A 57671-nucleotide genomic window follows, 5' to 3' on the forward strand; every position below is an offset into this window, starting at 1 on the left:
TGCGGGTGGTCGCGCCGTCCCCGGTGCTGCCCCGGCGTGCCGCCGCTCCCGGCGTCGTCGACGGCCGACCGGTCCCCGCCGGGGCCCGGCTGCTGCTGGTGGTGCGGCACGGCGCGCTCGCCCACCGGCGCGACCTCGTCCCCGCCGACCCCGCCCCGGCCGCCCCCTCCCGCGGACCCGACAACGGCGGCGCGCCGGGGACCGCGAGCACCACGACCGCGGCGAAGGGGGCGTCCGGCGGGGCGCCGCCCGCCGTGCTGGACCGCTTCTTCCGGATCTCCGAGCGCGGCTCGACCCTCGGACGGGAGGTCCGCGGCGGCTTCGCCACCTTCTTCACGATGGCCTACATCCTCGTGCTGAACCCGATCATCCTGGGCGGCGCGCAGGACATCAACGGGAACCAGCTGGACTTCGGCCAGCTGGTGACCGCCACGGCGCTGGTGGCGGCGGTGATGACGATCCTCATGGGCGTCACCGCCAACCTCCCGCTGGCGCTGGCCGCCGGTCTGGGGCTCAACGCGATGGTCGCCTACGGCCTGGCGCCGCTGATGACCTGGCCGGAGGCGATGGGCCTGGTGGTGCTGGAGGGCATCCTCATCTGTGTGCTGGCCGCCACCGGCCTGCGCGAGGCGATCATGCACGCCATCCCGTTGCCGCTCAAGCAGGCGATCGGCGTGGGCATCGGCATGTTCATCGCCTTCATCGGCCTGGTCAACGCCGGCTTCGTCGGTCGGGGCGAGGGCACCCCGGTGGAGCTGGGCTCCGGCGGCTCGCTGAGCGGGTGGCCGATCCTGGTCTTCTGCGTCGGCCTGCTGCTGACCTTCGTGCTGCTGGCCCGGGGCGCCAAGGGCGCCATTCTCATCAGCATCGTCGCGATGACCGTGCTGGCGCTCGTCATCGAACTGGTCGCCGACGGCATCGAGTGGGGGCTGACCACGCCCGAGGTGCCCGAAAGCCTGGTGGCCGCGCCGGACTTCGGCCTGGTGGGGGCGTTCTCGCTGTTCGGCGCCTTCGGCACGGTGGGCCTGATCACCGTGGTGCTGCTGGTCTTCACGCTCTTCCTGACCGACTTCTTCGACACCATGGGAACCGCCGTGGCGGTCACCTCCGAGGCCGGCCTGCTGGACGAGTGCGGCCGGGTGCCGCGCCTGGGACGTCTGCTGTTCGTGGACGGCATCGCCACCGTCGCCGGTGGCGCGGCGTCGGTGTCCTCCAACACCTCCTACATCGAGTCGGCGGCCGGTGTGGGGGAGGGGGCCCGGACCGGTCTGGCGAACCTGGTGACCGGTGGCCTCTTCGCACTGGCGCTGTTCTTCGCCCCACTGGCGGCGATGGTGCCCTCGCAGGCCGCGGCCCCCGCGCTGGTGGCGGTCGGCTTCCTGATGATGGCGCAGGTGGGTCGGATCGACTGGGCGCGGTACGACATCGCGATCCCGGCGTTCGTGACGATCATCGTGATGCCCTTCACCTTCTCGATCACCAACGGTCTGGGCGCCGGGTTCGTGACCTTCGTGCTGCTGCGCGCGGTCTCCGGTCGGGCCCGCTCGGTGCACTGGTTGCTGTGGCTGGTGGCCGCGGCGTTCCTGGTGTACTTCGCCATCGACCCGGTGGAGCAGTTGCTGGGCCTGCGCTGATCCCTCCTCGTGGGATCCGTGTGACGGCGCCCCGGTTTCCGACCGCTTCCGGTCGGGCCGGGGCGCCGTCACGTGGTCCGGGAGGGTGGTGGGGGAGGGGACCCGGTCGGCCGGGGCGGGTGGGAGGCGGCGGGCACCGGCCCCGGTGCGGAAATCCGGAGCTCGCGTCACACAACCGGTTGCAGGAAAGATCCACCTTCGTGTCATCCAAGGCCGATGACGCCGGGGTATGGACAGAAAGCGTTTGCAGGATACGCTGTGGACAGCGGATCCGATGGCGACTGCGCCGCGTCATCGGGGTCCGTTCCGCACGGCGGGCCCGCGCCGGTTCCCGGCCCATCGGGGACGGCACCCTCCGGGCCCGCGGTGGTGCGCGGAAGGAACGCGCCGGGTCGCCGTGGTGCGGAACGGACGACCCGGCGCGGCCCTTGTTCGCCCGGAGACGACCCGGGTAGGGTCCCAGACATTCGTATCCACGGTCGGCGTTCGCGATGTCGAACAACATCCCGCGGGCGGCGTCCGAACTCTCGCAGGAGGAAGAAACCGTGGCAGCTGAAGTGTGGAGCGTGGACCCGCGCACGGGCGAGCGACGCGAGTCGGTCGGTCACGAGGCCACCGCTGCCGACGTGGACGCCGCCGTGCGTGCCGCCGAGGCGGCCCGGCCCGCCCTCGCCGACCGGGAGACCCGGATCGCCCTGCTGCGCGCGGCGGCCGAGGAGCTGGAGGCCGCCGGCGAGGAGATCATCGCCACGGCCGACGCCGAGACCGCGCTGGGCACCGCCCGGCTGACCGGCGAGCTGGGCCGTACCACCGGTCAGCTGCGCGCCTTCGCCGACGAGATCGCCGAGGGCGGTTACCTCGACCTCACCATCGACCACGCCGACCCCTCGGCGACCCCGCCCCGTCCCGACCTGCGACGCACCCGCGTCCCGCTGGGCGTCGTCGCCGTCTACGCGGCCTCCAACTTCCCGCTGGCCTTCTCCGTGCCCGGCGGCGACACCGCCAGCGCCCTGGCGGCCGGCTGCCCGGTCGTCGTCAAGGCCCACCCGGACCACCCGGCGGTCTCCGAGCTGTGCGCCGCCGCCGTGCGGCGCGCCGCCGAGCGGGTCGGCCTCGCCGAACTCGCCGACGGCGTGCTGTCGGTGGTGCACGGCTTCGACGCCGGCGTGGAGCTGATCCGCCACCCGCTGGTGGCCGCCGCCGGTTTCACCGGCTCCATCCGGGGCGGGCGCGCCCTCTTCGACGCCGCCGGCTCCCGCCCCGTGCCGATCCCCTTCCACGGCGAACTGGGCAGTCTGAACCCCGTCGTGGTGACCGCCGCCGCCGCGGAGGAGCGCGCCGACGCCATCGGCGCCGGCCTGGCCGGCTCGATGACCATGGGGGTCGGCCAGTTCTGCACCAAGCCCGGTCTGGTCTTCGTCCCCGAGGGGCCGGCGGGCGACGCCCTGCTGAAGACCCTCGCCGAGCGGGTGGGCGAGGCCCCCGCGGGTGTGCTGCTGGACGGCCGGATGCGCGAGGCGTTCCTGGAGGGTGTGCGCGAGCGCGCCGCCCTGGAGGACGTCACCGCCCCCGTCACCCCGGCCGAGGGGGACGGCCGCACGGTGGCCGCCGGCTTCCTGACCGTCCCCGCCGCCCGTCTCGCCGACCCCGCCCACGGGGCGTTGCTGGAGGAGTGCTTCGGCCCCGTCACCGTCATCGCCCGGTACGAGGCCGGGAACGGCGACGGCGAGCCGACGGAGGTCACCGGCGCCCTCGAGCGGCTGGGTGGCAACCTCACCGCCTCCCTGCACATCGGTGCCGCCGAGGCCGAGGACCCCACCGGTCCCGCGGCGCGCCTGCTCGCCGCGCTCACCCCGCTCGCCGGCCGGGTGCTGGTCAACGGCTGGCCGACCGGCGTCGCGGTGGTGCCCGCCCAGCACCACGGCGGCCCCTACCCGGCGGCGACCTCCCACTCCACCTCGGTGGGCGTCGCGGCCGTCGACCGGTGGCTGCGGCCGGTCGCCTACCAGGACACCCCGCCCGCGCTGCTCCCGCCGGAGCTGCGCGACGAGAACCCGCTGGGCCTGCCCCGCCGGGTGAACGGTCGCCGCGAACTCGGCTGACCGAGGACCGGGGTCGGGCGCGTCCTCGTCCCTCCCGCCCCTCCCCGCCCCACCGACCGCGTCCCGTCGGGCTGTTCTCGGGAGACGACCCGACGGGGCGCCCGCGGCCGTCCGCGCGGCGTCCGCCGGGGTGTGGCACGTGGCTCGTCCGCCGTGCCGTTCCCGGCCACCCGCCCGGTGATTGCCCCACCGTGCCCCCGAAACGCCCGCGTTTCGGGGGCACGGTGGTGTCCACCCGTCATCGCCCGCGACGGCGGGCCGCCCCCCGACGACTCCGGGGGCGGGGACCGGTGCCGGGGAACCGGGCCGTGACGGACCGCCGCTCCCCGCCCCACGCGTCCGGCGTGCCCACCCCGCCCCGGTCCGCCGTCCGCCGACGCCTCGGTTCCCCTCTCGCTCCACCGCCCCCGAGCGGGCCCGTCCGCTCGGGGAGCACCGTCCGGCACCCCGGTATCCCGGCACCCGGCCGTTCCGTCGGCACCCCCGGGGCGGGCCCGCTCCTTCGGGGAGGGGCCGCGCCCGACATCCCGGCTGTCGCCGCCACCCCCGGGCGGGCCCCCGTTCCGGGAGCGTCCCGCACCCCGGTACCCCGGCACCCGGTCGCCAGGGGACGGCACCCCCGGTCGTCGGGGATCCGCTCCCGGCGCCCGTCGTCGTCCGGTGCCCTCCGGCATCCCGTCGCTCCCGATCGACCGCCCCGACGATCAGCGGGTCGGCGTTCGCACGGTGCCCGCCCGGGCACCGTGCGGGGCGATCGGGCGAATCCGATCGCCCGTATGTGCGGAGGTGGCCGACCGTTCACCTCCCCCATCCCTCATCGCCACGACCGGCTCCTAGCCTCGCCGCAACATCACATGACCACCATCCCCGCCGTCGGCGGGGTAGAGCAGTGAGGCACAAGATGTCAGCGCAGTCGGCGCCCGGACCGGTTTTCCCCGAGATCGACCCCGACGAGGTGAGTTCGAACCCCTCCGGCAACCGTCCCTTCCGGGACGTCGCGGGCACCTTCCTGTCCCGCCGAGCGGCCCTGCGCGGCGGGACCGCCGCCGCGGCGGGCTTCATGGTGGCCGGATCGCTCTCCGGTTCCGCGGTCGCCGCCCCGCCGGCCTCTCCCGTCGCGGCCGGGAAGCCGGAGACCGCGGGCAAGCCGGCCGCCCCCGGCAAGCCGGGTGGGCGCGGCCTGATCGGTTTCGCCCCCGTCCCGACCTCCTCCGACGACGCCTTCAGCGTGCCGCCCGGCTACGAGACCCAGGTGCTCATCCCCTGGGGCACCCCGCTCAGTCCGCGCGGCCCGAAGTGGAAGAGGGATGGTTCCAACACCGCGGCCGAGCAGGAACAGCAGATCGGCATGAACCACGACGGGATGCACTTCTTCCCGTTGGGGAAGGGCAAGGAGGGCAACCGCCGCGGCCTGCTGGTGCTCAACCACGAGTACGTGGACCAGCAGTTGCTCTTCCCCGACGGTCCGGCCGAGATGACCCGCGAGAAGGTCGCCAAGGCGCTCGCCGCCCACGGCGTCAGCGTGGTGGAGATCGAGGAGCGCAAGGGGGTGTGGCAGGTTGTCGACTCCCGCTACGCCCGCAAGGTCACCGGCACCACCCCGGTCGAGTTCTCCGGCCCGGTCAAGGTCACCCACCCCGAGCTGCGCTCGAACAACGCCCCCATGGGCACCCTGAACAACTGTGCCCACGGGGTGACCCCCTGGGGTACCTACCTGACGTGTGAGGAGAACTGGAACGGCTACTTCGGCACCGAGGACACCTCCTGGTCCCCGACCCCGGAGCAGGCCCGTTACGGCGTCAACGCCGGTGGCTTCGGCTACCGCTGGCACCTGGCCGACGAGCGCTTCGACGTGGCCCGCAACGGCAACGAGCTCAACCGCTTCGGCTGGGTGGTCGAGATCGACCCGACCAACCCGAAGGCCAAGCCGGTCAAGCGCACCGCGCTGGGCCGTTTCAAGCACGAGGGCTGCACGGTCGTGGAGTCCCGGGGGCGGGTGGTCGCCTACTCCGGTGACGACCAGGACGGCGACTACATCTACAAGTTCGTCGGCGACGGCAACTGGCGCACCCACCGGGCCCTGGGCCGCAGCCCGCTGGACCACGGCACCCTGTACGTCGCGAAGTTCGAGGACGACGGCCGGGGCACCTGGCTGCCGCTGGCCTTCGGCAGGGGCCCGCTGACCAAGAAGAACGGTTGGAAGGACCAGGCGGACGTGCTCATCCGCACCCGCCAGGCCGCCGACGCGGTCGGTGCCACGAAGATGGACCGCCCCGAGTGGGTCGCGGTCAACCCGAAGAACAAGGACGTGTACTGCGCCCTCACCAACGGCACCGGATGGCCGGGTGAGGCGAACCCGCGCACCCCCAACCCCTACGGCCACATCATCCGGTGGGCGGAGAAGGGGAAGGACCACACCGCGACCACCTTCACCTGGGACATCTTCGTCCTGGCCGGCGACCCGTCCCGGGATTCCTCGGTCGAGCTGGATGAGGACAGCATGTTCGGCTCGCCCGACGGCCTGTGGTTCGACGACGAGGGCCGGCTGTGGATCCAGACCGACATCTCCAACTCCTCGCAGAACCTCGCGAGTCGGGGGTACGACAACATCGCCAACAACGCGATGCTGGCCGCCGACCCGAAGACCGGTGAGATCCGACGCTTCCTGGTCGGCCCGCGCGGCTGCGAGATCACCGGTGTGATCACCACTCCGGACCGTCGCACGATGTTCGTCAACGTCCAGCACCCCGGCGAGGCCACCTCCGCCTGGGGCGCGCCGAGCCCGGCGAACCCCCGCGCCGTGAGCAACTGGCCCGACTTCGACCCCGAGGGCCGTCCCCGTTCCGCGACCGTGGTGATCCGCCGCACCGACGGCGGGATCATCGGCGCCTGACACCCACCGAAACCGACGCGGGGCCCGTACCGATCCGTCTCCCCGGATCCGGTACGGGCCCCGCCCGCGTTCCCATCCCGTCTTCCCCGGTCCGTCCACCGGACGGACCGGGGAACGCTCGTCGCCGGCGTGACGGCACGGGGCCGCCCGCCGGTCGGTCCGCGCCCGTGGAGGGCGTGGCCACGGCGTCCCGGTGACAGGGGCCGGACCTCGCCACCGGCCCGACCACGACGATCACCGATCCGGCGGGCCCGCGCGGTGCGCCGCCCTAGTGTTGTGACCGCATAGGTTCGCCGGTTCGTATGCCTTACAGGTTGTTCGCATAGAAGCTGACGAGTCGTTCGACGGCAGCGTCGACGTATTCGGGTTCGTCGTACATCTCGTAGTGGCCAGCGCCGTCGATCACCATGAGGTCGACGGGGTTGGGGGCCAGCTTCCACAGCTGCATGCCGGTGTCGTAGGAGCCGGTGTTGCCGATGCGTCCGGCGAGGATGACCTGCAGGGGCTGAGTCATGAGCTGATCGGCCAGGTGGAAGGCGTCGTAGCCCAGCAGGTGGGAGTCGCCGCGCAGGAGGCGCCGGTTCGTGGAGTATTCGTTGCCGCCGCGCTCGGTGCGGTAGTAGGTGATGGCCTGAGTGGTGTCGATGTCGGTTAGGCCCACTGCCTCGGCGTCCTCGAGGGTGTCGGGCAGCCAGTTCACGCGGGTCATCTCGCTGGAGCGGGCCTCTTCGGTCCGTGCGTCCGCGAGGGCGTCGAGTGCTGCGGCCGGACCGTCGGGGGAGAAGCTGCGGAACGCGTTGCCGATGTTGACGGGGACGACCGTACCGACCGCCTTGATGCGGTGGTCCGTGCGGGCGGTGTGAACCGCGTAGCCGCCACCGGCGCAGATGCCGAGGACGCCGATGCGCTGCGGGTCGATGCTGGGGGTCGTGGTGAGCACGTCGATGGCGTAGGAGATGTCCTCGCCTCGGCGGTAGGGGTCTTCGAGGTCGCGGGGCTCGCCCTCGCTCTGGCCCTGATGGGCGGGGTCGAGGACAAGGGCGGCGATGCCGTGAGCGGCGAGACGGGAGGCGTAGTTGGCGCCGATCTGCTCCTTCACGCTGCTGCCTGGAGTGGAGAGCACCACGGCGCGCAGCGGTGCGCTGCTGTCGGCGTTGTCGGGCAGGTGGAGGTCCGCGGCGAGGTTGATGGGACCGCGCGGGATCGTGAGGTGCTGAAGCATGCCTGGCTTCCTTCGTGAGATTGTTGTTCCATAGGAGTCCAGCACAAAACAATATCTTGTACGAGCTGAAACTAATACGAAACTGTATCACCTGGATGGAGGGTCGATGTCAGTCGACGGGGCGCAGCTGTGGACGCTGAACCAGCGGCTGTTGGGTGTTGTGATGGATGCCTGCACGGGGGAGCTGGCCGAGCTCGGGTTGGAGACGAAGGAGTTTTTCGTCCTGGCCGAGGTGGAGGCGTCGCCGTACCCGGCTGAGATCGCGACTGCGCTGCTGCTGCCCAAGGCGAGCGTGACGGTCTACGTTCGCAACCTCGTCGCCAAGGGCCTTGTTCGCCGCGAGATCGACGAGGCGGACTTGCGGCGTCATCGGCTCGTACTGACCGCTGAGGGCACGCAAGCACGCGATCGAGCACTTGCAGCTCTCGCGGCGGAGTACGACCGCAGGTTGGCGAGGGTCACCCCCCAGGACCGCGTTGAGCTGCAACGCATCCTCAAAGCGATGCTCGCCTCGCCCGCGTCAGGCCGTATGCGCGAGTGATTCGTCTGTCCGGTGCTCTGCTGCACGTTCGGGCCGCGACCGCATGGGTTCGTCAGATCGTTCAGGTTGCGACGGCAAGGGACGTCCACCCCAGCGGATGCCCTTCTCGCTTCGGACGCGGGCACGTTCGCGACGCTGCGCCGCGATGATGTCGGGGTGGCGGGTGTTGGTGTTTCGCCAGCGCAGGTAGGCGTGCAGGGCCCGGGTTTGCACGCTGTGGTTGCGGTGGTTGGAGTTGGCGATCGTGAACTGCCGCAGTGGCCCGAAATGGGCTTCGATCGGGTTGGCCCACGAGGCGTAGGTCGGGGTGAAGCACAGCTCGACGCGGTTCTTCTTCGCCCAGCGGCGGATCTTGTCGCCTTTGTGGGCGGACAGGTTGTCCAGGATGACGTAGATCGGGGCGCCGTCCGGGCGCGCGGCCCGGATCGACCTCAGTGCGGCCAGGGTGTTCACCGCACCCTTCTTGCGGCGGTTGACGCCCCACAGCCGGTCGTCGCCGACGGAATAGCAGCCGTGGAAGTACCGCACCCCGTGGGTGCGGTGGTAGGTCGCGGGATGGCGCTCGGGGTGACCGGCGGGAGCCCAGCCGGCCCCGGCGGTGGGGCGGATGCCGAGCGGCCCGAACTCGTCGAACGCGAACACGCGGTCCGCGAAGCGTTCCAGCACCTCCTCGATGCGGTCCAGCTTGGCGTCACGCTCGGGGTCGGGCGACTCCTTCCAGGTTTTGGTGCGCTGGAAGCTGATGCCGCGGCGGGCGAGCAGGCACCGTAATGCCTCGCGGCCGATCCGGATCACATGGCCGTGTACCTTCCGCAGGTAGGCGGCAAGTTTACGGATCGACCAGCGGGTGAAGGGCTGGCCGAGCTTGGTCGGGCGGGTGGTGGCCGTCTGGACGACGAAGTCCTCGTCGTCAGGACTGAGCAGGCGGGGACGGCCTCCCGCCCAGCGAGGGTCCAGGCAGGCCAGGCCGATCTCGTTGAACCGGTGGATCACGTCGCGGACGGTGTCCTCGTCAGCCTGAACCAGCTTCGCGATCACCGGGACCCGGTTTCCGCCGGCCGAGGCCAACAGCATCATCGCGCGCCGGTATCGCACCGTGCTGGTGCTGCCCCGGCGCACGATCTGCTGCAGCTTCTGCCCCTCCTGGTCGGTCAATCTGCGCACACGGGCAGGCTCAGCCACCACACCCCCCAACGGTTGGGTCGGACGTCTCCGGACATCCAACCGCTGAAACCGCCGACCCGGCGAACCTTCCCGGTCAGAGCACTAGACGGTGAGGCCGAAGACCAGGACTCCCAGGCTGTAGAGGGCGAGCATCAGCAGCACGATGCCGATGACGTTGAGCCAGACCCCGCCCCGGATCATCTGCCCGATGGTCACCTGGCCGGAGCCGAAGACCACCGCGTTCGGCGGCGTGGCCACCGGCAGCATGAAGGCGCAGGTGGCGGCCACGGCGACCGGGATGAGCAGCAGCATCGGATCCAGCCCCAGGCCGCCCGCCACCCCCGCCATGATCGGCAGGAAGGTCGCCACCGTGGCGGTGTTGCTGGTCAACTCCGTCAGCAGCAGCACCAGGACGGCCACCGCCACCACGAACAGCACGGTCGGCAGCACGTCCAGGCCGGTGACCCGGTCACCGATCCACGGCCCCAGCCCGGTCTGCTCGCCGTCCTCCCCGGTGCGGTTGAAGGCACCGGAGAGCGCCAACCCACCGCCGAACAGCAGCAGGATGCCCCAGGGCAGGGCCTTGGTGTCCTCCCAGCCCAGCGCCCGATGGCGGCGATCGCGGGAGACCGGCAGCAGCAGGAGCAGCACGGCGGCCGTCATCGCGATCGCGGCGTCGTCGATCCGCTCGGTCCACGGCCACACGCCGTGCAGTTGCGGCATCAACACCCAGGAGACGGCGGCGAACACGAAGACCGCCAGCACTGTCCACTCCGGGCGGCTGATCGGGCCCAACTCGCGCAGCTTCTCCCGGATCAGCTCCCGGCCGCCGGGTATCTCGCCGACGCTCGGCCGGAAGACCACCCGGGTGAGCACCAGCCAGGCGATGACCAGGAAGACGGCCGCGATCGGCACCCCGAACTGCATCCACTGGAAGAAACTGATCGAGATGCCGTAGTTCTCGTCGACGAAGCCGCGCAGCAGGGTGTTGGGCGGGGTGCCGATCACGGTGCCGAGCGAGCCGATCGAGGCCGCGTAGGCGATGCCCAGCATCAGGGCGGTGGCGAAGTTCGGGTCCCGCCGGCCGTCGCCGAGCTGCGCCATCAGCCCGAGCACGGCGATGCCGATGGGGAGCATCATCACCGCCGTCGCGGTGTTGGAGATCCACATGCTCAGGAACGCCGAGGCGATCATGAAACCCAGGATCATCCGGCGCGGACCGGTGCCGACCACCAGCACGGTGGCCAACGCGAAGCGGGTGTGCAGATTCCAGCGTTGCATCGCGATGGCGATGATGAAGCCGCCCATGAACAGGAAGATGACGGGGTTGGCGTACGGGGGAGCGACCTCCTCGATGGGCGCCACGTCCAACGCCGGAAAGGCGATCAGCGGCACCAGGGCGGTGGCCGGCAGCGGCAGTGCCTCGGTCATCCACCACACGGCCATCAGCACGGCGACGGCCGCCACGTTCCTGTCCTGCGGCGCGAGCGAGTCGGGCAGCAGCAGTCGGACGGCGAAGGCCAGCACCAGGCCGGCGAACAGCCCGACCCACTGCCGGGTCCGCACCCCGGTGCCCGGTCGGTCGGCCGTCTCCACGCGGGGCGCGGAGTCCGGTCCGTCCGGTGCCCCGCCCCCCTCGGGGCCGCCGGTCCGTTCGCCTTCCGGCGCGGTGCCGTCCCGGCGTTCCGGCCGTTCCTCCTCGGACCTCGTCGTCCCCGTGTCCGCCACGCTGTCCCCCATTGTCCGCCGTGTGCAGGTGTGTTCGGCCCGCGAAGGGCCGGCTTCCGCCGGCCCCCTGCCCGTTCCGTCGGCGTCCACGCACCGGGGCGCGGAGTGTTATCGGGGTGTTGCCCGGGGCTCCGGTGACCGGGGGACGGGCCGGGACGGGCCGTGACGTGTCGGGCACCCCGCCCCGGAGCGGTCGATCCGCCGGCCCGACCGGGCCGGGCCGGCGGAAAGCGGCGGGTGATCGGGCGGTCACCCGCTCCCGGGGGCGTCGGCGGGGTGACGGGCCGCCTCGGTGCCGATGGAGTCGCGGGGTTCGGTCCCCTCGACGATTTCCGTCCGTCCGGGTGCGCGGGGATCCGCGTGAACGGCCGGGCACGATCCTCGAACGCCGTTCCCGAGCGGCTCCGGGAGCCGATGGATCCCGGCCGGCGGTGCTCTCCGAGCAGGGACATCTCGGCCCGGTCACGGTGACGACAACCCGTTGTCGGACTTCTGGACGCGGCCCACCTGTCCGAGTACCGTGCCGGGGCATGCGACAGGGGCACAGGCTTCCCGTTTCCCCTGTTCCCGCCGCCGGTTCCCCTCGGCAGGGGAGGCCAACGTCCCGCCGCCCCCGCCGACTGTCCGGCGGGTGTACGACGGGTGCGGGGCAGCGGCTCCGTCTCCCCGACCCCGGAAGGCATCCCGCGTGAACGCACTCCCCCTGCTGTTGATCGGCCTGGCGACATTCGCGGGCGGCTACCTCCTGTACTCGAAGTTCCTGGGCGACCGGGTCTACAAGCTCGACCCGGCCTTCAGGACACCCGCGCACGAACAGCGGGACGGCGTGGACTACGTCCCGACCAACAAGTTCGTGCTGTGGGGACACCACTTCACCTCGGTCGCGGGCGCGGCGCCGATCGTCGGCCCCGCGGTCGCCGTGATCTGGGGCTGGCTGCCCGCCTTCCTGTGGGTCACCCTCGGGACGGTCTTCTTCGCGGGCATGCACGACCTGGGGGCCCTGTGGGCCTCGGCGCGCAACAAGGGCCGCTCGATGGGCACACTCTCCGGCCGATACATCGGCGACCGGGGCGCGAAGCTCTTCCTGGTCGTGATCTTCCTGCTGCTGCTGATGGTGGTCGCGGCCTTCGCGGTGGTCATCAAGAACCTGCTGATCTCCACCCCCTCGGCGGTGATCCCCGCCTGGGGCGCGGTCGCGGTGGCGCTGCTGGTCGGGCAGGCGGTCTACCGCTACAGGGTGAGCCTCGGCGTGGTCACCGTGGTCGGCGTCGCCGCGCTCTACGGGCTGATCCTCCTCGGTGACGCCTTCCCGGTGGAGCTGCCCGACCCGATCCTGGGCATGTCCCCGGCGACCTTCTGGATCCTCGCCCTCTTCGTCTACGCCGGCATCGCCTCCCTGCTGCCGGTCTGGGTGCTGCTCCAGCCGCGCGACTACATCAACGGCGTCCAGCTCTTCGTCGGCCTCGGCATCCTCTTCGTCTCCGTGCTGGTGAGCGCCCCGACGATCGTCGCCCCGGCCATCAACGACGCCGTGCCCGCGGGCACCCCGGACCTGTTGCCGCTGCTCTTCGTCACCATCGCCTGCGGCGCGATATCCGGCTTCCACGGCATGGTCTCCTCGGGCACCACCTCCAAACAGCTGGACAAGGAGACCGACGCCCGCTTCGTCGGCTACTTCGGCGCGGTCGGCGAGGGCATGCTCGCCCTCGGCGCGATCATCGCCGCCGTGGCGGGTTTCCGCACCGTGGCCGAATGGGAGAGCGTCTACAGCGGCTTCGGTGAGGGCGGCGTCGCGGCGTTCGTCGCGGGTGGCGGGGAGCTCGTCCACGGCGGGCTGGGCCTGCCGGTCTCGCTGAGTTCGACGGTCCTGGCCACCATGGCGATCCTGTTCGCCGCCACCACCATGGACACCGGCGTGCGCCTGCTGCGCTTCGTCGTCCAGGAGGCCGGCGAGGCCGCGAAGGTGAGGATCAACACCGGCATCGGCACCCTCATCGCGGTGGGCGCCGGGATGGCCCTCACCTTCAGCCAGGGCGCCGACGGCGCGGGCGGTCTGCGGATCTGGCCGCTGTTCGGCACCAGCAACCAACTGCTGGCCTCCCTGACCCTCTCCATCATCGCGGTCATCCTGATCCGCAAGCGGCGCAACCCGACACCCGCGCTGGTGCCCCTCGTGTTCGTGTTCGTGATGGCGTTCTGGGCGGCGCTCGCCCAGCTCGGGGACCTCTACGAGACCCGGGACTGGCTGCTGCTGGGCATCGACGTCGTCATCATCGTCGCCGCCCTGTGGGTCGCCATCGAGGCGGTCGGCGCGATGCGGCGGGCCTACCGGGAGCCGCCGGAGGACCCCGACGCCGATGTGACGGAGAAAGCCGAGCTGAAGGGGTGAGTCCTTCCCGTTGGGCCTCGTTCCGGGCCGGGTTGGGGGAGTTCTGGGCCGGTCCCTACCGGCGCACCCTCGCCCGCGCCCGGCGCGAGGAGGACGACCTCTTCCGGATGGTCGTCCTCGCGGAGGCACTGGGCGTGCCCGACCCGGCGGCGTACTACACCGTCGAGCTGATCCCCGCCGTCTACGAGGACTTCCACGCCTGGCACCGCCGGATGGGCATGGAGCGCTCGCCCCTGGAGCACGTCGGATGCTGCTAGACCTCCTCACCCCGCACCGGGTCGTGTTCGTCGGGGGCAAGGGCGGAGTCGGCAAGACCTCCGTCGCCGCCGCGCTCGCCCTCGGCCGCGCCCGGGCGGGCGCCCGCGTGCTGCTGGTGTCCACCGACCCCGCCCACAACCTCGGCCACCTCTGGGACCGTCCCGTGGGCGACCGGCCCGTCCGCCTCACCGGCCCCGGGGACCTCACCCCCGGAGCCGGGAGGGCGGGCCACGTCGACGGGCTGGAGATCGACCCGGAGCGCACGGTCGAGCAGCACCTGTCCGCGGTCGCCGCGACGATGCGGCGCCTCCTCCCCGAGCGGATGCACGCGCCGGCCGCCCGGCACCTGGAGCTGGCCCGGCAGGCGCCCGGCACGCACGAGTCGGCGGTGCTGGAGCGGATCGCCGAAGCGGTGGAGCTCGGGGCGGAGGCGTACGACCTCGTCGTCTTCGACACCGCGCCCTCCGGGCACACGCTGCGGCTGCTCGCGCTGCCCGAACAGCTCGCCTCCTGGACCGAGGCCCTGCTCGTCAACCGCGACCGCTCCGAGCGGTTCGGCGACGCGGTGCGCGGTCTCGGCGGCGGCCGGGAGACCGACCGCGACGCCGAACTGCGCCGGGTCCTCCTGCGTCGGCGCGACCGCTTCGCCCGGCTGCGCGAGGTGGTGACCGACCCGGCGCGGACCGGGTTCGTGATCGTGCTGACCGCCGAACCGCTTCCGATCGCCGAGACCACGGAGATGTACGAGAAGCTCACCGGCCTCGGAGTCGAGGTGACCGCTCTCGTCGCCAACCGCCGTTCCCCGGCGGACGCCGGTGACCTGCTCGCCCGGCGCCGGGACCGGGAGGACGAGCACCTCGTCCGGTTGCGGCGGCGGATCCCGGACCCACCGCTGCTCGACGTGCCGCTGCTGCCGGGGGACCTGGTGGGCGCGGAGGCGCTCGCCGTCCTGGCCGACCGACTCGGACCCTCCCCGGCCTGAGGTCCGGCCCACCACCACCGGGCGGTGGTGGGCCGGGGTGTCTTCGGAGGAGCCTTCCCGTCCGCCGGCCTTCCCGGTCGGTTCCGACGTCGGGAGGCCGTTCGCAAGCGGGGTCACCCACGCGACCCCATCCGGGCCCGCCTCGTGGATGCCGTGGCGGATCACGGGGCCGGTGGCGACGGCTCGATCCGCATCCCCGCGCATCCGTCAACGACGAGGCACGGAAGGGGGTGCCCCACACGGACACATCCGACGCCGGTCACCGTGGCCGACCCGGGTGTGTGGATCACCGCCCGCGCGTCGCGCCACGCGGGCGATCGGTCACCGGGGCTTTCTCAGGTGGAGTCACGGATCACCAACTCCGTGGGCAGGATGACCGCGGACGGCTCCTCGCCCGTCATCCGGCCCATCAGCACCCGCACCATCTCGGCACTGATGCGCGCCCACGGCTGACGGATGGTGGTCAACTCCGGTCGGGATCCGACGGCGGCGGGGGAGTCGTCGAACCCGCCCACCGCCACGTCCTCCGGTACCCGGCGGCCCGACCGTTCCAGGGCGGCCAGGGCGCCGCGCGCCATCAGGTCGGAGGCGACGAAGACGGCGTCCAGGTCCGGCCTGCGGGCCAGGAGTTCGGCGACGGCCCGGTCGCCACTGTCCCGGCTGTAGTCGCCGATCGCGATCAGGTCCTCGTCCACCGGGACACCGGAGGCGCCGAGCACCTCCCGATACCCCAGCAGGCGGTCCACACCCCCCGGGGTGTCCTGCGGTCCCGCCACGGTGGCGATCCGCCGTCGTCCGCCGGCCAGGAGATGGCGCACCATCACCCGGGCGCCCTCCCGGTCGTCGGCCGCCACATGGGCCGTCGGCGCGGTGCCGTTCGCCCCGACCGTCGGCTTGCCGCAGGCCACCACGGGTATCCCGGCCTCGGCCAGTTGCCCGGCCACCGGGTCGCCGGTGTGGCTGGAGACCAGCAGTACGCCGTCCACGTGGCCGGCGCCGATGTACCGGCCGATCCGGGACTGTTCCTCGGGGGTGCCGGCGATCATCAACAGCAACGGGATGTCGTGCTCGGCCAGAGCCCGGGTGCAACCGCGCAGCAGGACGTTGAAGTTGGGGTCCTCGAAGAACCGTTCCTGCGGCTCGGTCAGCAGGAAGGCCACCGAACCCGAGCGTCCGGTGATCAGCGACCGGGCGTGCCGGTTGACCACGTACCCGGTGCTGTGGATGGCGGACCGCACGGCCTCCGCGGCCTCGGCGGAGACGTGGTGCCCGCCGTTGAGGAAGCGGGAGACCGTGCCCCGGGAGACCCCCGCCACCCGGGCCACGTCGTGGATGGTCGGGACACGGCGTCGTTCCCCGACCCGTGTCGTCGGACGTGCCGCGTCGGTACTCCGTGTCCCGCCCATCACTGCCTCCCCGTTCGGCGTGCTCATGACTTTACGGCGCCCGAGAGCAGGTCCAGACTCCAGAACCGCTGGATCACCAGGAACAGCGCGATCAGCGGCAGGATCGCCAGCAATGACCCCGTGATGACCAGGGTGTACAGCGCCGGGGCACTGGCCCCCTGGTTGAGGAGTGTGAACAACCCCAACGTGATGGGGAACTTCTCGTCGTCGCTGAGCATGATGTACGGCAACAGGAAGTTGTTCCAGATCGCCACGAACTGGAACAGGAAGACCGTCACCAGACCGGGCAGCATCATCGGCAACCCGATCGAACGGAAGATCCGCCACTCCCCGGAGCCGTCGATCCGACCGGACTCCACCACGTCGCGGGGCACGGCCGCCGCCGCGTAGATGCGCGCCAGGTAGATGCCGTAGGGCGAGAGGATCACCGGCAGCAGCACCGACCACCGGGTGCCCGCCATGTCGACCTGTGCCAGCAGCAGGTACTGCGGCACCGCCAGGATCACCGGCGGCATCAGTACCCCGGCCAGCAGGATGTTGAAGATCGACTCCCGGCCCCGGAAGCGGTACATCGCCAGCGCGTACCCCGCTAGCGCCGAGACCGCGGTGGACAGCAGGGCGCCCACACCGGCGTACAGCACGGAGTTGCCCATCCAGGCCCAGTAGACGCCGTCCCGGTAGGCCGACAGGTCGGAGATGTTCCCCCACAGGCCGGTGCCGGGCAGGAAGGTGAAGGTGGAGAACAGTTCCCGGCCCGCCTTGGTGGAGGCGACCAGCACCCAGGCCACCGGGATCAGGCAGTACAGGGCGCCCAGCAGCAGCACGGCCGTGGGCAGCAGCGCGATCCGGCGCGGTCGGCGGCCGGCCGGCGGTCCGTTCCGGGCGGAACGGTCGCCGGGCGGCGGGGTGCCGGCGGCGACGGTGGGGGCGGGGGCACCGACGCTCATCGCGACTCCTCCTGTCGGGTGCGGGAATTGGCCAGACGCAGGAACCCGAAGGACAGCACCAGGGTGACCAGCGCGATGATCACCGCCGTGGCGGCGGCGGAGTGGATGTTCCCCCGCACGAAGGCGTCCTGGTAGACCTTCATCAGCGGACTCCAGGTGGTGGACAGGTTGTTGGTGAGCGGTCGCAGCGTGGTCGGCTCGTTGAACACCTGCAGGGTGGCGATGACCGAGAAGAAGAAGGTCAGCACCAGGGACGGTGCCACCATGGGGATCTTGATGCGCCAGGCGATCTGCCGCTGCGAGCAGCCGTCCAGCCGGGCGGCCTCGTAGATCTCCGGCGGGATGGCCCGCAACGCGGTGTAGATGACGATCATGTTGAAGCCGGTGCCGCCCCACACCGCGATGTTGGACAGCGCGATGAACAGCGCCCCGCCGCCGAGCAGGTCGGGCTGGGGCAGCCCCAGGCGGTCCAGCACGAAGTGCAGCGGGCTGACCGAGGGCAGGTACAGGAAGCCCCACAGCAGTGCCGCGATCACGCCCGGCACCGCGTAGGGCAGGAAGATCGTCAGGCGCGCGAAGTGCCGTCCGGCGACCCGGTCGGCGTCCAGCATCAGGGCGAAGAGCAGGGCCAGGCCGAGCATGGTGGGGACCACGATCATGCCGTAGCCCAGCACCCGCAGCGCGCCGGCCAGCAGTTCGGAGTCGCCCAGGGCGGCGGTGTAGTTCGACAGTCCGGCCCATACCTCGCGTCGTGCGCCGGAACCCAGCCCCAGGCCCTGGACCTCGACCCTGCGGAAGCTCAGCCACACCGCGTAGCCGATGGGCAGGGCGAAGAAGGCCAGGAAGAGCAGGACCGCCGGCAGCATGAAGACGTAGGGCGCGCGGCGGGGGTCGCCCGCCCGGGCCCCCCGGACGCGGCGCGTCCGGGGGGCGGAGGCCGCCGCCGAATCGGTGGCGGGGGAGTGGGGGGTTTTCACCGGGGTGCTCACCGCGAGACCTGGAAGCCCTGGCGCTCGAGGTCGGCGACGGTGGCGTTCTGCGTCTCGGCCAGCGCCGCGCCGAAGTCGGAGCGGGCGGAGGCCGCCGAGCCGAAGGCGTCGTTGAAGGTGCTGTACGCCACGTTGACGTTCGGACCCCAGGCGGCCGGAGCGGTGCCCTCGGCCACGCCGGCGGCGATCTCGTAGAAGTCGGGCTGGTTGGCGAAGAAGGCCGGCGGCTCGGAGAGGGCCTCACCGGTCTGCGCGGCGGTCGCGGCCGGGTAGATGCCGCCCTCGCGGACCATGGTGGCCAGTGCCTCGGGGTCGGTGTTGATCCAGGCGGCGAACTCGGCGGCGGCCTCCGCGTGGTCGGAGTCGTTGGTCACGGCGGTGGTGGAGCCGCCCCAGCTGCCGGTCGCGTTCTCCCCGGCCTCCCACTGCGGGAGGGGCGCCATCGCCCACTGTTCGGCGGTGTCCTCGGCGGAGGAGGCCAGCACGCCCGGCGCCCAGACCGCGCTCACCCAGGCGATCTGCTCGCCGGTGTTCAGCGCCTGGTTCCAGGCAGGGGTGTACATGGGCTCGTTGTGGATCACGTCCTCGGCGACCAGTTCGCCCCAGAACTCGGCGACGCGACTGGTGGCCTCGTCGTCGATGGCGACCTTCCAGCTCTCGCCCTCGGTGGTCCACCACTGCGCCCCCGCCTGCTGGGCGAGGCCGGCGAACAGGCCCGCGTCCTGGGCGGAGAAGGTGGTCAGGTAGCGGTCGGAGTCGGCGTCGCGCAGCGCGCGGGCGGTGTCGGCGAACTCGTCCCAGGTGGTCGGCACCTCGAGGTCGTACTCCTCGAAGAGGTCGTGGCGGTAGTAGAACATCAGCGGGCCGGAGTCCTGCGGGATCGCGTAGAGCGCGTCGGTGCCCAGGGTGACCTGCTGCCACAGCCCCTCGGCGAAGGCGTCCTCGGTGCCGGTGCCCTCCAGGTGGTCGGAGATGTCGGCCAGCACGTCGTTGCTGATCAGGGTCGGCAGCGCCTGGTACTCGGCCTGCACCAGGTCGGGGGCCTCGCCGGCCTGCGCCGCGGTGACCACGCGGGTCACCAGGTCGTCGCCGCCGGCCTGGTTCTTCACCACGACCCGCACGTCGGGGTTGGCCTCGTTCCACAACTCCACGGCCTGCTCCAGCCCCGGCGCCCAGGCCCAGTACTCCAGGGTGATCGGGCCGGACGAGTCCGAGGAGGAGCCCCCGTTCCCCCCGGAGTCGCCCCCGCAGCCGGTGAGGGCCGCGGTCGAGACGAGGGCGGCGGTGCATACCGCGACGGTGCGGTGGTTCATGAATCCTCCCGGGGAAGGGGCTGTGATCGTTCACAGCTGGCTGTGAGCGTTCACAGTAGAGAAACGCTCCCGACACTTGTCAATGGTTGTTGCTGTGCGGTTATCTTGAGTTCTGTTAGTGAGGACGGGCCGTGCACGTTCACAACCGGGGGGTCACCTCCGGGGTGGGGATCGGACGGCGACCGCCCCGCCGGTACGAGATCGGGAGAACCTTTCATGCGGGATGTCGCACCCCCGGGCCTGCGCGGGCTCGCCTACGGCGGGGACTACAACCCCGAGCAGTGGCCGGAGGAGGTATGGGCCGAGGACGTGGCACTGATGCGCGAGGCCGGGGTCACCATGGTCAGCCTCGGCATCTTCTCCTGGGCCCGGATCGAGCCCCGCCCCGGCGAGTACGACTTCGGCTGGCTGGACCGGATCATCGACCTCCTGCACGAGGGGGGCGTCCGGGTGGACCTGGCCACCCCCACCGTGGTGCCCCCGGCCTGGTTCTACCGCGAGCACCCCGACGCCCTGCCGGTCACCCGCGAGGGCGTCCGGCTGTCCTTCGGCTCGCGCGGCGCCATCTGCCACAGCCACCCGGCCTACCGGGAGGCCGCCGCGCGGATCACCCGGGCGCTGGGCGAGCGGTACGGACACCACCCCGCCGTGGCCATGTGGCACGTCCACAACGAGTACGGCGTCCCGGTCCTGGAGTGCTACTGCGACGTCTCGGCGGTCGACTTCCGCCGCTGGCTCCGCGAGCGGTACACCACCCTCGACGCCCTCAACGCCGCCTGGGGCACCACCTTCTGGGGCCAGTTGTACGGTGACTGGGAGGAGATCCAACCGCCCCGGCTCACCCCGACGGTCTGCAACCCGGCCCACCGCCTGGACTTCGCCCGCTTCGCCTCGGACAGCGCACTGACCAACTTCCGCGCCGAGCGGGACCTGCTGCGCGACCTGTCCCCCGGTATCCCGGTGACCACCAACTTCATGGTCTCCCCGACCCAGTGCGACACCCTCGACTACTGGGCCTGGGGCCGCGAGGTGGACATCGTCACCAACGACCACTACCTGGTGGCCGAGGACGAGCGGAACCACATCAACCTGTCGATGGCCGCCGACCTCTCCCGGGCGGTCGCCGGCGGAAGCCCCTGGCTGCTGCTCGAGCACTCCACCAGCGGCGTCAACTGGCAGCGCCGGGGCATCGCCAAACGCCCCGGTGAGATGGCCCGCAACAGCCTCGCCCACGTGGCCCGCGGTTCCGAGGGCGCGATGTTCTTCCAGTGGCGGGCCTCCCGACGCGGAGCCGAGAAGTACCACTCCGCGATGGTCCCGCACGCCGGCACCGACAGCCGGATCTGGCGCGAGGTCGTCGAACTCGGCTCGCACCTCGAGGCGTTGGCCGGCATCCGGGGCAGCCGGACCGAGGCCGACGTGGCGATGGTCTGGGACTGGCAGTCCTGGTGGGCGCAGAAGCTGGAATGGCGGCCCAGCGAGGAGTTGGACACCCGCGAGCGCGCCGAGGCCTGGTACGCCGCGCTGTTCGACCGACACCTCACGGTGGACTTCGTCGAACCCGGCACCGACCTCGACCCGCAGCGGTACCCCCTGGTGGTGGTCCCCGCCCTGTACCTCGCGGAGGAGAAGGCCGGTCACGCCCTGCACCGCTACGTCTCGGCGGGCGGCACCCTGGTGGTCTCCTACTTCTCCGGGATCGTGGACGCGAACGACGCCGTCCACCCCGGCCCCCACCCCGGCGCGCTGCGCGAGGTGCTGGGCCTGACGGTGGAGGAGTTCCAGCCGCTGCACGCCGACCGTCGGGTGCGGCTGGAGCCGGTGGCCGACGTGCCCGGCGACGCCGCCACCCGACCCGGCGCGGCACTGACCGGCGAGGTGTGGGCCGAGACGGTGATTCCGCGCGGCGCCGAACCGGTGTGGACCTACGCCGACGGACCCGCCGCCGGGTCCCCCGCCGTCACCCGGCACCGCCTGGGGGAGGGCACCGCCTGGTACGTCTCCACCCGGGTGGACGCCGAAGGGCTGGACGCGGTGCTGGCCGCCGCCGGCGCGGACGCCGGCCTGCCCGACCGCTCGGCGCTCCCCGCCGACCTGGAGGTGGTGCGTCGGGTGGGGGAGAACGGGACCCACGTCTTCGCGATCAACCACGCCGACACCGAGGCCCCGCTGGAACTGCCCGGCCCCGGTACCGACCTGCTGCGCGACGAGCGGGTCGAGGCCTCGGGGGCGACGGTGCCGGCCGGCTCCGTGCGGGTCGTCCGGCTGGACTGAGGCCGGCCGGTTCGGCGGACGGGGAGCCCCGGCCCGTCCGGTGACGCGATCCCTCTCGAATGTCATGGGCATGACCTGCGGAGCCGGCCCGGGGACACCCACCCGGCGTGTTCCTCCCGCCCACCCGGCCCCGTGAAGGCGATTTCCTTCCTCCCCCTCACCCCACGGGCCGCCCCCGACCCCCTCGGTGACCACCGAGCGGACGACCGAAAGGACATGTGATGCGACGACGCACCGCACTGCGGCTGGGCGCCGCGGGCCTGGCAGCCCCCGCCCTGGCCGCCCACCTTCCCGGTACCGCCCTCGGCGCGCCCGGCGCCCCCGGCGTGCCGGCCCGACCCGCCCGACGTCTCGACGTCCGGGGCGTGGACATCTCCTCGCTCGCCAAGAGCGAGGACCTGGGCGGCGTCTACCGGGAGGCCAACGGCCGTCCGGGGGACCCGGTGGAGATCCTGCGCCGCGGCGGTTCCAACTGGGCCCGGCTGAAGGTGTGGGTCAACCCCGCCGACGGCTACAACACCAAGGAGCACGTGCTGCGGATCGCCCACCGCACGCACGCCGCCGGGATGCGGCTGTTGGTGGACTTCCACTACTCCGACACCTGGGCCGACCCCGGCAAGCAGTTCAAGCCGGCGGCCTGGGCGAACCTCGACTTCCCCGGCCTGCGGGAGGCCGTCCGCGCGCACACCACGGATGTCCTGGGTGCCCTGGTGGACCAGGGCACCCCCGCCGCGATGGTCCAGATCGGCAACGAACTCAACGGCGGGATGCTCTGGCCCGACGGCTCCTACGAGAACTGGCCCCGGTTGGCCGAACTCCTCACCGCCGGTGCCGAGGCGGCCCGTGCCGCCACCCCCGGTATCCGGATCGCCCTGCACCTGGCCGACGGCGGTGACAACGGCCTGTACCGCTGGTGGTTCGACAACGCGGTGCGGTACGGGGTGCCGTTCGACGTCATCGCCTTCTCCTTCTACGGGTACTGGCACGGCACCCTCGCCGAGCTCTCCCACAACATGAACGACATCAGCGCCCGTTACGACCGCGAGGTGATGGTGGTGGAGACCGCCTACCCCTTCCGTCTGGGCAGCGACGACGACCACGAGGACATCATCGACCTGCCGTCCGAACTGGTGGACGGCTACCCCGCGACCCCGCAGGGCCAGGTCGCCTGGATGCGCGACATCTGCGCCACGGTGGCCGCGGTCCCGAACAGGAGAGGGCTGGGCGTCTTCTACTGGGAGCCCACCTGGATCGCGGTGCCGGGCAACGGCTGGGACCCGGACGACCCGTCCTCGGGCAACGCCTGGGAGAACCAGGCGTGGTTCGACTACTCCGGGCGCGCGCTGCCCGCCGTGCGCTGGTGACCCCGGCGCGCCGGTGATCCGGTGCCGGTGACCCCGGTGGGCACCGTGCGTGCCGCACCAGGGGGCCGGCCGTCGTACCCCTCGAGGGGGTACGACGGCCGGCCGCCGATCCGGTCACCATCGGGTCCTCGGCGCTCCCGGTGCCGGGACCCCCGACGGTGGTCCCGCGGTACCCGATGGGCTCAGCGCACGGGGGTGAAGTCCCGGGCGCCGATGAACTCGGGGCGCCGGATCGGGGCCGCGAAGGGTTCGACCGCCTCGTTCTCCACGCTGTTGAAGACGATGAAGACGTTGCTGCGCGGGTACGGGGTGATGTTGTCCCCCGAACCGTGCATGCAGTTGCAGTCGAACCACACGGCCGACCCCGGCTGCCCGGTGAACAGTCGGATGCCGTGATCAGCGGCCAGCTCGGTCAGCGCCTCGTCCGAGGGTGTGCCCGCGTCCTGCATCTGCAGGGACTTCTTGTAGTTGTCCTTCGGAGTGGCGCCGGAGCAGCCGAGGAAGGTCTTGTGCGACCCCGGCATGATCATCAGGCCGCCGTTGGTGGCGAAGTTCTCGGTCAACGCGATCGAGACCGAGACCGTGCGCATGGCGGGCAGCCCGTCCTCGGCGTGCCAGGTCTCGAAGTCCGAGTGCCAGTAGAAGCCGCTCGCCCCGAAACCGGGCTTGACGTTGATCCGCGATTGGTGGACGTAGACGTCCGAGCCCAGGATCTGCCGTGCGCGCCCCACCACCCGCGGGTCGCGGACCAGCTTCGCGAAGACCTCGCTGAGCCGGTGGACCTCGAAGACCGAGCGGATCTCCTGCGTCTGCGGCTCCACCACGGCGCGCTCGTCGGCGCGGATCGCCGGGTCGGAGACCAGGCGATCCAACTCCGCCTTGTACGCGCCGACCTCCTCGGGCTCGATCAGCCGGTCCACCGAGAGGAAGCCGTCCCGCTCGAAGCCCTCCAGGTCGCCGGTGGAGATCGGTCCCTCGGCGTTCGGGGAGGACCACACGACCGGGTCCTGCCGGGGGATCATCTCCTCGGTGGCCCCCCGGGTCGGGTACCGGTCGGCGGTGCGGGCTGGTGCAGTGGTCATGATGCTGCCTCCTCCGGTTCGGTGATCAGGGGGTACACCCCGTTCTCGTCGTGGTCCTCCCGTCCGGTGACAGGGGGGTTGAACACGCACAGGACACGGAAGTCCGTCTTGGGACGCAGGGTGTGCTTCTCGTGGCCGTCCAGCAGGTACATCGTGCCGGGGCGGATCCAGTGCTTCTCGCCGGTCTCGTCGTTGGTCAGTTCGGCCTCGCCCTCCACGCAGAAGACCGCCTCGACGTGGTTGGCGTACCACATCGAGGTCTCGGTGCCCGCGTAGAGCACGGTCTCGTGGAAGGAGAAACCGACACGCTCCCCGGCCAGGATCAGGCGTTTGCTCCGCCAGGTCCCGGAGGCCGACTCCACGTCGCGATCGGTGCCCTCGATATCACTGATGGAACGGACAATCACGGTGTCGGTGTACCTCTCTGTATGTCCTGTCGCCCTCGGGCGACGGCCGGAGTCCCGGTCCCGCGCTCCGCGCGGTGGCCGGGTCCGGTCGATGACCGTCGGCCGGGTCCTTCCGACCGACGGCGCCGGCGGTGCGAACCGCCGGACGTTGCGGTGGTCGCCGACCGGGGTGTGAAGCCCGCTCGGCCATCGGGGGGCGGGATCCCGACGGAGTCGGTTCGTCGCCCCGACACGGGGTGCGGAACGCGCGCCCGGGGGTCGGACCGGCGACCAGCGCCGATTCCGACCCCGCTGTGGGACGCGTACCCGGGTACCCGCACTTCACGCGCGCCGACCCCGGAAGGTGGGGGCACACCGGGGGGGCGCGCCGGTGGTCTCAGGCGGTCTCGCGGACCGCCCGGTCCAGGACGCGCAGCCCCTCGTCCAGCTCCTCGGTGGTGATGGTGAGGGCGGGCAGGAGCTTGACGACCTCGCCCTGCGGCCCGGAGGTCTCCAGCAGCAACCCCAGCTCGAAGGCCCGGGCGCAGATCGCCGAGGCGCGCGCCGGGTCGGTGAACTCCACGCCCCACACGAGCCCGCGCCCCCGGTACGAGGCGGCCGCCCCGGGGTTCTCCCGCACGATGCCGGCCAGCACGGCCTCCACCCGCTCGCCGCGGGCCAGGGTCTGCTTCTCGGTCTGGTCGTCGCGCCAGTAGGCGTCCAGGGAGGCGGCGGCGGTGACGAAGGCCGGGTTGTTGCCCCGGAAGGTGCCGTTGTGCTCGCCCGGCTCCCAGACGTCCAGCTCGGGACGGAAGAGGGTCAGGGCCATCGGCAGGCCGTAGCCGCTGATGGACTTCGACAGGGTGATGATGTCCGGCATGATGCCCGCCTCCTCGAAGGAGAAGAAGGACCCCGTGCGGCCACAGCCCATCTGGATGTCGTCCACGATCAACAGCATGTCGTGGCGGTGGCACAGGTCGGCCAGGGCGCGCAGCCACTCGGGGCGGGCCACGTTGATGCCGCCCTCGCCCTGCACGGTCTCCACGATGACGGCGGCCGGCTGGTTCAGACCCGAACCCGCGTCCTCCAGCAGCCGCTCGAACCAGATGAAGTCCGGGGTGCGGCCGTCGAGGTAGTCGTCGAAGGGCATCGGGGTGCCGTGCACCAGCGGGATGCCCGCCCCGGCCCGCTTGAAGGCGTTGCCGGTCACGGCCAGGGCGCCCAGGGACATGCCGTGGAAGGCGTTGGTGAAGGAGACGATCGCCTCGCGACCCTTGATCTTGCGGGCCAGCTTCAGCGCGGCCTCCACCGCGTTGGTGCCGGTCGGCCCGGTGAACATCACCTTGTGGTCCATGCCGCGCGGCTCCAGCACCACGTCCCGGAAGGTCTCCAGGAAGGCGCGCTTGGCGGTGGTGGACATGTCCAGGCCGTGCGTGATGCCGTCGCGCTCGAGGTAGTCCAGCAGGGCGCGTTTGAGGACCGGGTTGTTGTGCCCGTAGTTCAGGGAGCCGGCACCGGCGAAGAAGTCGAGGTAACGGTGGCCGTCCTCGTCGAACAGGACACTGCCGCGGGCACGATCGAAGACGGTGGGCCAGCCGCGGCAGTAGCTGCGCACCTCCGACTCCACGGACTCGAAAACGCTCAGGTCGGGCTGGGTGATGGTCACGCTGGTATCTCCTCGCGGGAAAGGAAGGGGGTAAGACGTGCGGAATGTACGGGGGCGTCGGACATCGGGCGGCCGGCGCCGGGTGGGGCGTGGGCCATCGGGTTCCGGACGCCGGTGTCCGTCCCGGCCTCAGGAGCCGACGGGCCCGATGTGGTACAGAAACTCGGGCTCGTGGCCGCTCTCGGGGAAGTCGTCGGCGTCGAACAGGACCTCCCGGTGGACCGGGGCCCCGTGCCGCTCGGCGAAGGCGGTGAAAAGTCGGTTGGAGGGGACGTTGTCCGGGGTCACGGTCGTCTCGACGGTGTCCACGCCGAACTCGGCCCGGGTACGGGCCACCAGGTGGTCGAGCATGGCGGCGGCCAGGCCGTGTCCGCGGTGCGCGGAGTCCACGGCGACCTGCCAGACCAGCAGGGTGGTCGGCCGGTTGGGGCGCAGGTAACCGGTGATGAACCCGGCACACCCGCCCTCGTCGGTCCGCGCCACCAGGGATGTGCCGGCGTGGTCCCGGCACCACAGCAGATAGCTGTACGAGGAGTTGACGTCGAGAACCCGGGAGTCACGGGCCATGCGCCACAGGTCGGCACCGTCCTCGGTTTTCGGAACGTCGAAGGAAAAACCGGCGGGCGCTTCGGGAATTTCCACTCGGTCGATCTGTGCGGTGGTCATGTGAGTCGAATCTAGCCGGGGTCGCCGTAGATCGCATCCGCCGAGGGGGTTCCCGGGGGTGGAGATGTGTGGTAATGGGTGCGTGCGTGTGAGGGGGCGGGAATGCACGCTTTGTCCGGTGGTTACCGCATAAAACGGGCGCACCGTGGAACCGGTCACATGTATGTAACGATGGCGGAACCCGAATGCCCCCGGGTGCGTCGCGAAAAAATTTCAAATTTTTTGGTTTGGAGACAAAGGATCAGGGAAAAAGAGAGGATTTTCCCGTCTGATTTCAGTGAAGGGTTCCACCCCGACCGGATGGATCGATCGCCGTCGAGTCGTGCCGGTTTCGGCGCGAATCGAGAATTGGTTTTCCCGTGCCCTCGTGGTTCCCGGGTGACCTCCGGGACATCGGGGCCGTGCAAAGGGAGCATAGGGGCTCCCGGGGTCGGCCGCGCGGGAAAGGCCGGAACACGGTGCGTCGCCGCCGCCGGGCGCTCCTCCCGGGATCGGCAGGGAAGCCGGGGGTCAGGCGAATCCGCCCCGCGCGGAGACCTCCGTGCCGTCCCCCGTGGCGCCCCGGACGGTGAAGAGATCACCCCCGATGTCCCGGGCCCCCTTCGGATGGTCGTACTGCGCGGCGAAGGTGTGCTCGCCGACCGGGACCACCGCGCCCTCCCGCAGTCGCCAGCGGAAGACCAACTCCCCGCCCTCCTCCACCACCGTGGTCTCCCACTCGTCGGCGGGCAGGGTCCCCCAGTCGCCGGTGTGGGAGATGCCCTCACCGGTCGGCAGTCGCACCTCCACGACGAGTTCGCGCAGGGCCCGCTCGGTGTCCAGGATCAGCAGACTCTGCGACCAGTAGGGGTTCTCCACCACGGTCGGATCGAGCAGGGCCCGGACACCGATACCGTCGGCCTCCACGGGCACCGGGGGCTCGCCGGGGTCGGGATCCCCGTCCTCCGGGGCGCCGGAGGTGCCGGTCGTCGTTCCGCCGGTGTCGGAGGGGCCGGCGTCGTCGCCTCCCGTCCCCTCGCCGCCGCCGCTCGCGGGGCCCCCAGCGACGGAGCCGTGGCCGTCGCCGCTCTCGTCGCCGCTCTCGTCGCCGCTCCCGTCGTCGGTGCCGCCGGAGGTCTCCGCCGGCTCCCGTGCCCCGTCGCTCCCCGAGGTGCCCTCGGAGGTCTCCGGCGGTCGCTCCGCCTCCCCACCGGCCGCAGGCTGCGCGTCCCCCTGGCCGGTGAGGGCGTTGACGGTGACCGTGACCCCGCCGAGGGTGGCGACGAGCGCGACGGCCACACCGGTGGTCCGCGCCCAGCCGGGCAGGCCCACCGGGGATCCCTCACCCCGGCGGCGTCCCGTCGGACGGCGGTGGCCCGGGGCGGAACCCGCCGCGGCCCGGACGGCCATGCCGCGTTCCACCCGGGCCAGCATCCGCTCCCGGTCGGGCCGATGGTCGAGCGCCGCGGCTCGCAGTCGGCCGGGCACGTCGGGTCCTTCGACCATCAGCTACTCCGTTCCACGGCGCCCGGTTCCACGGGTCCGGCGCGCAGTACCCGCAACGGTCCGGACGGCCCCGCGCGTTCCTCCGGTTCCCGCGGCGCCAACAGGCGCTCCAATTCGGCGATGCCGCGGGAGGTCTGGCTCTTCACGGTACCGACCGATATCCCCAGGGCGGTGGCCGTCTCCCGTTCGGAGAGGTCGAAGGCGTGCCGCAGGACCACACAGGCCCGCTTGCGGTAGGGCAGCCGCTCCAGCGCGGCCCGCACGTCCACCACGGCGGGCACGTCGGGGCCGTCGGTCCGGTCGGGGCGCCCCGACCAGAACCGGGTCACCCGCCGACGTTCCCGGATCCGGCTGCGGATCCGCGAGCGGGCGAGGTTGACCACCACCCCCCGGGCGTAGGCGACGGGGTGCTCGGCGGCGCGGACCCGGTCCCAGCGGTCCCAGATGGCCAGCAGGGCGTCGGCGGCCAGATCCTCGGCCGCCTCGGCGTCCTCGCCGTGGCCGAGCATCAGCCGCGCCAACCGCGCCAGTTCGGCGTGGTGTTCCTCGAAGAAGGCGTGGAACTCTTCGGTGGGGGTTCCCACGCCGGCCTCCCTGGAGCTGAGTTGCGCCGTTCCGCGACACCTCGGCGGTACGGGACGTCCGGACGGACGCCACCGATGTGCGGGTCCCCCGGTGAGTGCGGAGCGTAGCAGGCACTCGTAGGCTGCGAACCATGAGTTCACGCCCGGTCCTGCACGTACGGGGCCACATCCTGACCGGTCCCGGTCGTGACGACGAGATTCACCATGAACTATGGGTCATTGACGGTCGCATCAGTTTCACCCGGCCCGTCTCCGGAGGCAATTCGGGGGGCCCCGACGAGCCGACGACGCTGACGGGTTGGGTGCTTCCCGGACTGGTCGACGCCCACTGCCACGTCGGCCTGGACGCCGGCGGCGCGGTGGACCGACCCACCTCCGAACGGCAGGCGCTCACCGACCGGGACGCCGGAACCCTCCTGATCCGGGACGCCGGTTCACCCGCGGACACCCGCTGGATCGACGACCGCGAGGACCTGCCGCGGATCGTCCGGGCCGGTCGGCACATCGCCCGGACCCGTCGCTACATCCGCAACTTCGCGCACGAGATCGAGCCCGGCGACCTGGCGGCGTACGTGCGTCGGGAGGCCCGTCGCGGTGACGGCTGGGTCAAGCTCGTCGGCGACTGGATCGACCGGACGGAGGGTGATCTGACGCCCTGTTGGCCCCGGTGGGCGGTGGAGGAGGCCATCGCCGCCGCGCACGCGGAGGGCGCCAGGGTGACCGCCCACTGCTTCGCCGAGGACTCGCTGCGCGATCTGGTGGAGGCCGGCATCGACTGTGTCGAGCACGCCACCGGGCTCACCGAGGAGACCATCCCGCTGTTCGCCGAACGCGGGGTGGCGATCGTCCCCACCCTGGTCAACATCGGCACCTTCCCGCGCCTGGCGGCCGGCGGCGAGGCCAGGTACCCCCGGTGGGCGGAGCACATGCGCCGGCTGCACGCCGGCCGGTACGACACGGTCCGGGCCGCCCGGGACGCCGGCATCCCGATCTTCGCGGGCACCGACGCCGGGGGATCCCTGGCGCACGGTCTGATCGCCGACGAGGTGGCCGAGTTGGTGCGGGCCGGGATCCCGACCGGGGAGGCGCTCTCCGCGGCCTCCTGGGGGGCCCGGGAATGGCTGGGACGGCCAGGCCCGACCGAGGGGGCCCCGGCGGACCTGGTGATCTATCCGGAGGACCCACGGGCGGACGTACGGGTTCTGGCGGCCCCCCGGCACGTGGTGCTGCGGGGGCGGGTGGTCCGCTGAGCGGTCGGTGGGGTGGCCCGGTGCCGGATGCCGGGGCGCCGCGACCCGATGGCCGTGGTCACCGTCCCGGTCGCCGCGGCCGACGCGGGTGGGGACACAACGACCGACGTGGGCGCAGCGAACACCAACCCTCCGAACGGAAATCCGAAATCCACTCCTTCGGGTGAAGACGGAGGGATCAACCTGACGTTTCCCGGACGTGGCGTCAAGGATGACCGCGTCCCGTTCGCCGCATCGGGTGACGGAGGGCCCGGAAACCACCCGGGTTCCGCCACACACCGTTCACCCCGCCGGGGGCGGGCGCGTCCGCACCCCGTGATCCACGTGATCCGTGACCGCCACGGTCCCGTTCTCCGCCGGTGTTACCGGTGAGCCGGCCGATCCCGTGGCCCACCCGGTTCCCCGTGCGCGTGCCCGCCCCCGGTCCGGCGACACCGTCCCTATGTGGGGGTCCCAACCCGTGTTCCGCTCTGCCTGTTCCCGTACCGGCGCCCGCCGCGCGGCCGTCCTGCTCACCACCGTCGTCCTGCTCTCCGCCGGCGCCGCCCCCGCCCTCGCCCTCGCCGACAAGGGCGGACGGCCCCCGGCCGACGGTGGCGCGGGGGCGGCGGGCGCCGCGGTGCTGCGCACCGGTCTGGACGTGGCGCTGCTCAACCGTTCCGTCGAACTGCCCCTGTTCGTCTCCCTCAACGAGGTCACCGCCCCCTCCGGCGAGGCCGTCGCGGAGAAGACCACCCTGACCGCCACCCTCGACGGCGTCGATGACGGCACCCCCTTCCGAGTACTGGACGCCGAGGTGGCCACCGCCCGGGCGGCCGTGGACGACGTCCTCGCCGAGGCGGAGGCAGACCTCGTCGACGCCGTCGTGCACGTCCCCGGTCTGTCGTTGGTCTCCGTCGTCGAGGTGGACGCCGTCTCCGCCCGCGTCCACTGCCCCGCCGAGGGGGAGCCCACGGCCGAGGTGGAGCTCCCCGGCGCGGTCACCGTCCTCGGACAGCGGGTCACCACGACCGCCGAGGGGGAGACGTCGGTGCGGGTGCCGGGGGTGGGAGAGGTCCGACTGGACCTCGCCGTGCGATCGGTCACCGGCTCCGAAGCCGCCGCCGCGGCTCTCGAGCTCGCGGTGGAAGTCAACCCGTTGGATCTCAACGTGGCCGAGGTCGAGGGGCGGATCACCCTCGCGGAGGTCTCCTGTGCCTCGCCCGTTCCGGTCCCGGCCGACCGGTCGGTCCCGGCCGAGCCGCAGGCGCCCGCCGACCCGGCGGCCGAGGAGCCGGAGGCCGGCGATCCCCGTCCGCGGACCGTCGCGCGCGAATCGGAGCGCTCCGAGGAGCCCGGCTTGGCCGCCACCGGAGGTGACGCCGCCACGCCCTGGCTCGCCGGTGGTGCCGCCGTCCTGCTCGGGGCGGGCTCCCTGTTGATGATCGGACGCCGCCGCTCCGCCGCCCACCACGACTGAGCCGTATCCGTCCGAACGGGGCGGGGGGCCCCCCCCCCCCTGCCGCGGGGGGGCCCCCCCCCCCCCACCCCGACGACCGTGCGTCGGGGAGCCCCGCCCGCTCCATCCCGTTCCCGTCCCACCGTGTCCCGGCCCGGGGACGGACTCAGGTCACCCCGACCCGCACCAGCGCGGCGCGCAGCGCCTCCGTGGTGGCGGCGTCGCGTACCGCCAACCGCAGCCACCGTCGGCCCAGCCCGGGGAAGGTGTCGCCGCGCCGCACCGCGAACCCCTCCTCCCGCAGCCGTTCCCGGACCCGATCCGCCCGGGCGTGTTCCACCAACAGGAACGGCCCCCGGGGCGCCGGTGTGGCTCCCCTCAGCTCCTCGAACCCCGACAACGCGGACATCAGCAGCTCCCGTCGGGTCACCGTCCGCCGGGCGGCCGCCTCGGCCTCGGCCAGCGCCCCCGGCGAGCAGCACGCCTCGGCCGCCGCCAGGGCGGGCGTCCCCACCGGCCACAGGTGCCGCCCCCGACCCAACTCGCGGATCGTGCGCGGGGAGGCCAGCACATAACCGATCCGCAGGCCCGCCAGCCCCCAGGTCTTGGTGAGACTGCGGATCACCACCAGGCCCGGCACCTCATCGACCAGACCCGCCACGGACTCCCGCTCGCCCGGCACGGCGTCGATGAATGCCTCGTCCACCACCAGCAGCCGGCCCGGTCGCGCGGCGGCGACGACAGCCTCCGCCGGGTGCAGTACCGAGGTGGGGTTGGTGGGGTTGCCGATCACCACCGCGTCCGCCTCCGCCGGCACCGACGCGGGATCCCAGCGGAAGCCGTCCACCGCCGACAGCAGGAGTCGCCCCGGGCGGTGCCCGGCGTCCCGCAGGGCCGCCTCGGGCTCGGTGAACTGGGGGTGGACCACCACGGGCCGCCGGATCCCCTCCAGCCGGGCCAGCAGCACGAAGGCCTCGGCCGCGCCGGCGGTCAGCAGCACCCGGTCGGGCGCCAGGCCGTGCCGGCGGGCCACCGCCAGCCGGGCCGCCGTGTCGTCCGGATACGCCGCGAGATCGGCGAGCGAGGCGGCGAGGCGCTCGCGCAGCCAGTCGGGCGGCGTATCGGCGCGGACGTTCACCGCCAGGTCGACCAGACCGGCGCCGGCGCCGCGGACCTCGGCGTCGCCGTGGTGCCGCAGGTCCGGCTCGTTCGCCGTCCCGTCGTTCGCCGGCGACCCCGGCCGTCGGACGGGTGCCGGGCCGGGCGTCCCCGTTCCGGCGGTGCCCGTGGTGTCGGTGGTTCCGGTGTCCATCGTCTTCCCCCTGCCGTTCGTCGTCGTACTCGTGCGCCCGTGTCGGAGGGGCGTGTTCCCCCGTCGGGAAGGACGGCGGTCGCCCGGCGCGATCACCGGACCCCGGGACCGGCCACCGCCACCGTGCACCGACCGACCGGCGAGATCAGCCGGGGTACCAGCAGCACGGCACCCGGTCCGGCCGTCAGCAGCGCGGCGGCCTCCGCGACCGAGGGCGTGCCCACCGCCGCCCGCACCCGCGCGGACGGCCGGGCCCCGGCGACGTCGGCCAGCGACGCGGCCGGTTGGGCCCGCAGCGGTACGCCCAACCGACGGGCGGCCTCCAACAGGCCCGGCTCCTCGGCCCGCGCCTCGACGGTGGCGATCACCACCGGTACCACCGGTACCACCGGTACCACCGGCGGAACCGGGTCCGAGGCCCCGCCGGGCCGGGCGGGTCGCGCGAGGCGGTCGAGCGCGACGGCGAGCAGGTCCAACACCTCCCGCGCGCTCACCCCGGGCCGGGCCCCCACCCCGGCGCAGACCTCCGGGGCGGCGTCGGCGGAACGGCTCACGGGACGTCGCTCCGCACCCGCGCGGCGGCCCGGCTCCGGCAGCCGGCGACCAGCCGCAGGGGCACGCCCGGCGCGCCCGCCCAGTGGACGTGCAGGTACGAGGCGTGCACCCGGTCCCGCACGAAACCCTCGACGCGCCGCTCCGGATGGGTGAATCCCCAGGCGGGGGAGTCACCGGCGCCCGGCTCCACCATCGTGCGGTGGAACTCGTGCCCCCGCACCCGTCCCCCTGCCGGGGCCAACGGATTGTCCTCGAGCGCCACCGCCTCCCGATAGCCCAGCGTCAGCCGCCTCGTCATCCGCGCCTCCACCGGCAGGACCCCGCACATCGGGGCGCCGTCCAGGCTCCGGCACAGGTACAGCAGTCCCGCGCACTCCGCCGCCACCGGTCCGTCGAACGCCGCCACGGCGCGGCGCAGCGGCTCGTTCGCGGCCAGCTCCGGCGCGTACACCTCGGGGAAGCCGCCGCCGATGACCAGCGCGTCCGCCTCCCGCGGCAGCGTCTCGTCGCGCAGCGGGTCGAAGGTCACCACCCGCGCCCCGGCCGCCTCCAGCAGTTCCGGGTGCTCGGCGTAGCCGAAGGTGAAGGCGGCCCCCGCCGCCAGGGCGACCACCGGGGCGCGTTCGGCCGGATCCGCCGGCCGGCCGGTGGTCGGCTCCGGGAACCATTCCCGGCCGCCCTCCGCGACCGCCTCCCGCGGACACCAGACGGCCCCGGACGGAGCCGGCGCGGAACGGGCCACCGCCAGCACCGCGGGGAGGTCCACCCCGCGCCGCACCCGCTCGGCCATCGCCCGCACCGACTCCAGCGCCTCCGCACGCCGTTCCGCCACCGGGACCAGGCCCAGGTGGCGGGAGGGCGTGCGCACCGGACCGTCCTCGCGCGTCAGCGACCCCAGGACCGGGATGCCACCGCCCTCCAGCGCCTCCCGGAGCAGGGCCTCGTGCCGAGGGGAGCCCACCTTGTTGAGGATCACCCCGGCCAGCCGGACCCCGGTGTCCCAGGACGCGAAACCGTGGACCAGCGCCGCGATCGACCGCGACTGCGCGGAGGCGTCCACCACCAGTACCACCGGTGCCCGCAGCAGCTTCGCCACATGCGCGGTCGAGGCCGTCTCGCCCATCCCGCTCGCCCCGTCGAACAGGCCCATCACGCCCTCGACGACCGCCAGGTCCGCCCCGGCCGAGCCGTGCCGGAAGAGCGGGGCGACCCGTTCGGGCCCGCACATCCAGGCGTCCAGGTTGCGTCCCGGCCGCCCGGTGGCCAGCGAGTGGTAGCCGGGGTCGATGTAGTCGGGCCCCACCTTGTGGGCGGAGACCTTCAGCCCGGCCTCGGAGAAGGCGGCCATCAGACCGGTCGCCACGGTCGTCTTCCCGCTGCCCGAACCGGGAGCGGCGATCACCAGCCGGGGGATCACGGGGTCACCACTCGATCCCCCGCTGGCCCTTCCGTCCGGCGTCCATGGGGTGTTTGACCTTCCCCATCTCGGTCACCAGGTCGGCCGCGTCGATCAGCGCGGCGGGCGCGTTGCGGCCGGTGATCACCACGTGCTGGGTGCCCGGCCGCTCCCGCAGCACCCCCACCACCTCGTCGGTGTCGATCCAGCCCCAGTGCAGGGGGTAGGTGAACTCGTCCAGCACGTACAGCCGGTACCGCTCGGCGGCCAGGTCCCGGCGGACCTGCGCCCACCCCTCGCGGGCGGCCTCCTCGCTGTCGGCGAGGTCGCGCTGGACCCACGACCAGCCCTCGCCCATCTTGTGCCAGACCACGCTCCCGCCCTCGCCGGAGTCGCCCAGCACCCGCAGCGCCCGCTCCTCGCCGACCCGCCACTTGGCGGACTTGACGAACTGGAACACCCCGATCGGCCAGCCCTGGTTCCAGGCGCGCAGCGCCAGCCCGAAGGCCGCCGTCGACTTGCCCTTGCCGGTTCCGGTGTGCACCGCCAGCAGCGGGCTGTTGCGCCGCTGCCTGGTGGTCAGCCCGTCGTCCGGCACCCTCTCCGGTTGTCCCTTCGGCACTACGCGGCCCTCCCTCGTGTCGTTCCCCGGGCGGGACCGCGATCGGCGGTCCGCCCCTCGCCCGCGCCGGCTCCCGCGCCGGCCGCCGGGCCCCGCGCGCCGACCGATCGGTCGCCCCGCACCCCGCGCACCAGCGCGGTCACCGCCTCCGCCCGCAGTTCCTCGAGCGTCACCGCCGGGCCGCCCAACTCGCGGGCCAGCGCCCCGGCCAGTCCCAGGCGCACGGGGCCGGTCTCGCAGTCCACCACCACCGAGGTGATCCCGTCCGCCGCCAGCAGCCGGGCGGCCCGCCACGCCCGTTCCACCGGCTCCGGCCCGCCGGTCGCCCGGCCGTCGGTGACCGCGACCAGCAACGGCCGGCGGGAGGGGTCCCGCAGTCGCTCCACCCGCAGCACCTCGCGGGCGGTCAACAGCCCGGCCGCCAGCGGGGTGCGGCCACCGGTGGGCAGCGACCGCAGCCGGGCCGCCGCCGCGTCCACCGAGGAGGTCGGCGGCAGGGTGACCTCGGCACCGGACCGGCGCATGGTCACCATCCCCACCTTGTCCCGACGCTGATAGGCGTCGAGCAACAGGGAGAGCACGGCGCCCTTGACCGCGCCCATCCGACTGCGGGCCGCCATCGAGCCGGAGGCGTCCACGACGAACAGCACCAGGTTCGACTCCCGGCCCTCGCGCACCGCCTGGCGCAGGTCGTCGCGGCGCAGGATCAGGCCGGGGCCCGAACGGCCGCGGGCCCACTGGTGCGGGGCGGCGGCCCGCACGGTGGCCGCCAGGTGCAGCCCGCCGGTCGCGCCGTCGCGGGAACGCCGGGAACCGGTGGCCCGCCCCTGCGCGGTCCGGGCCCGGGAACGGCGGCCCGCGGCGCCCTCGCCGAGTCCGGGCACGGTCAGGGCGCGGGTGCGGAAGGGCTCGCCGGGCGCGGCGGCGGGACGTTCCCCGGCCGCTCCCGGCGCACCGGGAGCGGCCGGGGCGTCGGCGTCGGTGGGCTCCCCGGACGCCTCCCCCGCCGGGGTGGCGTCCGGCGGGGTCGGGGCTTCGGGCGCCCCGTCGCGGTCGGGGGCGCCGGTGTCGGCCGGACCGGGGCTCCCCCCGGGGTCACCGGGGTTCCCCTGGCCGCCGTCGGAACCGCCCTCCGGGGAACCGCCGTCCGGGTCGTCGGGACTCCCCGGGTCCGCCGGGTCGTCCGGCCCCTCCGGGTCGTCCGGGTCCGGGTGCCGGTCCAGGACCTCGTCCAGCAGATCCTCGTCCAGGCCCGGCGCGTCGAAGGGATTGCGCCGACGCCGGTGGGGGAGGGCGAGCAGCGCGGCCCGCCGCACGTCGGCGACGGTCACCGAGACGCGGCCCTCCCAGGCGGCCAGGGTGGCGGCGGTGCGGGCGGTGACGATGTCGGCCCGCATCCCGTCCACCTCGAAGGCCGCGCACACCGCCGCGATGCGCAGCAGCGCCGGGTCGTCCAACTCCACCCGGGGCAGCAGGTCGCGGGCGGCGGCGATCCGGGAGCGCAGCTCCTCCTCGGACCCCGCCCAGCGGGCCGCGAACCCGGCGGGGTCCGCGTCGAAGGCGAGCCGGCGCCGGACCACCTCGACCCGTTCCGCCGGTTCCCTGGAGGCCGCCACCTCCACCGTCAGGCCGAAGCGGTCCAGCAGTTGCGGACGCAGCTCGCCCTCCTCCGGGTTCATCGTCCCGACCAGCAGGAACCGGGAGGCGTGCCGCACCGACACGCCCTCCCGCTCCACCCGGGAGGAACCCATCGCGGCGGCGTCCAACAGCATGTCCACCAGGTGGTCGTGGAGCAGGTTCACCTCGTCCACGTAGAGCACGCCCCGGTGGGCCTCGGCCAGCAGGCCCGGCTCGAAGGCCTTCACCCCGTCGGTCAGCGCCCGCTCGATGTCCAGCGAGCCGACCAATCGGTCCTCGGCGGCGCCGACCGGGAGCTCCACCATGCGCCCCGGCCGGACGGCGCCCGGCCCGCCGGGCTCGTGGGGCCCGTCCGGGCACTCCGGGTCGGGCTCCGCCGGGGAACAGGCGAAGCGACAGCCGGGCACCACCGTCACCGGCGGCAGCAGCGCGGCCAGCGCCCGCACGGCGGTGCTCTTCGCGGTGCCCTTCTCGCCGCGCACCAGGACACCGCCGATCGCCGGGTTCACGGCATTCAGCAACAATCCCGTCAACAGGTCCTCCATGCCCACGACGGCGGTGAACGGGTAGCCCGTCCCGCCCCGTTCGCCGGTGCCCGCCGTCCTCGGTTCGCCCATGCCCACCCTTTCGCCGGTTGTCCCGCTGTCGGTACTCGTGTCGCTGTCGGTACTCGTGTCGGTGCTCGTGTCGCGGTCCCCACCGGTGCCCGCGTCGACGGTCGCGGCCGGGCCGGGACGCGGGGCCGGTCGTTCGGCCGCCGTGCTCACGGCGCCCCCGGGGGGACGAACGGCAGTCCGGCCGGGGCGCCCTTCTCGATCAGGCGCCACAGCGCGTCGGTGTCGGCGTGCTCCTCGACCAGATCGCCGAGACGGTCCAACTGTTCCTCGCGCAGCGCCGCGAAACGGGTGTCGGGGGCCGGCACGAAGTCCCGTCCGGCGTCCGCCGCGACCCGCCGCAGGAACGCCCGCCGGAACCCGTCGCACTCCAACATCCCGTGCCAGTGGGTTCCCCACACGGGCCCGACCCGGCACCCGCCGGGGAATGCCTCCCCGCCCCGGACGTCCGCGACCCCGTGGTGGATCTCGTAGCCGGTCACCGGTTCGTCCAGAACCCTTCCGGTCGGCCGGGCCAGGGTCTTCTCCCGGTCGAAGCGGATCCGCACCGGCAGCAGCCCGAGCCCCTCGACCGTGCCGGCGCGGGACTCCACCTCGTCCTCGATGCGCTCACCCAGCATCTGGAAGCCGCCGCAGACCCCCAGGATCGGTCGCCCCTCGGCGGCTCGGCGCGCCAGCGCCTCCGCCAGCCCCCGCTCCCGCAGTCGGCGCAGCGCCCGCACCGTGCCCCGGGTGCCTGGGACGATCACCAGGTCGGCGTCGGCGAGCTCCTCCGGGCGGTCGCAGAACCGCACCACCACACCGGGCTCGGCGGCCAGCGCGTCCACGTCCGTGAAGTTGGACATCAACGGCACGGCGATCACGGCCACCCGGAGCACCTGCGACCCCAGCGGTGGGGCGGTGTTCGCCTCGCGCACCGTGCCGTGCGTCGAGACCCGCAGGCCGTCCTCCTCGTCGATGCCCAGGCCGTCGCGGTGGGGGAGGACCCCCAGCACCGGACGGCCGGTCAGCCCGCGCAGGCTCTCCAACCCGGGTTCCAACAGGCTCACGTCGCCGCGGAACTTGTTGATCAGGTAACCGGTCACCAACTCCTGATCGGCGGCCGACAGCAGGGCGGTGGTGCCGAAGAGCGAGGCGAACACCCCGCCGCGGTCGATGTCGCCGACCACGACCACCGGCAGCCGGGCGGCCCGGGCCAGGCCCATGTTGACGATGTCGCTGCGCCGCAGGTTGATCTCGGCCGGACTGCCCGCGCCCTCGCAGATCACCGCGTCGTGGGTGCGGCGCAACTCGGCCAGGCACTCCAGCACCCGGTCGAAGACCATGGCGCGCCGCCGGTCGTGGAAACCCCGCGCGCTCAACTCACCCACCGGACGCCCCATCAGCACGACCTGACTGGTGCGGTCGCCGCCGGGTTTGAGCAGCACCGGGTTCATCAGCGCGCTCGGCTCCACCCGGGCCGCCGCCGCCTGCATCGCCTGCGCGCGGCCGATCTCCGCCCCGTCGGCGGTGACGAACGAGTTGAGCGACATGTTCTGCGCCTTGAACGGCGCCACCCGCACGCCCCGACGGGTCAACCAGCGGCAGATACCGGCGGTCACGACACTCTTGCCCGCGTCGGAGGTGGTGCCGGCGACCAGCAGACCGCCGCCCCTCCCGGTTCCCCGGGGCGGCCGTTCGCTCATGATCCGTGCCCCGGTCGTCGTGTCGGTCCTGTCGGTCGCGTCCGTCCCGCCCCGCCGGCGCGCCCGGCCCCCGTGATGAGGGCACCGAGCACCGTCACCGCCAGGGCCGCCGCGCCGACCCGCCGGGAGAGCCGCACCGTCCGGGCGATGTCGCCCGCCTCCGGGGCCCGTCCGGCGGCGTTCAGGACGGGGCGGTGCTCGACCCGCCCGTCGTAGGAGAGGGTGCCGCCCAGACGCAGCCCCAGGGCACCGGCGAAGGCCGCCTCCACCGGACCGGCGTTCGGGCTCGGATGCCTCCCGCCGTCCACGCGACGGGCCCGCAGCGCGCCACCCGGATCGGGCCCGAGGACGACGGCGAGCAGGGCGGTCAGGCGGGCTCCGGGCAGTCCGACGAGGTCGTCCAGGCGGGCCGACGCCCAGCCGAACCGCGCGTACCGGCGGGAGCGGTGACCCACCATCGCGTCCAGGGTGTTCACGGCACGGAAGCCCACCAGCCCCGGCACCCCGGCCACCGCGCCCCAGACCAGGGCGCCGACCACCGCGTCCGAGGTGTTCTCGGCCACCGACTCCACCACGGCGCGTGCGATGCCGTCGGCGTCCAGTGCGTTCGGGTCGCGCCCGCACAGGCGGGGCAGCGACTCCCGGGCCCGGGCGAGGTCACCGGCCTCCAGGGCGGCCCCCACGCGCAGCGCCTCCCGGCCCAGACTCGCCCCACCCAGCACCGCCCAGGCCGCCGCGGCGGTCGCGGCGGCGCGGCCGACCGGGCCGAGCCGGCGCTCCGCGAGGGCGGCGGGCACGGCGGTCCCGACCACGGCCAGGGTGGTGAACGCGGCCCCGACGGCCCGGTGGTCACGCCACAACAGGTGCTCCAGGGCCCCCGCCGCGCGACCGAAGCCCGCCACGGGGTGGCCGCGTCGCGGATCGCCGAACCACCGGTCCGCCAGGTATCCCAGCAGCAGGCCGGCGGCGGTCGGGCCGGCGCCGGTGTGGAGCGGGGAGTCGGAACGGGCCGGGACCCCCGGTCGGTTCGGGCGTGCCGGTCGGTTCGGGGAGAGGGCGCGGGGGCGTCTCGACGCCGACACGCCTCAGCCCGCCGAACGCCGGACGGGCCCCGCGGGACACGGGAAACGCGTCGTGTGCGGGAGGGTCGTGGAGGTGGTGGGCGGGCCGGCGCCGGTCATGACGGGGTGTCCTCCCTCGGGGTCCGCGCCCCGGGTCGACGTGCGCGGCGACGAGAGTCTCCTGGCTCCCGGATCCGCGCGCCCCCGGCCTTCCGGTCCGGCGACGGACCGTGGCCCCTCGTGGGGGAGCGCTCCCCGGTGACAGTGGCGGGACCGCGCCGGATTCGCACCGGCTTCCTCTCCTGTCGCCGCGTGGGCAGCGATGAGTGCACCATGCCGCGATTCCGCCCGTCAACTCCCCGCTGACCTGCGACGCGCCGGTGTGCCCGAACCCACACGCCACCGGGGGTTACGCTGCGGCGGGCCCGGTACCCGCCGGGCCCCGGTGAGAAGGGGCGCGGGGCGTGGAGGAGCGGACGGAGGGGCCGGCCGGAGCGGAACCGGACCCCGCGCGGGTGCGGCGGGCGGTGGTGGAGGTGGCGCGGCGCACGGTGGCGGACGGCCTGGTGGTGGGCACCTCGGGCAACGTCTCGGCCCGCGTCGGCGACACGATCGTCATCACCCCCAGCGGAGTCCCCTACGAGCGGTTGGATCCCGCCGCGCTGCCCACCGCGGCCCTCACGGGCCGGCCGGCCCATGAGGGCCCCGGGGAGTCCGGTGGCCCGGTGCCCAGCAGCGAACTCCCCCTGCACCTGGCGGTCTACCGGGCGCGGCCGGAGGCGCGGGCCGTGGTGCACACCCACGCCGTGCACGCCACCGCCGTCTCGACACTGGTGGAGGAGGTCCCGGCGGTGCACTACGCCTGCGCCGCGCTCGGAGGCCCGATCCGGGTCGCGCCCTACGCCACGTACGGGACCGAGCGGTTGGCCCTGGTGACCGTGGAGGCGTTGCGGGACCGCACCGCCTGCCTGTTGGCCAACCACGGCACGATCGCCCTGGGGGAGGAGAGGGATCCGGTGCGGGCGCTGGAGCGGGCGCTGGAGCGGACCGCCCAACTGGAGTGGATGTGCCGGGTGTGGCTCGCCGCCTCCTCGGTGCCCGGCCGTGCCCCGGCGCTGTTGCCCGGGGCGGAGATCGACCGGGTGATCGAACGGCTGCGCGGCTACGGGCAGCCCGGGGACGCCGCCTGACGCCCCTCCGGTCCGGTCCCGCGTCACCCCACTGCGGTTCACGGGGTGCACAACTGTTCCATCCCGGGCAGGCTGGGGGACATGCGTCGGCTTACAACGGCGGCCGTGGCCGCCACCGCACTGCTGGGAGCCGGAGCGACGGCCGTTGCCGTCGGCCGGCGGGCCGCCCGAACCGCCCTGCGCAGCGGCGGACCGCCGGTCGGCTTCGGCGGGCCGGAGGCGGTGATCATCTCCATGTCCCCGGAGCGGGGCACCGTCACGCTCGTGGGTCCCGCCGCCGGCGGACCGGGGGCGGGACCGGACCTGCCCGGCCGGTACGGGTTGGTCGCCGCCGACGGCACCCGTGACGCGGGACGCCTGCTGGGCACCGTCGGAGCGGTGGTGCGTTCGGAGGAGGCGGGGAGCTCCGGCGCGATCACCGTCACCCGCCGCCTGGAGGCCGACCCGGGGAGCGGCGCCTCCCTCGAACCCGCCGATCGCCCGGGCCGTTTCCCCGGCACCCGGGTGCGCTTCACTCCCGCCGTCCACGCCGGGAACCCGCGCACCGCGCTGGGTCTGCCGCACGCCGCCCTGGAGATACCCGCCGAGTTGGGCACCCTCCCCACCTGGTTCGTCCCCGGTGACCGCGACCTGTGGGTGATCGCCCTGCACGCCCCCGGCGCGGGGCGCGAGCAGGTCCTGAACCTGCTGCCGTTCCTCCATCGCCACCACCTCCCGACCCTCGTCCCCACCCTGCGCGGCGACCCCGGGGCGCCCCCGGCGCCGGGCGGGCTCGACCGCCTGGGCACCACCGAGTGGCGCGACGCCGACGCGGCCCTGCGGCACGCCGCCCGCTACGGGGCCCGTCGGGTGGTGCTGATCGGCTGGTCGGCCGGAGCGGACATGGCGCTGCGCACGGCGGCCGAGTCGGAGCTGCGCGATCGGATCGCCGGCCTGGTGCTGGACTCCCCGCTGCTGTACTGGCCGGCGGCGCTGCGGGCACTGGCGGGGGAGCGGGGCGTGCCCCGGCCCCTGGTGCGGCTGGCCAGGGGCGCGGCCCGCGGCGGGATCGGGCTGCCCCCACCCCGGCCCACGGAGCCGCCGAGTCGTTCCGACGGGCGCCCGCTGCCGGTGCTCGTCGTGCACGGTTCGAGGGATCGGGTCGCGTCGCTCCCGGCCGCCCGCGAACTGGTCGCCCGTTCGCCGGAGAGCGTGGTGGAGCACACCGTGCCCGGCGCGGGCCACGCAGCCGGCTGGAACGTGGATCCCGAGGGGTACGAGGAGCGGCTGCGGCGCTTCCTCACCCCGCTGCTGTGACCCGGCCCCCGTGATCCCCCCGCTGTGACCCGGGTCACGCGTTCCCGTCGCGCCCCGGGTCGGTGCCGCCCGTCGGCCTGCTCCCGCGCGGACGGGCGCCGGAGCACGCCCGCGCCCGTCCGGCGCACTCACGGCATCGGGGGCGCCCGGGGGGCGTACGGGAGCGTTTCGGGGAGGCGCGGACTCACCGACACCGGGCCGGTTTGGGCTTTCGCGCCCCTACCGGTGAAACTGCTGCGGTGACGATCCCTCCGCGCGAGACCCGGTTGCACGTCCTGCCCGTCCCCCCGGCCCGGGAAGCCGGTCGGGGGACGCCCGCCGATCCCGCCGGGGAATCCGGCCCGGCCCACCCCGCCGGTGTCGATCCCCGCCACGCCCCGCGCGCCGCCGACGACGGGGAAACCCCGCCCGGCCCGCGTCCCGCCGGTCTCCGTCCCGTGGAGACGGGGCCGCTGCGCCCCCGTTCCGTCGTCCGCCGCTCCGCCGCCCGCCGGCGCCCGCCCCGCCCGCCGCGCGGCACCCCGCCGCGGGAGGAACTCGCCCGTCGCGTGCGGACCTTCCTCGACCCCGCAGTACGCCTCGCCCGCTGGGCGGAGCGGCACGGACTGGACCCGGCCGCGGAACCCGATCGCGCGGCGCGGGACCTGGACATGAGCCGGGCCGGCGTCGGGGACCACTGGAGCCGAGCCCGGCTGGCCGGTCTCATCGAACCGGCCGAGGCCGGTGACGCCCTGCCCGCCGGTTCCACCGGCCCGCACCCCGTGCTCGCCGGCGCCGTCCGCGCCGGGTGGCGCCTGCGGGCCTGGGACAGCGACGACTCGGCCGTCCTGCGCGGTTGGGTCGCCCTCTTCGACGGCTGGTCGCTGGTGCGCCCGGCACCCGACGACGCCGATCCGATCGCCGTCACCGAGGTGGTCGGGGCGGTGCCCCAACTGCTCTCGGTGATGCACCTGTCCGACGGACCGGTCACCGCCGAGGGCCTGTGCGACCTGCTCCTGCAGCGCGTCGCCGAACTGCGGGCCGAGCGCCCCGACGCGGACGGGGATCCCCGACCGGTGCCGGAGGACGAGGTCGGCGAGCTGACCCGACTGCTGGGCTGGGCGCTGGACGCGCTCTCCGCCGTCGGCGCGCTCACCCTGCACGCCGGTGGCGACCTGCCGGTCCGCGCCCGGCTCACCCCGCTGGGCGGCTGGGCGGTGTGGACCCGGCTGGAGCAGATCTGTCTGGCCGCCCAGAGCCCGGCCGGTCTCATCGAGCAGTCCGCCGTGGCGATGCTGCGCGCCTGCGCCGACCTGACCCCCGGCCCGGCCCGGGACGAGTACCGCGCCTGGCTGGCCGCCCGCACCACCGGCCCGGCCGTCGCGGAACTCCTGGAGGCGGCCCGGGGTGAGGACGCCCTCATCCGGGGACACGCCTTCGAGGCGCTGCGGGTGGTCGGCGCCCCCGCCCGGGCCGCCGTCCGGGCGGCGGTCACCGAGCCGGTGCTGCGCCCCTACGCGCTGCTGTGGTTGGCCGAGCAGGAGGACGGCGGCTCCGCCGACGCCGCCGCCGAGCCGCTGATCGTGCTCACCCGCCGCGAGGCGACCTGGCTGTGGGTGGACACCGCCTCGGCGGTCCACGACCACAGCCCGGGCAGGCTGCTGATCGAGCAACTCGAGCACGCGCCCACCACGGCGATCCCCGAACTGCTGGAGGACATCCGCGGTTGCGGTCACCCCAGGACCGTCCAGGTCCTGCTGGCCCTGGCCGCCGCCCACCCCGAGCCGCCGGTCGCCCGTCGCATCCGGCGGGCCGCCTTCCAACTGCACACCGGGGGCACGGGCGTGGTCCCCGTCCCGCAGGGGGAGCGGGGCGGGAACCGGACGGCGAACGGTCGGGACGCCCGGGGGCGCTGAGGCACGCGGGGAGCGGTGCCCGCCGCGCGCCCCGGTACCGCACCCGATCACGCGGGCCGGTCCCGTCCCCGATCACGGGCCCGGGGTCGGGGACGGCCCCGGGAACCGCACCGAAATCCGTTTGTCGGGCGCCGTAGACTGGTCGCCGCGGACTCGTCCGCACCGGTCCCGGGCCCCCCGGTCCCAACCGGCCGGTCCCGATCGCCGGGCCGCCGGCCCCGTCACCGTCCGCCGCCCCCGATCGCATGACGCAGTCCGGAGAGTTCGTCCATGATCACCGCCCAGTCCGTCGAACTGCGGGCCGGCGCCCGCGTCCTCCTGGAGTCGGCGACCTTCCGCATCGCCCGCGGGGACCGGATCGGCCTGGTCGGCCGCAACGGCGCCGGCAAGACGACGCTCACCAAGTGTCTGGCGGGGCAGGGACTCCCGGCCGCCGGCACCATCACCCGCGGTGGTGAGATCGGCTACCTGCCCCAGGACCCGCGCACCGGTGACCTCGAGATCCTCGCCCGTGACCGGGTGCTCTCCGCGCGCGGTCTGGACACCGTGCTGCGCGGACTGCGCGCCAGCGAGAACGGGATGGCCGAGGGCGCCGGGGCCGAGCGGGAGCGCGCGATGCGCCGCTACGAGCGGTTGGAGACCGAGTTCCTCACCCGGGGCGGGTACGCGGCCGAGGCGGAGGCCGCCACCATCGCCGCCAGCCTCGGCCTGCCGGACCGTGTTCTGGGACAGCCGCTGAGCACCCTCTCCGGCGGTCAGCGGCGGCGGGTGGAGCTGGCCCGGATCCTGTTCTCCGACGCCGACACCCTCCTGTTGGACGAGCCGACCAACCACCTGGACGCCGACTCCATCGTCTGGCTGCGCGATTTCCTCAAGACCTATCGGGGCGGCCTGGTCGTCATCTCCCACGACGTGGATCTGATCGAGACGGTCGTGAACAAGGTCTTCCACCTGGACGCCACCCGTTCCTGCATCGACGTCTACAACATGGGGTGGAAGCAGTACCTCGCCCAGCGTGAGGCCGACGAGAAGCGCCGCCGCCGCGAGCGTGCCAACGCGGAGAAGAAGGCGGCCTCGCTCAACGCCCAGGCCGACAAGATGCGGGCCAAGGCCACCAAGGCGGTGGCCGCGCAGAACATGGCGAAGCGGGCCGAGCGGCTGCTCGCCGGTCTGGAGGACGAGCGGCGCGCGGACAAGGTCGCCAAGCTGCGCTTCCCCGATCCCGCGCCCTGCGGCCGCACCCCGCTGATGGCGGAGGAGCTCTCCAAGTCCTACGGCTCGCTGGAGATCTTCACCGATGTCGGCCTGGCCATCGACAGGGGGTCGCGGGTGGTCATCCTCGGCCTGAACGGCGCCGGCAAGACGACACTGCTGCGCCTCCTCGCGGGGGTCGAGAAGCCGGACACCGGTCGGGTGGTACCCGGTCACGGGCTCAAGATCGGCTACTACGCGCAGGAGCACGAGACGCTGGATCCCGACCGCACGGTGCTCGAGAACATGCGGTCCGCCGCCCCCGACACCGACCTGGTGGAGCTGCGCAAGATCCTGGGGTCCTTCCTGTTCTCCGGGGACGACGTGGACAAGCCCGCCGGGGTGCTGTCCGGCGGTGAGAAGACCCGGTTGGCCCTGGCGACCCTGGTGGTCTCCTCCGCCAACGTGCTGCTGCTGGACGAGCCGACCAACAACCTCGACCCGGCCAGCCGCGAGGAGATCCTGGGCGCGCTGCGGGGCTTCAGCGGGGCCGTCGTGCTCGTCACCCACGACGAGGGCGCGGTCGAGGCGCTGCAGCCGGAGCGGATCATCCTCCTGCCGGACGGCATCGAGGACCTGTGGAACCAGGGGTACGCGGACCTGGTGGCGCTGGCCTGACCCGCCCCTCCTCCTCCCGACCCCGCCCGGTCGGCCGTTTCCCTCCCGGCCCCCGCGCGTCGTACCGGCGCCCCGGTTTCCGGGCGAACGGTGTCGCGCGACCGGGGGTGCGCGCCTTCGGGTGGCCCGTTCGGCCGATACCGTCTCCGTCATTCGCATGAGGGGTGTCTCATATCGTCCCGCCCCGGGCGCCCCCGTCGCACGCCCGGCGGGTCGCGGTTCCGGTCGTTTTCCCCGGGCGGCGAGGGCTCTCCGGCCGGGGTGTCCCTGAGCTGCGGCTTCCCGGCCCGGGCCGCCGACTTCCGGGACGGTTTCGGCGCGTGGTTCCCGGGCGCCGGCCCGGATCCGCGGTTCCTTCCCGCGCTTCTTCCCCGGGGCTCCCGGGATCGACCGCGCCGAATGGGTGGCCAGGAAACCGGATAGGGGTGATCATGAGAGTTCCAGAGCGCACTTCCGTCGAGGAGGCACGGGTGGCCGAAACGCTGAAGAAGGGGAGCCGGGTGACCGGCACCGCGCGCGAGCAACTCGCGGCGGATCTCAAGCGCAAGTACGAATCGGGGGCGAGCATCCGGGCACTGGCCGAGGAGACCGGCCGCAGCTACGGATTCGTGCACCGCATGCTCAGTGAGGCGGAGGTGACCCTCCGCGGCCGCGGAGGGGCCACCCGGGGCAAGCGGGCCGCCGCCGATTCCTGACCGCCGGGTCCGACGGGCGCCCCGCACCGCCGGTACGCCCCCCGCCCGGTCCCCGTCGACGGGCGGACGTTACGCTGCCGGAAATTACCGACGAGTAGTGTCGGGTGACGCCGACGCGTGACGTTCCGGAGGGGCCCATGACCCTGCTCGAGACCAACGGAGTGCGCCTGACCGCGGACGGGGACGCCCCGGAGATCGCCACGGTCACCCTTACCGACGGGGCCCGGCACAACGCCCAGACCCCGGGCACCTGGCGGGCCCTGGCCGAGGCCGGACGTCTGCTGCCCGGCTCGGTCCGGGTGGTCGTGCTGCGCGGCGAGGGCCCCTCGTTCTCCGCCGGACTGGACCGCCGTGCCTTCACCCCCGAGGGCATCCCGGGCGAGCTCTCCACCCTGGAACTCGCGCACCGCGACGACGCGGGGATCGACGCCGCCATCGCCTCCTACCAGGAGGCCTTCACCTGGTGGCGTCGCAACGACCTGATCAGCGTCGCCGCGGTGCACGGTCACGCCATCGGCGCCGGCTTCCAGCTGGCGCTCGCCTGTGACCTGCGGATCTGCGCGCGGGGAGTGCGCTTCGCCATGGCCGAGACCTCGCTGGGGCTGGTCCCCGACCTGGCCGGCACCAAGCCCCTGGTCGACGCCGTCGGCTATGCCCGCGCGCTGGAGATCTGCGTCACCGGCCGGAAGGTCGGTGCGGAGGAGGCCGAGCGCATCGGCCTGGTCAACCTGGTGGTGCCCGACGCCGATCTCGACGGCGCGGTCGCCGACCTCACCGCGGCCCTTCTCGCGGCGCCCCGGGACGCCGTGATCGAGACCAAGGCGCTGCTGCGCGGGACCGCCGGTCGCGATCACGACGAGCAGCGCGCGGCCGAACGGGCGGCGCAGGCCCGTCGCCTGCGCGACCTGGTCGGCCTCTCCGACTGAGAGCGCCCGCCCCGGCCGGCGGTCGTCCCCTCCGTGACACCGGGGGCGGCGGAACAACGGACGGGGCCGGGGAGCGGCGGCCGGCGGGGTCAGGCCCCCCCCGCCCCCCCCGCTTCGGCGTCGTCCTCCGGCCCGTCGAGCCGCACCACCAGAAGCCGTACCCGGCGCCCGGCGGCGGCCGCCGCCGCCCGCGCCGCCTCCGCGATCGTCGTGCCCGTCGCGGAGGCGCGCGCCAGGGCGAGCTGCACCTCCACCCACTCGGTGTCACCCGCCGGGGTGATCCGCACCGACCGTCCCGCCGGCCCGGGGAAGGGCACCGTCCCCCGCACCCCGGCGATGGCCGTCAGGGCGGCCACCACCGCCCGCGCCAACGGATCCGCGTCTCCGCCCTCCGTCGGGTCGGACCCGATCGGGGCCCGGGCGGCCGGGGTGTCCGGAACCGTCGTCGGGGTCCCGTCGGGCTCCGTACCCTCCGGCGCCGCCGCGTCCGCCGTGCCGGGCTCCAGCAGGCCGTTCACCCGTACGTCCACCGCCGTCACCGGCAACGACAGCGTCCGGGCCCCGACCGTCAGGGCGGTCCGCACCCGATCCGCCGTCTCCGGCAGTGGTTCCTCCCCGGAGAGCAGCACCTCCGCCTCCAGGCGCACCGCGCCCCTCGGCAGGCCGGCCGCCGGACGTTCCTCCCAGCCGAGGGGCGCGGCGTCCCCGTCCGGGGCGAATCGCAACCGCAGCACCCGCGTCCCGGGGACACCGGCGACGTCCCCGATCAGGACTTCGCGGGCGGCACCCTCGGCGATCCATCCGGTGCCGGCCGGAACCGGGTCGCCGAGGGGCAGCAGCCTGCCCATCCGCACCTGTTCCCGCACCGTTTCCGTCAATCCCCGAACACCCATCCGTAATCCGCCCGCCTCGCTAGCCGTCACCCGCGCGATCGGACCCGGGTGGGACGGCGCGGGCCCGGGAACACGTGCAGAAGGCTCCCGGATGGGTACAGCATCCCGTATGACCCCTTTCCCGACCACGCGGTTCACCCGGTCGATGGAGCGTGTCGGGGCGATAGGACCCGGGTTGTGCCTAATGTGGCCATCGGGCCGGTATCGGCTCGGGTGACGGAACGGTTCGTGTCCGTTCCGTCCCGGGGGCCACCGCATCGATCCCGCAGGCCGGGCGGGAACCGCACCCGGCGCGACCCCGATCGGGCACGAGGAGAGGCACCATGAGCGAGAGCAGCACCGAGAAGAACACCGACCGGAGCACCGACAAGGAGTCCTCCGGGGGCAGCCGCATTTCCGGCGCCCGGCGCGGCGGGGGTGACCCCGCCACCCGTGGCCGTACCACCATCGCCGACGGCGTGGTCGCGAAGATCGCGGGCATGGCCGCGCGGGACGTGGTCGGTGTCCACGCGATGGGCGGTGGACTGGCCCGTACCTTCGGGGCCGTCCGCGAACGGGTGCCCGGCGCCGGCGGGGGGCGCGCCTCCACCGCCACCCGCGGCGTCAAGGCCGAGGTGGGCGAGGTGCAGACCGCCCTGGATCTGGATCTGGTGGTGGAATACGGCTACGCCATCGCGGAAGTGACCCAAAACGTCCGTGAGAATGTCATCGCCGCGGTGGAGCGGATGACCGGTCTCGAGGTTGTCGAGGTCAACATCGCGGTCGGGGACGTCAAGCTTCCCGACGAGGAGGACGAGGACGAGGACGAGGGCGACAGCGGACGCCCCGCCCTCCAGTGACCCCGGACCCCTCGGTAGCGACCCCGGACCCCACCGGTCCGAACGAACGGAGTGAACGATGGGCATGGCCCTGGCCGGCATGATCGCCGGCATGGCGCTCGGGTTCGCCGGATACTTCGGCGGCTTCGGAGCCTTCCTTCTGGTCGCCGCGCTCGGCGCCATCGGCTTCGTCCTGGGACGGTTCGCCGAGGGGGATATCAACCTCGGCGACTTCTTCCGGGGCAATCGGTGATGACCGACGCCTCCGACACCCGCGCCCCCGTCCGGGAATCCGCCGGCGGTACCGCGGGAGCGACCGACGCCGCCCGGTGGCCCCCCGGCCCCCGGGCGGTGCCGCCCGGCGAACGGGGAGCCACCCGGATCGCCGATCGGGTGATCACCAAAATGGCCGAGCAGGCCGCCCGCGAGGCGCTGCGCGACCTCGCGGGCGGCACCCCGCCGGCGGGGGAGAGTCACGCCGGCGCCGAGCAGGGGGCCCCGACGCCACCGATCGCGCAGGCCGCGCGTCGCCCCGGACCCCGGGCGGAGGTCTCGGTGCGCCGTCAGCCGGACGCCGGCGGCAGCGGCGGTCTGGCCCGGGTGCGGGTGGAGGTCGAACTGGACTACCCCTGCGACCTGGCGGGCCACTGCGGCGCGATCCGCCGACGGGTCACCGAACGTCTGTCCGATCTCGCCGGGATGGAGGTGCCCGGGGTCGCGCTGGTCGTGGCACGCCTGCACTCGGCGCATCGCCGCACCGGGCGTGTCGGGTGACGGGCCGGGCACCGATGGATCGGGCACCGGGGAAACGGGAACGCGAGGAGATGGGGAAGGCGTGAGCGGTACGGAACGGGAGGGGACCGGCGGGGGACCGGCGGTCCTGGAGAAGCGCGCCCGACCGGACGAGCCCCCGGAACGCGGCCAGGCCGAAGGCGGGCCGCGCGCCCACCGCTTCCGGTCGGCGCGTCGGGTACCGGCGGCCCTGACCGCCCTGGTGCTGCTGGGGATCCTCGGCGTCCTGCTGTACGACGTGATCTCGGTCCGGGCCGGCCGGCCGGCCGCCGAGTGGCGGGTGCGCCTGGCCGATGAGCTGGCCACGCGTCCGGTGGACGACCCGGTGGTGCTGATGGGCGCGGCCATCGCGATCCTGCTCGGCCTGTGGCTGCTCCTGCTCGCCCTCACCCCCGGATTGCGCGGACTGTTGCCGCTGCGCCGGGAGGATCCGGATCTGCGGACCGGCATCGAGCGCTCGGCCGTCGGGCACGTCCTGCGCGACCGGGCGGTCCGGGTGTCGGGCGTGCGCTCCGCCCGGGTGGCGGTGGGACGTCGACGGATCCGGGTCGCCGCGGAGACGCACTTCCGGGATCCGGAGGAGGTGCGGACGGAACTGCGTTCGGAGTTGGAGGAGGCACTGGACGACATCGCGCTCGCCCACCGTCCGGGCCTCGCGCTGCGCGTCCGTCGCCCGAACGGCGGCTGAGTCGACCGGGCCCCACCGGCTCCCGCGCGGAAACGGTCCGTGGGGACGGCGCGTCGGGCGGGGCACGGAGGGACGCGGGAAATACGGGGGGACATCCGGGAACACCGGAAAACACCGAGGAGAAGCGGGAACGCGATGCGGATCGTCAATCGGGTGCTGATGGCACTCATCGGGGTACTCCTGGTGGTCGCCGGCGCCACCGTGGTGGCCGCCGCCCTGGACCTCCCCGCCCGTTGGGGACTGCGGCTGCCCGACGGATGGAGCCCCCGCGCCCCCGATGACGTGCTGTTGGCGGACGCCGACCGCACCCGGTGGGTGGATGAGGGCTGGTGGTGGCCGGTGGTGATCGGCGTGCTCTCCCTGTTGGTGCTGTTGACCCTGTGGTGGGCGCTGACGCAGGCACGACGCGGTCGCCGCCGGGAACTCCCCCTCGACGTCCGGGACGGCAGCGACGCCACCGTGCTGCGCGGAGCGGCCCTGGAGGAGGTGGTGACGGCGGAGATCGAGTCGTTTCCCGGGGTGGAACGGGCCAGGGCGGCGCTGGACGGCGGGCGAGGCGGGCCGCGGCTGCGGGTGGGGGTGGTGCTGGAGGCGGACGCGCGCCCCGGTGAGGTGGTCCGTCGCCTGCGTACCGAGACCCTCGAACACGTCCGGGCCTCGACCGGGCTGGAACGCCTTCCGGCCGATCTGCGGGTGCGCTCGACCCGACACTCCGCCGAGCGGGTGGAGTGAGGGGCGGTCACCCGGAGGAGCGGCGCGGCACGGCTCAGCCCCCGGCCGGCCCCCCCGCCGTGGCCGGGTGCCCGGACCGATGTTCCGCTCCCGCGGGCGCGGAACCGGCGGCCGGCCCCCGCCCGGTGTCGCGCGCTTTTCCGGCATCGGGGTCGGAACCGTCCGCCGCCCCGCCGCCCCGACGGTCGCGCAGCTCGCGGCGGAACAGGATCACCCACCCCACCGGTACGAAGGCGGCGAACAGCCACCACTGGAAGGCGTAGGCCAGGTGCGCTCCGATGCCGGTGTGGTTCGGCGTGGGCAGGAGGTCGGGCGCGGCCGTGTCCTCCGGCGGGGCCGGGTCGATCGCGGTCAGCTCCAGATAGCCACCCAGCACGGGTTGCCCCAGCTCGGCCGTGCGCTGCTCGCTGTTGATCATCATGACCATGCCCTCGGGCAGCCCGGACCGGTCGCGGATGCCGGTGCGCTCGGTGGTCTCGTCGATCATCAACCGACCGGTGACGGTCACCTCGCCCTCCGGCGGCGGGGGCATCTCCGGCAGCTCGCCCGGCGTGTCACCGGCCTTCACCCAACCCCGGTTCACCAGAACCACCACCCCGTCCGCCTGCTCCAGTGGGGTGAGCACCCAGTAGCCGTAACCACCCTCGGGGCCGGTGCGCCGGCGCACCGCGACCTCCCCGGCGGTGTCGAAGACCCCCCGGGCGGTGACCGCGCGGTAGCGGTCCTCCTCCGCGGCCTCCCGGCCGGGCCCGGCGAGGCGGTCCATCGGGACCGGCTCGGCGCCCAGATTGCCGGCGATGAGGTCGTTGCGCTCGACACGCCCCTCGTGCCGGTGGAACTGCCAGAAGCCCGCCTGGACCATCAGCGGGATGAGCAGCGCGGCCAGCAGGGTCAACAGCACCCACTGCCGGGACAGCAGAAAGCGGTACACAGCCCCCGACGGTACCCGAACCGGCTCAGCTCCCCGCCGCCGGGGCCACGGCCCGCAGCAGCCGGGTGAACTCCGCCTCGTCGACCAGCGGGGTACCCAGCTCCAGCGCCCGGCGTACCTTACCCGTCCGTGCGGACGGGTAGTTGGTCACCAACAGGCTGGTCTGCCGGGAAACCGAGGAGGCCGGCTGCAGGCCCGCCGCGTGTGCCCGGTCCTCCAACAGTTCGCGCTCCATCGAGGTGTCACCGGAGAAGGCCACCCGCATCCCCTGCACCAGGGGGGAACCGGGTTCCCACCGGCCCGGGTTGGGATGGGGGCACGGCTCCCGACGACGGCTCGGCCGCCGGCCGCCGGAACCCCCGACGGACCCGGCCGCGCCCTCCCGCCACCGGGTGATCGGCCGGCACTCCTGGAGCGGCAGCTCCACCCCCAGCCGAGCGGCACCCTCCAGCCCCGGCCGCAGGATCTCGGTCAGCACCCGGGCGTCGTCCAGCGCGTGATGGGCACGCTCCTGGCGGACCCCGTAATGGGCCGCGAGGGTCTCCAGACGGTGATTGCGCACCGGCAGCGACAACTCCTTGGCCAGCGCTATCGTGCACAGCCGGTGGGTCACCGGCGCCCGCCGGCCCGCCCGGGCGTACTCGCGCGAGAGCATCCGCCAGTCGAACAGGGCGTTGTGGGCGACCAGCACCCGATCCACCAGCCGCTCCGACAGTTCCTCGACGATCTCCGGGAAGCGCGGGGCGGCGTCCAACATCTCGGCGGTCAGGCCATGGATGTGCACCGGGCCGGGGTCCCGCTCCGGGTTCACCGGGGTGTACCAGTGGTCCTCGGGCCGGCCGCGGCCGTCCACCCGGTAGACGGCCACCGACACGACGCGGTCCTCCGGGTCCAGCCCGGTGGTCTCGACATCCACCACCGCGTATCCGGCGGGGAAGCCGTCGGGCCATCGCGGGGGAGCCTCCCCCTCGCCGACCGGGGTCTCCCCGCCCGCCGGGGCGGCGGTGTCCGCCGCCGGCGCCCGGTGGCTACCGGCCGTCTGCGTGGTCTGATGGTCATCGAGCATGTACCGGAGGATACGGGCCGCCACCGACAGTGCCGAACGCCGGCCCGCGCGCCGCCGACCGCTCCCAACGGCGCCGTGTCCACGCCGTTTCCCCCTCACCGGGGCCCCGGGGCCCCGGTGAACCCGCCGACCCGTCCCCGCAACGATTCCGACACGGCGGACGTACCGCCGGGGGAAGGGGCCGGCGTACGCTGCCGGCAGGGTACGCCGGCCCCTTCCGCCCCCGATCCCGGCCCGGGAGTCCGCATGCTGCTCGACACCTTCGGTCGCGTCGCCACCGACCTGCGCGTCTCGTTGACCGACCGGTGCAACCTGCGTTGCACCTACTGCATGCCCGAGGAGGGCCTGAGCTGGCTGGCCAAGCCGGACCTGCTCACCGACGACGAGATCGTGCGCCTGATCCGGATCGCGGTCGAACACCTGGGTGTCACCGAGGTGCGCTTCACCGGCGGGGAGCCCCTGCTGCGCCCCGGCCTGACCGGCATCATCGCCCGGTGCGCGGAGCTGCGACCGCGTCCCCGGATGTCCCTGACCACCAACGGGATCGGGCTGGAACGCACCGCCGACGCCCTGCGCGAGGCCGGACTGGACCGGGTCAACGTCTCGCTGGACACCCTGGACCCGGAGGTCTTCGCGCGACTGACCCGACGCCGTCGACACGGGGACGTGCTCCGGGGCCTGGCCGCCGCCCGGGCGGCGGGCCTGGAACCGGTCAAGGTCAACACGGTACTCATGCCCGGGCTCAACGCCGACGAGGCACCCGACCTGCTGGCCTGGGCGATGGCGGAGGGGTACGAGCTGCGCTTCATCGAGCAGATGCCACTGGACGCCCAGCACGGTTGGCGTCGCGCGGGGATGATCACGGCCGGGGACATCCTGGCGGCGCTGCGGACCCGCTTCGCGCTGGAACCGGAACCCGACGCGGCGCGCGGGGCGGCTCCGGCGGAACGGTGGTCGGTCGACGGGGGTCCGCACCGGGTGGGGGTCATCGCCTCGGTCACCCGCCCCTTCTGCCGGGCCTGTGACCGCACCCGGCTGACCGCGGACGGCCAGGTGCGCACCTGCCTGTTCGCCCGGGAGGAGACCGATCTGCGCTCCGCCCTGCGTTCGGGCGCGGACGACGGGGCGCTGGCGGACCTGTGGCGGCGGGCCACGCTGGGGAAGAAGGCGGGGTCGGGGCTGGACACGCCGGGCTTCGAACAGCCGGGACGTCCCATGTCGGCGATCGGGGGCTGACCCCCGGGGTGGCGGGACGGACTCGGGAACCGACTCAGGGACCGACCGGCGGACCCCCGGTGTCCCCGGTGTTCTCCTCCCGTTCCCGCCACTCCGCCAGGGGCACGGTCTCCCGCAGGAAACCCCTCGCGCCCAGGAAGGTCGACAGGTGCTCGCGGTGCTCCTCACAGGTCACCCAGGTCTTGCGCCGACCCGGGGTGTGCAGCTTGGGGTTGTTCCAGGCCAGGACGAGTGTCGCGGCGGCCCGACAGCCCTTGGCGGAACAGATGGTCTCGGACCCGCCGTCGGACGGGGTGGGATGGGGGGAGCCGAAGAGGGGATTCACCCCACCATCCAAACATCCCGCGCCGGGCCGGGGCATTCCGGCCGGGAGCGGGAAAGGCGACGCCGGGCGGCCACGGGGGGAGCCGCCCGGCGTCGGTCATTCGCTCCGACGGGGGATGCGGAGCGCCTCTGAAGTATGACACGGCTCACTGTGCCGCCCGCAGGCGAACGGCCGGATCCGACGAAGGTTTTCCACCCCGACGAACCGTGCGCGGAGCAGGCACCCGGGGCGTGTTCCCGCTGCCGACGGGGCCGCCCCGGCCGACCGGCGGGGAGTGGGGTGAACCGGTGGGACCGCCCGCCCGTCGGACGTGTCCGAACGGTGGGCCGGACCGGCCCGGACGGTCCCGGTGTCAGCCGCCCGGGCCCGTGTGCCCGGTGGTCGCGGACCGTCGGGCCCCGTCGGCGCGCCCCGTCGGCCCGTCCCCGGGACGGCCCCCGTCCGGTGCGGTGCCGTCCGCCGGTCCGGACTCGGAGTGGTTCCCGGCCCGCCCGGAGTCGCCCCGGCCCCCGTCCGGTGCGGTGCCGGTCGGGGCGGCCTCCCCGGCCGGTCGGTCCTCCGGCTCGACGACCACGCCCTCCAGGGCCCGGCCGCCGGCCGGCAGGTCCCGGGAGCCGTCGCCGACGAGGGCGGTGCGGGGCAGGATGGGCGCGTTCTCCCGACCGGCGTTGGCGACCACCACCGCCACGTAGGGGATCAGCACGCCCGCGGCGAGGGTCACCGTCGCCAGGGGCACGCTCACGTTCCACAACAGGACGGTGAGGACCACGGACACGCTCCGGATCAGCATCGAGATCACGTAACGGCGTTGCCGGGCACCCACGTCCTCGGCCAGTCCGCGCCGGGCCGCGGTGATGCGGAACACGGTTTCATCGGCGCGGTCGCGCCGCAGGTGCAGCATGTTCACCACCCACAAGATCGCCCCGGCGCGGTCGCACCGGGGCCTTCCGTACCGTGCCCCGCCCGTCCACGGTACTCCGCGGCGGACGAGCCCGGACCGTCGGCCGGCGCGGTCGCCCCGGACGCGCGTCGCCCGCCGGACCGCGAAGGTCCGGCGGGCGATCCCGCCGTGTCACCGGTCCCGCGGTGGCCTCACCAGCCGCGCAGCACCGCCAGTTTGCGGCCGGCCTTCAGCCACACCTCGTCCGGCCGGTCCCCGGCGACGGCCTCGCCGACCACCTCGCCCAGCGGGCGCGGGGCGTCGGACTCGGGGACCGTCACCGTCCGCTGCCCGGAGGCGGTGCCCAGCACCAGCCGCAGGCCGTTCTGCCGGGCCAGCCGGCGTCCGGCCGAGGCGCTGGGGGTGAAGCCGAGGACGCCGTTGAGGACGTGGGCGACGCCCTCCCCGCCGTGTTCCGCCAGGTTCACCTCGGGCAGTTCACCCGCCCCGGCGAAGTCGCCGCGCGAGAAGCGGGCGGCGAAGGCGGCCCGGGCGGCCATCGCGGCGTCCGCGCCGTGCAGGACGGCGACCATCTCGCCGGCCAGGATCCGCTTGAGGTCCATCGGGTGAACGGTGCCCTCGGAGATCCGCGACAGCACCAGGGCGATCTCGGCGTCGTCCCACTCCGTCCACGCCCGCAGGTAGGGCTCCATCAGACGGTCGGGGATCGACATGATGCGGCCGAAGACCTCGTCGGCGTCGGCCCGCAGGCCGACGTAGTTGCCCTTGGACT

The 57671-nt window shown here is 73.7% G+C and carries 49 protein-coding genes and 1 riboswitch (1 of these 50 running past the window's edge); of the genes, 23 read left to right on the top strand and 26 right to left on the bottom strand.

The window, feature by feature from the left end:
• The first annotated feature begins 254 nt into the window (after positions 1 to 254).
• The 3 genes from LZF96_RS19155 to LZF96_RS19165 all read left to right on the top strand — a co-directional run bounded on the left by LZF96_RS19155 (position 255) and on the right by LZF96_RS19165 (position 6629).
• On the top strand, positions 255 to 1634 hold the full coding sequence (locus LZF96_RS19155) for an NCS2 family permease (RefSeq protein WP_233874261.1): 1380 nt from the start codon (positions 255 to 257) through the stop codon (positions 1632 to 1634).
• Positions 1635 to 2125: 491 nt separating this feature from the next.
• A complete protein-coding gene (locus LZF96_RS19160) occupies positions 2126 to 3736 on the top strand; it encodes an aldehyde dehydrogenase (NADP(+)) (RefSeq protein ID WP_233874095.1) in 1611 nt (536 codons plus the stop codon).
• 901 nt (positions 3737 to 4637) lie between these two features.
• Positions 4638 to 6629, top strand: a complete 1992-nt coding sequence (locus LZF96_RS19165; RefSeq protein WP_233874098.1) for a PhoX family phosphatase — start codon at positions 4638 to 4640, stop codon at positions 6627 to 6629.
• A 307-nt stretch (positions 6630 to 6936) separates the two neighbouring features.
• Here the strand turns inward: LZF96_RS19165 and LZF96_RS19170 are convergent, their stop codons facing one another.
• Complete coding sequence (locus LZF96_RS19170; RefSeq protein WP_233874101.1) at positions 6937 to 7851, bottom strand: alpha/beta hydrolase; 915 nt, start codon at positions 7849 to 7851, stop codon at positions 6937 to 6939.
• A gap of 106 nt (positions 7852 to 7957) precedes the next feature.
• Here LZF96_RS19170 and LZF96_RS19175 point away from each other — a divergent pair, with 106 nt between their 5' ends.
• On the top strand, positions 7958 to 8392 hold the full coding sequence (locus LZF96_RS19175; protein ID WP_233874104.1) for a MarR family winged helix-turn-helix transcriptional regulator: 435 nt from the start codon (positions 7958 to 7960) through the stop codon (positions 8390 to 8392).
• Here LZF96_RS19175 and LZF96_RS19180 read toward each other — a convergent pair.
• Positions 8372 to 9556, bottom strand: coding sequence for an IS630 family transposase (locus tag LZF96_RS19180; protein ID WP_233874107.1), 1185 nt, complete (start codon positions 9554 to 9556; stop codon positions 8372 to 8374). The genes LZF96_RS19175 and LZF96_RS19180 overlap by 21 nt on opposite strands.
• A 102-nt stretch (positions 9557 to 9658) precedes the next feature.
• A complete protein-coding gene (locus LZF96_RS19185; RefSeq protein ID WP_233874110.1) occupies positions 9659 to 11284 on the bottom strand; it encodes a DASS family sodium-coupled anion symporter in 1626 nt (541 codons plus the stop codon).
• Between the two features lie 688 nt (positions 11285 to 11972).
• On the opposite strand from LZF96_RS19185, the gene LZF96_RS19190 reads away from it, so the two are divergent.
• The 3 genes from LZF96_RS19190 to LZF96_RS19200 are packed head-to-tail and all read left to right on the top strand — an operon-like array spanning position 11973 to position 14913.
• Complete coding sequence (locus LZF96_RS19190) at positions 11973 to 13673, top strand: carbon starvation protein A (RefSeq protein ID WP_233874113.1); 1701 nt, start codon at positions 11973 to 11975, stop codon at positions 13671 to 13673.
• The gene (locus LZF96_RS19195; RefSeq protein WP_233874116.1) at positions 13670 to 13930 is read left to right on the top strand and encodes a cory-CC-star protein; all 261 of its coding nucleotides are present in this window, start codon (positions 13670 to 13672) and stop codon (positions 13928 to 13930) included. The genes LZF96_RS19190 and LZF96_RS19195 overlap by 4 nt, the downstream gene beginning before the upstream one ends.
• A complete protein-coding gene (locus tag LZF96_RS19200) occupies positions 13921 to 14913 on the top strand; it encodes an ArsA family ATPase (protein WP_233874119.1) in 993 nt (330 codons plus the stop codon). The genes LZF96_RS19195 and LZF96_RS19200 overlap by 10 nt, the downstream gene beginning before the upstream one ends.
• Positions 14914 to 15248: 335 nt before the next feature.
• Here the strand turns inward: LZF96_RS19200 and LZF96_RS19205 are convergent, their stop codons facing one another.
• The 4 genes from LZF96_RS19205 to LZF96_RS19220 form a co-directional block, all read right to left on the bottom strand.
• Positions 15249 to 16319 (bottom strand): LacI family DNA-binding transcriptional regulator, encoded by a 1071-nt coding sequence (locus LZF96_RS19205; protein ID WP_233874122.1) that lies wholly within the window; start codon positions 16317 to 16319, stop codon positions 15249 to 15251.
• Between the two features lie 23 nt (positions 16320 to 16342).
• On the bottom strand, positions 16343 to 17266 hold the full coding sequence (locus LZF96_RS19210; protein WP_233874125.1) for a carbohydrate ABC transporter permease: 924 nt from the start codon (positions 17264 to 17266) through the stop codon (positions 16343 to 16345).
• Positions 17263 to 18132, bottom strand: coding sequence for a carbohydrate ABC transporter permease (locus LZF96_RS19215; protein ID WP_233874264.1), 870 nt, complete (start codon positions 18130 to 18132; stop codon positions 17263 to 17265). Before LZF96_RS19215 ends, LZF96_RS19210 begins: the two co-directional genes overlap by 4 nt.
• A gap of 119 nt (positions 18133 to 18251) precedes the next feature.
• On the bottom strand, positions 18252 to 19568 hold the full coding sequence (locus LZF96_RS19220; RefSeq protein ID WP_233874129.1) for an extracellular solute-binding protein: 1317 nt from the start codon (positions 19566 to 19568) through the stop codon (positions 18252 to 18254).
• 216 nt (positions 19569 to 19784) lie between these two features.
• Between LZF96_RS19220 and LZF96_RS19225 the strand changes: the two genes are divergently transcribed.
• Together LZF96_RS19225 and LZF96_RS19230 are read left to right on the top strand one after the other, a co-directional pair.
• The gene (locus tag LZF96_RS19225) at positions 19785 to 21842 is read left to right on the top strand and encodes a beta-galactosidase (protein ID WP_233874132.1); all 2058 of its coding nucleotides are present in this window, start codon (positions 19785 to 19787) and stop codon (positions 21840 to 21842) included.
• A 221-nt stretch (positions 21843 to 22063) separates the two neighbouring features.
• Positions 22064 to 23206, top strand: a complete 1143-nt coding sequence (locus LZF96_RS19230) for an arabinogalactan endo-1,4-beta-galactosidase (protein ID WP_233874135.1) — start codon at positions 22064 to 22066, stop codon at positions 23204 to 23206.
• A gap of 182 nt (positions 23207 to 23388) precedes the next feature.
• On the opposite strand, the gene thpD is transcribed toward LZF96_RS19230, so the two are convergent.
• The 6 genes from thpD to LZF96_RS19260 all read right to left on the bottom strand — a co-directional run bounded on the left by thpD (position 23389) and on the right by LZF96_RS19260 (position 29075).
• Positions 23389 to 24288 carry an ectoine hydroxylase gene (gene thpD, locus LZF96_RS19235; protein WP_233874138.1) on the bottom strand — a complete coding sequence of 300 codons (900 nt, stop codon included), beginning with the start codon at positions 24286 to 24288 and terminating at the stop codon, positions 23389 to 23391.
• Positions 24285 to 24695: an ectoine synthase gene (locus LZF96_RS19240; protein ID WP_233874141.1), complete on the bottom strand. Its 411-nt coding sequence runs from the start codon at positions 24693 to 24695 to the stop codon at positions 24285 to 24287. Before LZF96_RS19240 ends, thpD begins: the two co-directional genes overlap by 4 nt.
• Positions 24696 to 25071: 376 nt before the next feature.
• Complete coding sequence (gene ectB, locus LZF96_RS19245) at positions 25072 to 26340, bottom strand: diaminobutyrate--2-oxoglutarate transaminase (protein ID WP_233874144.1); 1269 nt, start codon at positions 26338 to 26340, stop codon at positions 25072 to 25074.
• A 129-nt stretch (positions 26341 to 26469) separates the two neighbouring features.
• On the bottom strand, positions 26470 to 27006 hold the full coding sequence (ectA, locus tag LZF96_RS19250; protein WP_233874148.1) for a diaminobutyrate acetyltransferase: 537 nt from the start codon (positions 27004 to 27006) through the stop codon (positions 26470 to 26472).
• A gap of 510 nt (positions 27007 to 27516) precedes the next feature.
• Positions 27517 to 28491 carry a hypothetical protein gene (locus tag LZF96_RS19255; RefSeq protein WP_233874152.1) on the bottom strand — a complete coding sequence of 325 codons (975 nt, stop codon included), beginning with the start codon at positions 28489 to 28491 and terminating at the stop codon, positions 27517 to 27519.
• Positions 28491 to 29075 carry a SigE family RNA polymerase sigma factor gene (locus LZF96_RS19260; RefSeq protein ID WP_233874155.1) on the bottom strand — a complete coding sequence of 195 codons (585 nt, stop codon included), beginning with the start codon at positions 29073 to 29075 and terminating at the stop codon, positions 28491 to 28493. The genes LZF96_RS19255 and LZF96_RS19260 overlap by 1 nt, the downstream gene beginning before the upstream one ends.
• A 131-nt stretch (positions 29076 to 29206) precedes the next feature.
• Between LZF96_RS19260 and LZF96_RS19265 the strand changes: the two genes are divergently transcribed.
• Positions 29207 to 30325: an amidohydrolase family protein gene (locus tag LZF96_RS19265; RefSeq protein ID WP_233874159.1), complete on the top strand. Its 1119-nt coding sequence runs from the start codon at positions 29207 to 29209 to the stop codon at positions 30323 to 30325.
• A 460-nt stretch (positions 30326 to 30785) separates the two neighbouring features.
• Positions 30786 to 31784 (top strand): SCO1860 family LAETG-anchored protein, encoded by a 999-nt coding sequence (locus LZF96_RS19270; RefSeq protein ID WP_233874163.1) that lies wholly within the window; start codon positions 30786 to 30788, stop codon positions 31782 to 31784.
• A gap of 145 nt (positions 31785 to 31929) precedes the next feature.
• Here the strand turns inward: LZF96_RS19270 and cobC are convergent, their stop codons facing one another.
• The 7 genes from cobC to LZF96_RS19305 all read right to left on the bottom strand — a co-directional run bounded on the left by cobC (position 31930) and on the right by LZF96_RS19305 (position 40667).
• Positions 31930 to 33075: an Rv2231c family pyridoxal phosphate-dependent protein CobC gene (gene cobC, locus LZF96_RS19275; RefSeq protein ID WP_233874166.1), complete on the bottom strand. Its 1146-nt coding sequence runs from the start codon at positions 33073 to 33075 to the stop codon at positions 31930 to 31932.
• 92 nt (positions 33076 to 33167) lie between these two features.
• Positions 33168 to 33629, bottom strand: a complete 462-nt coding sequence (locus LZF96_RS19280; protein WP_233874170.1) for a cobalamin biosynthesis protein — start codon at positions 33627 to 33629, stop codon at positions 33168 to 33170.
• On the bottom strand, positions 33626 to 35047 hold the full coding sequence (locus LZF96_RS19285) for a cobyrinate a,c-diamide synthase (protein WP_233874174.1): 1422 nt from the start codon (positions 35045 to 35047) through the stop codon (positions 33626 to 33628). Before LZF96_RS19285 ends, LZF96_RS19280 begins: the two co-directional genes overlap by 4 nt.
• A 4-nt stretch (positions 35048 to 35051) precedes the next feature.
• The gene (gene cobO, locus LZF96_RS19290; RefSeq protein ID WP_233874177.1) at positions 35052 to 35648 is read right to left on the bottom strand and encodes a cob(I)yrinic acid a,c-diamide adenosyltransferase; all 597 of its coding nucleotides are present in this window, start codon (positions 35646 to 35648) and stop codon (positions 35052 to 35054) included.
• A complete protein-coding gene (locus LZF96_RS19295; protein WP_233874179.1) occupies positions 35648 to 37903 on the bottom strand; it encodes a putative cobaltochelatase in 2256 nt (751 codons plus the stop codon). Before LZF96_RS19295 ends, cobO begins: the two co-directional genes overlap by 1 nt.
• A gap of 146 nt (positions 37904 to 38049) precedes the next feature.
• Positions 38050 to 39585, bottom strand: a complete 1536-nt coding sequence (locus tag LZF96_RS19300) for a cobyric acid synthase (protein WP_233874182.1) — start codon at positions 39583 to 39585, stop codon at positions 38050 to 38052.
• A complete protein-coding gene (locus LZF96_RS19305; RefSeq protein ID WP_374203275.1) occupies positions 39582 to 40667 on the bottom strand; it encodes a cobalamin biosynthesis protein in 1086 nt (361 codons plus the stop codon). The genes LZF96_RS19300 and LZF96_RS19305 overlap by 4 nt, the downstream gene beginning before the upstream one ends.
• Before the next feature lie 153 nt (positions 40668 to 40820).
• A riboswitch (cobalamin riboswitch) is annotated at positions 40821 to 40947 on the bottom strand.
• Positions 40948 to 41110: 163 nt separating this feature from the next.
• On the opposite strand from LZF96_RS19305, the gene LZF96_RS19310 reads away from it, so the two are divergent.
• The 6 genes from LZF96_RS19310 to LZF96_RS19335 all read left to right on the top strand — a co-directional run bounded on the left by LZF96_RS19310 (position 41111) and on the right by LZF96_RS19335 (position 48517).
• Positions 41111 to 41836: a class II aldolase/adducin family protein gene (locus LZF96_RS19310; protein ID WP_374203276.1), complete on the top strand. Its 726-nt coding sequence runs from the start codon at positions 41111 to 41113 to the stop codon at positions 41834 to 41836.
• A gap of 105 nt (positions 41837 to 41941) precedes the next feature.
• Positions 41942 to 43132, top strand: a complete 1191-nt coding sequence (locus LZF96_RS19315; protein WP_308294240.1) for a hypothetical protein — start codon at positions 41942 to 41944, stop codon at positions 43130 to 43132.
• A 437-nt stretch (positions 43133 to 43569) separates the two neighbouring features.
• Positions 43570 to 45027 carry a hypothetical protein gene (locus LZF96_RS19320; RefSeq protein ID WP_233874275.1) on the top strand — a complete coding sequence of 486 codons (1458 nt, stop codon included), beginning with the start codon at positions 43570 to 43572 and terminating at the stop codon, positions 45025 to 45027.
• 270 nt (positions 45028 to 45297) lie between these two features.
• Positions 45298 to 46896 (top strand): ABC-F family ATP-binding cassette domain-containing protein, encoded by a 1599-nt coding sequence (locus LZF96_RS19325; RefSeq protein WP_233874188.1) that lies wholly within the window; start codon positions 45298 to 45300, stop codon positions 46894 to 46896.
• 470 nt (positions 46897 to 47366) lie between these two features.
• Positions 47367 to 47591, top strand: coding sequence for a helix-turn-helix domain-containing protein (locus LZF96_RS19330; protein WP_233874278.1), 225 nt, complete (start codon positions 47367 to 47369; stop codon positions 47589 to 47591).
• Between the two features lie 137 nt (positions 47592 to 47728).
• Complete coding sequence (locus tag LZF96_RS19335) at positions 47729 to 48517, top strand: enoyl-CoA hydratase/isomerase family protein (RefSeq protein WP_233874193.1); 789 nt, start codon at positions 47729 to 47731, stop codon at positions 48515 to 48517.
• A gap of 89 nt (positions 48518 to 48606) precedes the next feature.
• Here LZF96_RS19335 and LZF96_RS19340 read toward each other — a convergent pair whose 3' ends face one another.
• Positions 48607 to 49395, bottom strand: a complete 789-nt coding sequence (locus LZF96_RS19340; protein WP_233874196.1) for a hypothetical protein — start codon at positions 49393 to 49395, stop codon at positions 48607 to 48609.
• A 338-nt stretch (positions 49396 to 49733) separates the two neighbouring features.
• Here LZF96_RS19340 and LZF96_RS19345 point away from each other — a divergent pair, with 338 nt between their 5' ends.
• From LZF96_RS19345 to amaP, 5 genes are all read left to right on the top strand, one after another.
• Positions 49734 to 50249 carry an Asp23/Gls24 family envelope stress response protein gene (locus tag LZF96_RS19345; RefSeq protein WP_233874200.1) on the top strand — a complete coding sequence of 172 codons (516 nt, stop codon included), beginning with the start codon at positions 49734 to 49736 and terminating at the stop codon, positions 50247 to 50249.
• Between the two features lie 58 nt (positions 50250 to 50307).
• Entirely contained in the window at positions 50308 to 50481 is a 174-nt protein-coding gene (locus tag LZF96_RS19350; RefSeq protein WP_233874293.1) for a hypothetical protein, read from the top strand.
• Positions 50481 to 51002 carry an Asp23/Gls24 family envelope stress response protein gene (locus LZF96_RS19355; protein ID WP_308294241.1) on the top strand — a complete coding sequence of 174 codons (522 nt, stop codon included), beginning with the start codon at positions 50481 to 50483 and terminating at the stop codon, positions 51000 to 51002. The genes LZF96_RS19350 and LZF96_RS19355 overlap by 1 nt, the downstream gene beginning before the upstream one ends.
• 61 nt (positions 51003 to 51063) lie before the next feature.
• Complete coding sequence (locus tag LZF96_RS19360; protein ID WP_233874203.1) at positions 51064 to 51708, top strand: DUF6286 domain-containing protein; 645 nt, start codon at positions 51064 to 51066, stop codon at positions 51706 to 51708.
• A 135-nt stretch (positions 51709 to 51843) separates the two neighbouring features.
• Entirely contained in the window at positions 51844 to 52440 is a 597-nt protein-coding gene (gene amaP / locus LZF96_RS19365; protein ID WP_233874206.1) for an alkaline shock response membrane anchor protein AmaP, read from the top strand.
• Positions 52441 to 52474: 34 nt separating this feature from the next.
• Here the strand turns inward: amaP and LZF96_RS19370 are convergent, their stop codons facing one another.
• Entirely contained in the window at positions 52475 to 53371 is an 897-nt protein-coding gene (locus LZF96_RS19370; protein ID WP_233874209.1) for an SURF1 family protein, read from the bottom strand.
• Positions 53372 to 53396: 25 nt separating this feature from the next.
• Positions 53397 to 54437 (bottom strand): DEDDh family exonuclease, encoded by a 1041-nt coding sequence (locus LZF96_RS19375; RefSeq protein WP_233874212.1) that lies wholly within the window; start codon positions 54435 to 54437, stop codon positions 53397 to 53399.
• Between the two features lie 246 nt (positions 54438 to 54683).
• On the opposite strand from LZF96_RS19375, the gene moaA reads away from it, so the two are divergent.
• Positions 54684 to 55673 carry a GTP 3',8-cyclase MoaA gene (moaA, locus tag LZF96_RS19380; RefSeq protein WP_233874215.1) on the top strand — a complete coding sequence of 330 codons (990 nt, stop codon included), beginning with the start codon at positions 54684 to 54686 and terminating at the stop codon, positions 55671 to 55673.
• Between the two features lie 34 nt (positions 55674 to 55707).
• On the opposite strand, the gene LZF96_RS19385 is transcribed toward moaA, so the two are convergent.
• The 3 genes from LZF96_RS19385 to tyrS all read right to left on the bottom strand — a co-directional run.
• Positions 55708 to 55998: a hypothetical protein gene (locus tag LZF96_RS19385; RefSeq protein ID WP_233874218.1), complete on the bottom strand. Its 291-nt coding sequence runs from the start codon at positions 55996 to 55998 to the stop codon at positions 55708 to 55710.
• Positions 55999 to 56350: 352 nt separating this feature from the next.
• Positions 56351 to 56899 (bottom strand): DUF3099 domain-containing protein, encoded by a 549-nt coding sequence (locus tag LZF96_RS27390; RefSeq protein ID WP_233874284.1) that lies wholly within the window; start codon positions 56897 to 56899, stop codon positions 56351 to 56353.
• 191 nt (positions 56900 to 57090) lie between these two features.
• Positions 57091 to 57671, bottom strand: the 3' end of a protein-coding gene (gene tyrS / locus LZF96_RS19395) for a tyrosine--tRNA ligase (protein ID WP_233874221.1). The gene runs 826 nt beyond the window's last position; 581 of the gene's 1407 nt are visible here — the last part of the coding sequence; its start codon lies beyond the right edge, outside the window; it ends in the stop codon at positions 57091 to 57093.

The sequence above is a fragment of the Streptomyces sp. ST2-7A genome (assembly GCF_021390475.1).
Lineage (GTDB): Bacteria > Actinomycetota > Actinomycetes > Streptomycetales > Streptomycetaceae > Streptomyces.

What these genes read in the sequence shown, in the direction of transcription:
- LZF96_RS19160 (WP_233874095.1), top strand. Translation starts at nt 2,126, where the DNA reads ATGTCGAACAACATCCCGCGGGCGGCGTCCGAACTCTCGCAGGAGGAA.
- LZF96_RS19165 (WP_233874098.1), top strand. Translation starts at nt 4,638, where the DNA reads ATGTCAGCGCAGTCGGCGCCCGGACCGGTTTTCCCCGAGATCGACCCC.
- LZF96_RS19170 (WP_233874101.1), bottom strand. Translation starts at nt 7,851, where the DNA reads ATGCTTCAGCACCTCACGATCCCGCGCGGTCCCATCAACCTCGCCGCG.
- LZF96_RS19175 (WP_233874104.1), top strand. Translation starts at nt 7,958, where the DNA reads ATGTCAGTCGACGGGGCGCAGCTGTGGACGCTGAACCAGCGGCTGTTG.
- LZF96_RS19200 (WP_233874119.1), top strand. Translation starts at nt 13,921, where the DNA reads ATGCTGCTAGACCTCCTCACCCCGCACCGGGTCGTGTTCGTCGGGGGC.
- LZF96_RS19205 (WP_233874122.1), bottom strand. Translation starts at nt 16,319, where the DNA reads ATGGGCGGGACACGGAGTACCGACGCGGCACGTCCGACGACACGGGTC.
- LZF96_RS19210 (WP_233874125.1), bottom strand. Translation starts at nt 17,266, where the DNA reads ATGAGCGTCGGTGCCCCCGCCCCCACCGTCGCCGCCGGCACCCCGCCG.
- LZF96_RS19215 (WP_233874264.1), bottom strand. Translation starts at nt 18,132, where the DNA reads ATGCTGCCGGCGGTCCTGCTCTTCCTGGCCTTCTTCGCCCTGCCCATC.
- LZF96_RS19220 (WP_233874129.1), bottom strand. Translation starts at nt 19,568, where the DNA reads ATGAACCACCGCACCGTCGCGGTATGCACCGCCGCCCTCGTCTCGACC.
- LZF96_RS19225 (WP_233874132.1), top strand. Translation starts at nt 19,785, where the DNA reads ATGCGGGATGTCGCACCCCCGGGCCTGCGCGGGCTCGCCTACGGCGGG.
- LZF96_RS19230 (WP_233874135.1), top strand. Translation starts at nt 22,064, where the DNA reads ATGCGACGACGCACCGCACTGCGGCTGGGCGCCGCGGGCCTGGCAGCC.
- thpD (WP_233874138.1), bottom strand. Translation starts at nt 24,288, where the DNA reads ATGACCACTGCACCAGCCCGCACCGCCGACCGGTACCCGACCCGGGGG.
- ectA (WP_233874148.1), bottom strand. Translation starts at nt 27,006, where the DNA reads ATGACCACCGCACAGATCGACCGAGTGGAAATTCCCGAAGCGCCCGCC.
- LZF96_RS19255 (WP_233874152.1), bottom strand. Translation starts at nt 28,491, where the DNA reads ATGGTCGAAGGACCCGACGTGCCCGGCCGACTGCGAGCCGCGGCGCTC.
- LZF96_RS19265 (WP_233874159.1), top strand. Translation starts at nt 29,207, where the DNA reads ATGAGTTCACGCCCGGTCCTGCACGTACGGGGCCACATCCTGACCGGT.
- cobC (WP_233874166.1), bottom strand. Translation starts at nt 33,075, where the DNA reads ATGGACACCGGAACCACCGACACCACGGGCACCGCCGGAACGGGGACG.
- LZF96_RS19295 (WP_233874179.1), bottom strand. Translation starts at nt 37,903, where the DNA reads ATGGGCGAACCGAGGACGGCGGGCACCGGCGAACGGGGCGGGACGGGC.
- LZF96_RS19300 (WP_233874182.1), bottom strand. Translation starts at nt 39,585, where the DNA reads ATGAGCGAACGGCCGCCCCGGGGAACCGGGAGGGGCGGCGGTCTGCTG.
- LZF96_RS19325 (WP_233874188.1), top strand. Translation starts at nt 45,298, where the DNA reads ATGATCACCGCCCAGTCCGTCGAACTGCGGGCCGGCGCCCGCGTCCTC.
- LZF96_RS19335 (WP_233874193.1), top strand. Translation starts at nt 47,729, where the DNA reads ATGACCCTGCTCGAGACCAACGGAGTGCGCCTGACCGCGGACGGGGAC.
- LZF96_RS19345 (WP_233874200.1), top strand. Translation starts at nt 49,734, where the DNA reads ATGAGCGAGAGCAGCACCGAGAAGAACACCGACCGGAGCACCGACAAG.
- LZF96_RS19350 (WP_233874293.1), top strand. Translation starts at nt 50,308, where the DNA reads ATGGGCATGGCCCTGGCCGGCATGATCGCCGGCATGGCGCTCGGGTTC.
- LZF96_RS19355 (WP_308294241.1), top strand. Translation starts at nt 50,481, where the DNA reads ATGACCGACGCCTCCGACACCCGCGCCCCCGTCCGGGAATCCGCCGGC.
- amaP (WP_233874206.1), top strand. Translation starts at nt 51,844, where the DNA reads ATGCGGATCGTCAATCGGGTGCTGATGGCACTCATCGGGGTACTCCTG.
- LZF96_RS19375 (WP_233874212.1), bottom strand. Translation starts at nt 54,437, where the DNA reads ATGCTCGATGACCATCAGACCACGCAGACGGCCGGTAGCCACCGGGCG.
- moaA (WP_233874215.1), top strand. Translation starts at nt 54,684, where the DNA reads ATGCTGCTCGACACCTTCGGTCGCGTCGCCACCGACCTGCGCGTCTCG.
- LZF96_RS27390 (WP_233874284.1), bottom strand. Translation starts at nt 56,899, where the DNA reads ATGCTGCACCTGCGGCGCGACCGCGCCGATGAAACCGTGTTCCGCATC.